Here is a 56,385-nt window from a genome sequence, read left to right on the forward strand (position 1 = left end):
CTCGAGGGCCTGCTCGGCGCCGGCCTGCTGGTCCCGGCCCCCGAGGACGCGCGCACCCGCGGCCGCCCGGCCGGACGGTTCGTCGTCAACCGCGACCGGGGGGTCCTGCTCCTCGCCGACATCGGCGCCACCGGGCTGCGCACCGCGATCTGCGACCTGGCGGGCGAGGTGCGTGCGGAGCGCGAGGCCGTGTGCGACGTGAGCACCGGGCCGGAGGCCGTGCTGTCCGTCGTGGAGGAGCAGTTCCGCGAACTGCTGACGGAGACCGCACACGCCGACACCGATGTCCTCGGCATCGGTGTCGACGTGCCCGGGCCGGTCGACTTCGCCACCGGACGGGTCGTCAGCCCGCCGATCATGACCGGTTGGGACCGCTACGACATCCCAGGCCGCGTGGGTCCCGTGTACGGCTGTCCGGTCCTCGTCGACAAGGACGTCAACGCCATGGCCTACGGCGAACAGCGGCTGCGCTACCCGGAGGTCGACCACCTGCTGATGCTGAAGATCGGCACCGGCGTCGGCACCGGCATCATCGCCGGCGGCCGCATCCACCGCGGCGCCGACGGTGCGGCCGGCGACGTCGGCCACATCCAGGTCACCGTCGAGGACACCAAGGAACCCCCGCTCTGCCGCTGCGGCAACACCGGCTGTGTCGAGGCGTTCGCGGGCGGCTGGGCCCTGGTCCGCGACCTGCGGACGGCGGGACACGACGTCACGACCGTCGACGACGCGGTACGCCTGATCCGCTCCGGCGACCCCACCGCCGTACGCCTCGCCCGGCGCGCGGCACGCATTCTCGGCATCGCCGTCGCGGACGCGGTCAACATGTTCAACCCGCGCGTCATCGCCATCGGCGGCCAACTCGCCCACACCGACGAGCAGTTGTTCGCCGGCATCCGCGAGGTCGTGTACCGCCGTTCACTCCCGCTGGCCACCCGCAACCTCCAGATCGTCCGCAGCACGTTGGACCCGCGCGCCGGAGTCATGGGGCTCTCCCAACTGCTGGTCGACGGCATCTACGCGCCGCACCGCGTCCAGGAACTCATCGACGTCCGGGAGCGCTGAGGTCCGGCGTCGGCGAGCGGACGACTACGGACGGACGACCCGCCGGAGCAGGACCTCATGGAGGAGGTCGGGGTCGGACGCAGCACGCTGCGCGAGGCGATCGGCGCACTGGTGCACCTGGGGCTGCTGGAGCCCTGGGCCGGAGACGGCACCTATGTCCGCTCCTCCAGCGAGCTTCAGTCGGTCATGGTGCGGCGGGCGAGCTCCGTAGAGAGGGGCAAGGTACTGGAGTTGCGGACCGTCCTGAAGGAGTACGCCTCGGGAGCCGCGGCCCTGCGCCGCAGCGAGGGGCAGTTGCAGCAGGTGCGGGAGCTGTTGGCCGACGCCGACGAGGCCAGCGCCGGCGAGGACACGGCCGCGGCCACGAACGTCGACGCGCTGTTCCACCGGGCCGTCGTCCGGGCGAGCGGGAACGACCTGCTGGTCGAGGTGTACGACTACCTCGGGACGGCACTCACCGCGTCCCCGGGCGGTCCGGCGTGGGACGCCACCCACGCCGAGGAGCACGCCCGCCTGCATCGGCGGCTCGTCGACGCGATCGAGTCCCGTGACGCGGGCGGCGCCCGTGACGCGGCCGCCGCGATCATCCAGCTCACCCGCGACCACGAGGCCACGACGACACGCGCAGCGTAGGAACAGTGGGCACGCAGCCGACTTTGGACTCCCGTCAGCACTCCGCCACCGAGCCATCGCTCGTGGACCGTGCCGACATGGCCCGGCCCGCCGCGTCGGTCGGGCTCGTCATCGCCATCTGCCTGATGGCGGCCAACCTGCGCACCCCCCTCACCGGTGTCGGCGCCCTGCTGCCCGAGATCGAGCACGGCAGCGGCCTGACGTCGAGCTGGGGCGGGCTGCTCAGCACACTCCCCCTGCTGACGTTCGCCGCGACGTCGCCCCTGGTCGCCCGGACCTCCCACCGGTGGGGCAACGCCCGCCTGCTGGTCGTGGCGCTCGGTGTGCTGGCCGTCGGAACGGTGGTCCGTTCCCTTCCCTCGGTGGTCTGTCTGTTCGCCGGAACGGTGCTGCTCTCCGCGGCCATCGTGTTCGGCAACGTGCTGCTGCCCGCGCTGATCAGGCGCGGCGTGCCCGCACACCGTATCCAGAGCGTCAGTGCTCTCTACGTGACCGTCATGGGCCTCATGGCAGCGGTCTCCTCCGGGGTCTCCGCGCCGCTGGCCCAGTCCGTGCCGGGTTCCTGGCACACCGCCCTGGCCTGGGGTGTCGCCTTCACGTCGCCGCGTTCTTCGCCTGGCTGCCGCGGATGCGAGGTGACAAGCCACAGGCGTCCAGCGGCGGGACCCACAGCCCGGTGCCCTGGTCCGTCGCGGCTCGCCTGGCAGGGCACCCTCTTCATGGGCCTGCGGTCCCTGGCCTTCTACACCGCCGTCGCGTGGCTGCCCAGCATCCTGGCCGACCGCGGCACGAGCAGCACCGCGGCCGGATGGATGCTGTTCTACTACCAGGTGGTCTCGCTGGCCGCCAGCAGCCTTCTGCCGCTGCTCACCCGAGGCCGGCACGACCAGCGCTGGACCGCGGCCGGGGCTTCGATCCTCACGGCAGGCGGCTTCACCCTTCTCGTCACGGCCCCGCGCTGTCCGTCCTGGCCTGCACCCTGCTCGGACTGGGCGGTGGCGCCTGCCTCGTCCTCGCGCTGACCTTCCAGAGCCAGCGCGCTGGCAGCTCCGGCGAAGCCGCCGCGCTGGCGGGCATGGCACAGTCCATCGGTTACCTCGTGGCCGCGGCCGGCCCCCTGCTCCTCGGCATCGTGCACGACGCCACGCACAGCTGGACCCTTCCGCTCACCGTGTTGGCCGTCCTCGGCATCGCCACGGCAGTCGCCGGGCACGGTGCGGGACAGGATCGCCACATAGCTCAGCCCTCCCGCTGACCCGCGCTGCCGCTCGGCCCGCCCCAACGTCCGATCCCGCTCGCCGGGCTGACCTACCCCTCGTCCGTGGGAGCGGCCGGACGTCCCGCGTACCGGCTGCGCATCCCGTCACTTGCCGCGGGCCCGGCCGTGAAGACGTACGTCTCACTGTCGTCGAGCCGGCGACCGGTCCTGGCGTCGACTACCACGGGCTCGACCTCCTGACCGCTGTGCGCGTCCACGAGGATCATGCTCCGCTCCCCCGGCGCCAAGCGGGAGTTGCCCCACGCGGCCAGGGCCACGATCACCGGGCGCAGGGACCGCCCGAGTTCGGTCAGTACGTACTCGTGGCGCACCGGGTTGGTCTGGTACGGCCTGCGCTCCAACAGCCCGTCCGCGACCAGGGACTTGAGCCGGGTGGTGAGCATGCTGGAGGAGATGCCGAGGCTCTCCTGGAACTGGTCGAAGCGGGTGTAGCCGTCGAAGGCGTCGTGCAGGATCAGCAGCGTCCACCACTCACCGACATGTTCGACCGTCGTGGACAGCGGGCACTCCCGGTCCTCCAGCCTGATCCGACTTGCCACGGCGGCCATCCCCTCAGTTACTGCTAAAGTCGAAGTTACTAGCTTCTATTTTAGCAGCAACACGGGAGCGGTGCTTTGCATGCCCGCGCCCTGGAACGGAGCACAACGTGAGCACACCCAGCAGTGAATCGCTCGAAGGCCGACGCGCTCTGGTCACCGGCGGCACCAAAGGCACCGGAGCCGCGATCGCCCGACGACTCGCCGACGCCGGCGCGACCGTGCTGGTCACCGCGCGCAGCCGCCCCGACGACGTCGAGGAGAAGACGTTCATAGGCGCCGACCTGTCCAGCGCGGAGGGCGTCTCGCACGTCGCCTCCGAGGTGGAGGCCCGCGTGGGTGGCGTCGACATCCTGGTCAACACCCTTGGCGGCTCAGCGGCACCGGCAGGAGGGTTCGCCGCGCTCGATGACGACGACTGGGCAAGGGAGTTGGACACCAACCTGCTGGCCGCCGTCCGCCTGGACCGCGCTCTCCTCCCCCACATGATCGCCACGGGCAAGGGCGCGGTCGTGCACGTCACCTCCATCCAGCGGCGCCTGCCGTTGTGGAACGGCACCCTGGCCTACGCCGCCGCCAAGGCTGCCCTGACCACCTACAGCAAGGGCCTGGCCAACCAACTCGCCCCGCACGGCGTCCGCGTCAACACCGTCTCGCCCGGCTTCGTCCAGACCTCGGCGGCCGACCATCTCGTCGCCCGGATCGCCGACGAGGCCGACATCAGTCAGGAAGCCGCGCTGGGCCGGCTCATGGACTCCCTGGGAGGCATCCCGCTCGGCCGTCCCAACCGGCCCGAGGAGGTCGCCGAACTCGTCGCCTTCCTCGTCTCCGACCGCGCCTCGGCCATCGTCGGCGCCGAACACGTCATCGACGGCGGAACCACCCCGACCGTCTGAACCCACCACCACCTTCAGGAGCGTCATGCCCGACAACCAGCCCCGGACCATCAGCCCGAACGACCTGCCCGAGGTGATCACGCGCTACCTCACGGCGCACCGCGCCCACGACACGGCCATCGCGGTCACGACGTTCGCCGACGACGCCACCGTGATCGACGACGGCAGGACCTACCGGGGCAGCACCGCGATCGAGGGGTGGCTGGACCGGGCGGCCACCGAATTCACGTACACCATCCAGCTCACGGACGCCCAGGAGACCGACGCGGCCCACTACATCGCCACACACCACCTCGAAGGCGACTTCCCCGGCGGCACCGTCGATCTCCACTATCGGTTCACGCTGCGCGGCGACCTCATCGAGCACCTCGTCATCGAGCCCTGAGCCCGCTCCCGCCGCGTGACCGACCAAGGCCCCAGCTGCGGCGCTTAGTTCATGTCTTGATTTAAATCGTGAGGTGAACTCTCCGCAAGCCCTCGGGAAGCGAAACCTTTCCGGACCCCACTTCCGCCGGATCCCTTGACACCTTGCTGACATGCCCTCAACACTCCTCGGCGGGAGAGCGCTCTCCCAGACCGTTCTCCCACCGTCTCCCGGCGCCCTCGCACCGGCTCACCTGACGCCATGTCACGGGGACGCCGGGCGACGACCTCTGACACCCCCACCGTTCAGGAGGAGGTCTCCATGTCACGGAGATCGAAAGGCCTGTCAGCCACGCTGATCACCGGCGCGCTCCTGCTGACCTCGCTCGGCCTCGGCGGCATCGCCATGAGCGCCGGGCCACCCGCACCGCACAGCGCCGCCGCGCAGTCCTTCGCGGCCACCCACTCCGGTCACGCCATGGCCGCGTCCACCGCCAACTCCCCTGAGGATCCCGACGGCGACGGCTACATCCTCGCCAACCCGCCGGTCACCGGCGTGACGCCGTCCACGCAGAACCCGCCGCACCGTTACTTCCACGAGTTCCAGGCCAACTGCTCGGTCACGCACACCAGGCCGGACGACCCCATCGTCTATCCGCAGCAGCCGGGCAAGTCCCACGACCACACGTTCATGGGCAACACGACGACCGACGCCAACAGCACGACCGCCTCGCTGTCGGCCGGCGGCACCACGTGCAAGGCGCCCGGCGACCTGTCCGGCTACTGGATGCCCACGCTCTACAAGGGCAACCAGCAGATCCTTCCCGTCGGCCCGCAGGTCATCTACTACAAGACCGGCGTCACCGACTACACGAGTGTCCGGCCCTTCCCCAAGGGCCTGCGCTTCGTCGTCGGCAGCCCCACGCAGAGCGCCGACGAGTTCCGGAACCACCGCGGTTTCGTCGAGGGTTGGGAGTGCGGTGACAGCTTCTTCAACACCGAGTTCCCCGCGACCTGCCCGAACCGCGCCGACGTCCAGCTCAACATCCGCTTCCAGGCGCCGAGTTGCTGGGACGGCAAGTACCTCGACACGCCCGACCACAAGAGCCACATGGCCTACCCCGTGGTGAAGCCCGGCACGAACGACAACATGTGCCCGGCCGACCACCCGGTGGCGCTGCCGATGATCGAGTTCAAGATGGCCTTCCCCGTCAACGGCGACATGTCCCAGGTGCGCCTGGCCAGCGGACCGGGCCACAGCTTCCACTACGACTTCTTCAACGCCTGGGACGACCGCACCCTCAAGGCCCTCGTCGACCACTGCGTCGTCGGCGGACTGCAGTGCAACGCGCGCGGCTACGACGAGACCCACCCGGAGGCGGGCGCCGCCCTCGACGAGAACTACCGACTGCCGTGAGGACCGCGCCCATGACCCCACGACCCCGAACCCGCCGCATCGCGGCACCCCTCACCGCCGGCGTGCTGGCGGCCGGACTCCTCGCCGCACTGCCCGCCGCCCAGGCTCAGGCCGCGGGCAGTGTCGTCAAGGTGACCGGCGGCCAGGGCGCCTGGCAGCTGACGGTCGACGGACAGCCGTACCAGCTCAAGGGCCTGACCTGGGGCCCGAGTGTCGCGGACGCCGAGAGGTACATGCCGGACCTCCAGTCCATGGGCGTCAACACGATCCGCACCTGGGGCACCGACGCGAGCAGCAAGCCGTTGTTCGACTCCGCGGCCGCCCACGGAATCAAGGTCGTCGCCGGCTTCTGGCTCCAGCCGGGCGGCGGCCCCGGCAGTGGCGGCTGCGTCAACTACCTGACGGACACCGCCTACAAGAACCAGATGCTCGACGAGTTCCCCAAGTGGGTGCAGACCTACAAGGACAACCCCGGCGTGCTCATGTGGGACGTCGGCAACGAGTCGGTCCTCGGGCTCCAGAACTGTTACAGCGGCGACGAGTTGGAGCGACAGCGCAACGCCTACACCACCCTCGTCAACGACATCACCAAGAAGATCCACGCCGTCGACCCCAACCACCCGGTCACGTCCACCGACGCGTGGGTCGGTGCCTGGCCCTACTACAAGCGGAACGCGCCGGATCTCGACCTGTACGCCGTGAACTCCTACAACGCGGTCTGCGACATCAAGTCCGCCTGGCAGCAAGGGGGTTACACCAAGCCGTACATCGTCACCGAGACCGGGCCGGCCGGCGAGTGGGAGGTCCCCGACGACGCCAACGGCGTTCCGCTGGAGCCGTCCGACCAGGCCAAGGCCGAGGGCTACACCCGCGCCTGGAACTGCATCACGGGGCACCAGGGGGTCGCGCTCGGCGCCACGATGTTCCACTACGGCACCGAGTACGACTTCGGCGGCATCTGGTTCAACCTGCTTCCCGCGGGTCAGAAGCGGCTGTCGTACTACGCGGTGAAGCGGGCCTACGGGGGCGACACCAGCCACGACAACACCCCGCCCGTCATCTCGGACCTGACCGTCGAGGGCGGCGCGGGCCAGGTGCAGGCCGGACGCGACCTGGTGCTGTCCGTGCGGGCCACCGATCCCGACGGCGACCGGATCTCGTACGAGGTCCTCGACAACAGCAACTACATCGACCAGAGCAAGAATCTGGCCTCGCTGCCGTCGACCGATCTCGGTGGCGGTCGTCTCAGGGTCACCGCGCCCGACCGTCCGGGCGTCTGGAAGGTGTACGTCAAGGCGACGGACGGCCGGGGCAACGTGGGCGTCGAGACGCGCTCGATCCGGGTCGTCCCGCCGGTGCCGTCCGGCACCAATGTGGCGCGCGGAAAACCAGCCACCGCCTCGTCCTTCCAGGCGAGTTACGGCGACTGCCCGTGCACCGCGGCCAACGCGGTGGACGGGAACCAGGCCACCCGCTGGGCCAGTGACTGGAGCGACCCCCAGTGGCTCCAGGTCGATCTCGGCGCCCGCACCACGTTCCGGCACGTCCAGCTGTCCTGGGAGGCCTCGTACGCGAAGGCGTACACGATCCAGACCTCCGACGACGGCCAGAACTGGCAGACCGTGCGCACCGTTTCCGACGGCAACGGAGGCATCGACGACTTCGACGTCACCGGCACCGGCCGCTACGTCCGCGTCAACGGCACGGCGCGGGGCACCGGTTGGGGGTACTCGCTGTACGAGTTCGGCGTGTACGCCTGACCCACGGACCTCTCCCGGAGCGTACGGCCCCGCTCCGGGAGAGCGCTCTATTGCCGGACACCGCAGGTCCGTTAGGGTGCCCGCATGAGCAGACAGGCCCCGACACTGGAGGACGTCGCCCGCGAGGCAGGCGTCTCCCGGGCGACCGTGTCCCGGGTCGTCAACGGCGTCCGCAACGTCGATCCGGAGATCCAGGAAGTGGTCCGCCGGGCCATCGAACGGACGGGGTACGCGCCCAACCGGGCCGCCCGTTCCCTGGTGACCCGGCGGGCCGAGACCGTCGCCCTGGTGGTGTCCGGCGCCGGGGACATCACGGACGCCGGCCAGAACGCCTTCGCCACACGGATCTTCGCCGATCCCTTCTTCGGCCGGGTCGTCGGCGGCATCGTCGGCTTCCTGCGCCCGCGCTCGATGCACCCCGTCCTGATGTTCGCCGAGTCGGCCGAGACACGGGAGGAGGTGCTGACCTACCTGCGCCAGGGCCGTGCCGACGGCGCCCTCGTCGTCTCCACCCACTCCGACGACCCGCTGCCCGCCCTCCTCGCCGACGCCCGCCTGCCCGCCGTGCTCTTCGCCCGCCCCTCCCGTCCGGTCCCGCTCAGCTATGTGGACCTGGCGCACCGGGACGGCGGGCGCCTCGCCGCGGAGCACCTCCTCGCCCGCGGCTGCCGGCGGCCCGCCACGATCTGCGGCCCCCTGGACGTGGCGGCCAGCCAGGAGAGACTCGCCGGGTTCCGTGACACGCTCGCGCGCCACGGCCACCCCTATGTCCCGGTCGTCGAGGGCGGGTTCACCCTGGACAGCGGTCTGGCGGCCATGTCGGACCTGCTGTCCGGCCACCCCGACACGGACGGTGTGTTCGCCGCCAACGACCTCATGGCGCAGGGTGCCTGCGAGGTCGTACGGGAGCGCGGCCGCCGGGTGCCCGAGGACGTCGCGGTGGTCGGCTTCGACGACTCCAGCATCGCCGTGACCTGCCGGCCCCGGCTGACCACGATCCGCCAGCCGGTCGAGGAGATGGCCACGGAGATGGCCCGCCTCCTCGACGAACACATCCACGGCGTACGCACCGAGGCGACGTCGGTCATCTTCGAACCGGAGCTGGTGGTGCGGGACTCGGCGTAGCGCAGGGACGCTCACGGTTTCCTCGCGAGCCGCCGCCCGGAAGTGGCCGGGGTGAAGCCCACCTCGCGTCGGAAGACGTGACTCAAGGAGCTCGGCGCGGCGAAACCCAGGCCGGCGGCGACGCCGATGTCCGTCCCGCGCAGAAGCTGTTCGACCAGGCGCATGCGCCACCGTGCGACGACGCCAGGACCGGGGAGCAGGGCGCGCCCACGACGCTACAGGCCGGCCCAGCGCGCCCACCATCCGACGCCGGTCGGCCACACACCCGGGGCACGCTGCGTTCGCTGTCCATGCCGGTGACCACCAGGCACTTCACACGGGCGACGCTTTCTAACACCAGGGCCACCCCGGTCACGCTCGGTCCGGGACCGTCCCCACTCCCGATTTGCAATGCGGAGACCTCTCCACTACGGTCAACACGGACCGGAGAGGCCTCCGCTTACTGTGCGGTCGACGTCAGCACTGGACGAAAAAGGGGCAGGACGATTTCAATGAGCAGCGCACTGCAGAGGCCACTTGGGGCTGTCGAGCGCATGTACCACCGGAACATGGGCGATCTGTCCATGCTTTTCACCGTGGCCGCAGAATTCCCGGTGGAAATCACCGGGGAACAGGTATCGGCAGCCCTCGCCGCGGTGCAGGATCGCCATCCTCTTCTGCAGGTGCACATCGAGGACCACCCGGAAGGCCGGCTCGGATTCCATCGGCCCGCACCGGTACCTCCGATCAGTCTGCGGGTGCTGCACCGACCTGCGGAGACGTGGCGACAGGTGGCGGCCGAAGAGGTCAGCCAGCAGTTCGACACGTCGCAAGCCCCTCTGGCGCGCGCGGTACTGGTCGGCGATGGGGACCGTTCGGCACTGCTGCTGACCTTCTATCACTGCGTCGTCGACGGAATCGGCGGAGTGGCCGTTCTCAACGACTTGGTGAGCGCACTCAACGGCCAGGAACTGGAGATCCTCCCGATCCCTCCGTCACAGGAAGACGTTGTCGCCGGCACCCTGACCGCACCGACAGGTCACGAGGCGGGGCCGCCTCCGGCCGACGATCCACGGATGGGAGTGCCCGTCGCACCACGCCCCCTCGACGGCGCGACCCCCTCGGTGGCCACCCTCGCCCTGGACAAGGAACTCACCCGGAATCTTCTTCTGCGAAGCCGGGAGGAAAAGACCACGGTGCACTCGATCCTCGTCGCGGCCGTATCCCGGGCGAGGAGAGCGTCGTGGGCGGTGAGGAGTTCGTGCGCGTGCTGACTCCGTTCGATCTCCGAAAGCAGATCGGCGGAGACGGACTGTGCGTCGACTATCACGGCGCGACACGGACGGGATCGGAACCATTCGACGGAGAGTCGATCTGGGATCAGGCACGCACCGCGGGTAACGCGCTGTCCGGGCCCAGATCGGCCGCCGGAATAGCAGCGGACAGTGAAGCGATCCAGAAGTACGTTCCCGTGGACGCCGATGCAGCCACCGCGACGGCGGTCATGGGCTCCTTCGCCTATGACGTCCTTGTCAGCAATCTGGGAGTGGTGAATATCGCGGGAAGCCTCAAGCCGGCCGCTCTCTGGGGTCCCTTCCTTCCGTGCCGGCTGGAGAACGAGGACCTCATCGGTGTGATCACCTTCGGCGGGCAGTTGCGGATGGTCGCCTGCGGCTTCGCCTCCCCGGAAGCCCTGCTGACCGAGGTTCATGAGGTCCTTGAGTCGGCGGTGACGGGTCTGCCGGACCAGACGAGCACACCCTCGCAGCAGTAGCCGGCCCTGTGGCCGAGCGGCGAGGCGAAGGCGGGTCACGCTGGGCTTGCTCCGATCTCTCTCCAGCACTATCGGAGACATCTCCGGATAGAATGGGTGGTGCTGGTGCACCTCAGGAGGTCGCATGCCCGACGCCACCCCACAACGGTCCGACGCGCTGAAGAACCGTGAAGCCATCCTTCAGGTCTCCCACGACGCGCTCGCCGAGTCCCCCAACACCTCGCTCAACTCCATCGCCAAGCGGGCAGGGGTCGGACCAGGCACGCTCTACCGGCACTTCCCGACCCGCGAAGCCCTGATCCTGGAGGTCCACCGCCACGACGTGGAGCGCCTGGTCCGCTCCGTACCGGAAGTCCTCGCCGACCACACCCCGCTCGACGCGCTGCGAAAATGGTTCACCACCCTCGCCTCCTACGTTCGCCTCAAGCACGGCCTCGGCGAGGCACTGCACTCCGCCGCCGCCCAAGAACTCGTCAGCGCCTCATGGCCACCCGTCACCGCCGCGGTCAGGGAACTCCTGGACGCGTGCATCGACGCGGGCGAGGTCCGGCCCGGCATCGACCCCGTCGACGTGATCATGCTCATGAGCTGTCTGTGGCGCACCCCGGACAACGCCGAGGGCGCGGCCCAGACCGACCTGCTGATGGAACTGGCCATCGAAGGATTCCGTCCTTCGACGCGCGCCGCCTGACGCTCGACACCCCAGCCGCCTCCACCGGCCTTCAGAGATTCCGCGGCTCCGCCCGGATCCCGTCGAAGACCACCGCGATCAATCTCCGCCCCTGGGCGACGCCGCCGTCGTCAGGAGCCACGCGCCACAGAAAACTCATCAACATGATGAGGTCGGCCGGGTCGTGCCCCGGGGCGATGGTGCCCTCGGCGACGCAGGCGTCTACGAGCTTGCCGACGGCTTCGCTCATCGGACCCCACGCCTCGGCCACGACGTTCTGGGCGGCGGCGCTGTGCAGCGCGACACCGAGGCCGTGCTTCAGCCGGATGTAACCGGCGAGGGTTTCGAACCACTCGATGTAGGCGGCCTTCGCCGAGGTGCAGCGGTCGAGCACCTCGTCGACCATGCCGGTCAACCGCTCCACGTCGTGCCGGTAGACGGCGATGACCAGTTCGTCGCGGGTCGGGAAGTGCCGGTACAGCGTCCCGATACCGACTTCGGCGCGCTTGGCGACATCAGTGAGAGGCACCTGCGGGTTCTCCGCCAGCAGGTGGTGTGCCGCCTCGATGATCGCCACGCGGTTGCGTGCCGCCGCCCTGCGCTGGGTGCCGTAGCCGGTCGAAGTCTCCGCGTTCACGGTGCAATCCTGCCCCCGATTGACTCGCGGAGGATCCTCCGCTAGTTTCGGAACAGATCCGGAGCGCTCTCCGTTTAGCGCGATCCCCCCTTTGCATCCCGCTGCCGCAGGCACTGTCCGCGCCGGGCACCGCACGGCAGCGCGCCATGGACGAAAGACCTCCAATGACAGACACCTCCGTTCCCCTCGACAGGGCGACCGACACCGACCCGGCACCGGCCCGCCGCTGGTGGCTGTTGGCAGGCCTCGGGCTGGCGCAGATCATGATCACGCTAGATGCGACGATCATGAACATCGCCCTCCCCTCCGCGCAGGCGGACCTCGGCTTCAGCGCGGCCAGCCGCTCGTGGGTGCTAACCGCCTATACGGTCGCCTTTGCCGGCCTGCTGCTGCTCAGTGGCCGCCTGGCCGATCGGATCGGGCGCCGCAACGTGCTCGTCATCGGCCTGATCGGGTTCATGCTCGCCTCCGCCGTCGGCGGAGCCGCACCAACCTTCACCGTGCTGATCGTCGCTCGCGCCGTGCAGGGTGTGTTCGCCGCGCTGCTGGCGTCGGCTGCCCTGGCGACGGTGACCACGACGTTCCCGAGCGGGCTCGACCGAGCGCGCGCGTTCGGCATTTTCGGTGCGATCGGCGTGGCCGGGGCCTCAGTGGGGCTCATCCTGGGCGGTGTGCTCACGGAGTACCTGTCCTGGCGCTGGGCGATGTACATCAACATCCTCTTCGCGCTCCCCGCAATCCTCTTCGCCGTCCTTCTCGCACCTCGCGGACGCGCCGGAGCCGCGCGCATCGGCCTGCCCAGCACGTTGGCCGTCTCGGCCGGACTCGTCGGTGTCGTGTACGGCTTCACGAACGCAGCGCAAAAAGCCCACGCGCGGCACGTCACGCTCAACACCACAGGCCCGACCGTCCTGAGAAGATTCCGCCTTGCAGCCCGAAGTGCCGTCAGTCTCCGAGGAAGAGCTGCTCCAGCTGGGCGGTGAGCAGGTCGGTGAGGACCTGCGGGTCGGCACTGGCGAGGGCCTCAATGCCGTACATCTGGCGCATGACTTGGAATCCCACGATGACGGACACGATGAGCGCGGCGCGCTCTGCCGCGTGCGGCCCCCGGACGACGTCGGTCAACTGGCGGTGGTGGTGGTTCTCGATCTGTTCCCGGGCCGTCCGCGTCGCCGCCGGGTTGGACAGAGCTCGCAGGACGATCAGCAGCCCCTCGAGGGCCGGTTCGCCGTACGCGGTGCGGTCGACCAGTGCCTCGGCAAGTGCCCGCGCCCTGTCCTTGTCGCCGAAGACGTCCCGGCGCAGTACTTCCGCGGAGTTCATCGCGTCGACGACGACCTCCTGGAACAGCTGTTCCTTGGAGCCGAAGTAGCGGTTCACCAGGATCGCGGTGCAGCCGGCGTCCGCCGCGATCTCCCGTACTCCGACGCCGTCGTATCCGGAGCGGGCGAACGCTTTGCGGGCCGACTCCAGGATCGCCTTCCGCGTCGCGGCTGCGCCTCGGCGTCTCGGACGTGAATCCTCAGGCACGGAACGACTCCAAGCTGTGGTCCATCGGTCGGACGTGGCCGAGCACTGCTGTGTCCTGCACAAAGGCGCTGGTCACCGGTGATTATCCAAAGCCCGCCCCTGCCCGTCAAAGCCGTCGCGCGGCGCGCGGAGCAGCTCGGTTGGTCAGCGGCCGACGTCATGTATACACTCGTAGACATTAAAGTATACGGTCGTAGACATCGAGTCGGGGTGCGTCGCCCGCTCGTCGGGGTGGCATCGCTTGCCCAGCGCGAGTCCGGCCCTCGCACACCCCCTCCATGTGAGATCCGGAAGGAACACCACTCCTCATGCCAGAGAGCAACCAACTCGTCCTGGTCACCGGAGGCACCGGCTATGTGGCCGGCCGATGTGTCGCCGAGTTGCTGAAGAACCGGTACCAGGTGCGCACGACGGTGCGCACGGCCGCGAAGCATCAGGTCGTACGGGACGCGGTCGCCACCGAGACCGACCCCGGCGATCGCCTGACCTTCGCTTCCGCGGACCTGACCCACGACGAGGGCTGGGACGCGGCCATGGCGGGCGTCGACCATGTCCTGCACGTGGCCTCGCCGATGGGCCTGGGCGGCGCCGGCGCACAGGTCCTGGTCGACACCGCGCGCGGTGGCACCGAGCGCGTGCTGGCGGCCGCCGCTCGCGCCGGGGTGCGACGCGTCGTGATGACCTCCGCGGCCAACGCCTCCAGCCCGTCGTCCTACGCGGAAGAAGGCGTCACGGACGAGACGCTGTGGACCGACCCGGAGGACCCCGGCCTGATCCCCTACCGCCGCTCCAAGACCGTGGCCGAACTCGCTGCCTGGGATTTTGCCGCCGCCCACCCGGACGGCCCGGAGATCACGACGGTCCTGCCCGGCGCCGTGTTCGGCCCGCTGCTGTCCGACACCACCATCGGGTCCGTCGGCATCATCGCCGGCCTGCTGACCGGCAGGATTGCCGGCATCCCCCGCATCGGGCTGGAGGTGGTCGACGTGCGCGATCTCGCCGACGCCCACATCCGTGCCATGACCACCCCGGAGGCCGCCGGCGAACGCTTCCTGGCCACCGGGGAGTTCATGTGGATGGCCGACATCGCTGAGGCCCTGCGTGACGAACTCGGCTCGGCCGCCGCCGAAGTGACGACCCTTCAGCTCGACGACGAGGCCGTGCGCAAGGCAGCCGAGACGGACTCCTCGATGCGGGAGATCCTGCCGGGACTCGGACGTCGCAGTCTGCACCGCACCGACAAGGCTCGCCGCGTGCTCGGCTGGCAGCCCCGCTCCGGGCGGGAAGCCGTCATCAACTGCGCCCGCAGCCTCATCGCCCACGGTGTCGTACCTGCCACCACCGCCTGACCGCCGAGCGGTCGGTCGTCTCCGGGCTCGACGGGCGTCGGGCCCACGCGGCTTCCGCACCTGCCGTACAGGACTGCTCGGCTTCGGGACGGCGTCCGTTCTCGGAGCGGCCGCCACGGCGACACAGCCGGGAAACGCCCTCCGAGTGTCCATGGACAGAGGAATCCCCCGTGAAAATTCTCCTTCTCGGCTCCACCGGCATGGTCGGCCACGGGATGCTCCACGCGTGCGTCGCCGACGCCGATGTCGAGTCCGTCACCGTCGTCGCGCGCCGCACACCGACTCTCACTCATCCCAAGGTCCGGGTACTGATCCACGAGGACTTCGCCGATCTCTCTCCGCTCCGTGCCGAACTCAAGGGCATCGACGCCTGCCATTACGCGATCGGAACCTCGTCCGGGGGTGTGACAGAAGCGGACTACACAAGGGTGACCTTCGACTACGCGCTCGCCGCGGCACACACGCTGCTCGAAGTGGGCGACCGGCCCGCCTTCGTCTACGTCTCGGGCCGCAGCGCCGACAGCAGCGAGCAGAGCTCCGTGATGTGGGCTCGCGTCAAGGGCGCGGCCGAGAACGCCCTCCTTGCTCTCCCCATGCGTACGCACGTCCTGCGTCCCGGCTACATCCGCCCCCGCAACGGCGCCCGCGCCTCCTCACCGGCGGCCCGGGCGTTCTACACGGCCACCGGCCCGCTGTTCCCGGTACTGCGCCGGGTGTTCCCCGACTGGGCCACTTCCACCGATGCCATCGGACGTGCGGCCGTAGCCCTCAGCCGCCCCGAGAACACTGAGCCCGCCATTCTGACCAGCCGGGACATCAACAGACTCGCCGGCATGTGATCCCGCCCCGCCTGCCGGTCCTCCGGTCCACCAGCCCGCCGGAACACTCCAGGAGATGTCGATGGACCAGTGGCTACGAACGCTTCCCCCGGCTCTCGTCTGCGTCAGTCTCGCCCTGACCATCGCTCTTCAGTACGTGTGCCTCCCCGCCCCCGGAGGCATCGCCATGACCACCGCCGCACTGCTGACGGTCGACGGCCCGGTCCACCCCGTGGCCGCCGTCCTGGCGGCGGCAGCCGGGGCCGTCGCGGGCGGGGCGGTCGGCCACCGACTCGGAACCCGCACGGGGCGGGCCTTTCTCCGGAGACTGTCCGACAGGGAACGCGGTCCCGTCACCAAGAGCCGGATCGCCTCGCTCGAGAACGTCACGGCGCGGCTGGGTCTGTGGGTGGTGGCCGCGGCTCCCTTCTCCGCCGTCCTGCGCAACACCATCGCCCCGGTGTGCGGCACCCTGGGGACGAAACGGTTTCCCTTCCTCACCGTGACGGCTGTCGGCGTTGCCGTCTGGGCCGGTGCGAACGTCGCCGCGGTGCAGCTCCTCGGAAACGCTGCCGGAAAGTGGATCAGCGTCCTGACCGCCGTCGGGCTCGCCGCCTTGTTCGCCGTTCTCCTCAGCGCGGGCGTGCGGAACGTGATCCGCCTCTGGCGCCGGCACCGGCGGGCAGATCCTCTGGAGAGCCCATGATTCCCGGAAGGGGTCACCAGGCGTGACTCCTTGGCCGGTGGCCATCGCCGTACCGTGGAGTTCATCAGCGATCGCAAGCAGGACCGGACGGAGGCACGGAAACAGATCCGCGAGTTCCTCGCGACCCGCGGTGCCCGCTTGACGCCCGAGCAGGCCGGGCTCCCCGTCCTCGACGGCAACCGACGCGTCAAGGGCCTGCGCCGCGTGGAGGTGGCAACCCTGGCGGGCATCAGCGTCGAGTACTACGGCCGCCTGGAACGCGGCGATGCCACCGGCGTGTCCGAATCCGTCCTCGACGGCATCCATCACGCGCTGCAGCCGAGCGGGCCGAGGCCATGCGCCGCTTCGCCGACGCGCGGGAACTCCGGGCCGACCTCGCCACCACACTGGTGAGCCGGGAGAACGGCATGCCCCCTCGCCCTGTCGCGTCAGACCAACGGGCCCGGACCCGCCGGGCATCTGCGCCGCAACGCGGAACTGATCGAGACCTTCCCCTTGGAACTGCCGCGACCGAGCGCGCGAGGGGCCACGATCGTGCGCCGCGACCCGGTCGGCGTCGTCGCCGCCATCACCTCCTGGAACTTCCCCCTCGGACTCGCTCTGAGCAAGCTCGCCCCCCTCCCGCGGCGGGCCGGGCGATCGGTGCCCAATGCGGGCGCCTGATTCGCCGCTGCACGCTCGAACTCGGCGGCAAGTCCGCCGCGATCGTGCTCGACGACGCCGACCTCGACACATTCGCCGCCGGTCTGGACGCCGCCTCCTTCATGATCAACGGCCAGACCTGCACCCTCCAGTCGCGGATCCTCGCGCCACGTTCACGCTACGACGAGGTGGTCGACGCCGTACAGATCGCCAACGACTCCGAATACGGCCCGGAGGGCCTCAGCAGCTACCCCGACCTCCAAGATGAGCACTTGTTCTAACACATTGACACAACTTCACAGTGCGTGACATGGTGACACGGTCGCGCTTCCGCTGCCGGAGATGTCATGAACCTCATCTACAGCCTTCTCGTAGGCACTCCCTTTGTCATCGGACTCCTGCTCCTGGTCCCCAACCTCGTTGCCGGTCGGCCTCATTGGTATGTCCAAGGAGCCACGAGATGGAGGATGGGCGGACTGGCCCTCGGTCTCGTGGTCGCCGTCCTGCTCGTGTATCTGCCGGTCCGGCACGGAGTGATGTTCGCCGGAACCGCGTTCGGCCTGTGTCTGCTCACGGGAGTGCTCGCCGGAGAGATCCTCACCGTCCCTCCGGCCGGCTCCGTACGCACGGCTTCTCTCTCACCCCGCAGGATCCCGAATTACCTTTCCCGCGCGCACAACCCGTTGCTCGGCACCTTTCTGTTCACGCTCATCGGGCTGCTCGCCATCACGACCGCCATCGCCTCTTCGCGGATGAGCTCGCGAGGGGTCCGGCTCGTCTGCGGAGACAACGTCTCGACGGATTCGGGCTGGATCGGCCTGCCCGCCGCCGTCGCCACGGTGGCCACGGTCATCGTCGGATCCGGGGCGTGCCTGCTGGTTCTGCGGAAGATCGTTTCCCGCCCCGCCCTCACGGACGGCCCCGAAGGGCACGGACTCGACGAGGCACAACGCGTGACATCCGCCAGTGCGGTGACCTACGCCTGGGGCTGCATGATGTCGGCGTCCCTGTTCACGTCCGCTCTCCACACAAGCACTTCCCTACCCGGCGCCTTCCCCCTCTCCCTCTTCGACAGCGGCCTGGACGACTCCTGTCCGACGTGGTGGATGGAGCCCTTGCAGGTCACCACGTTCACTCTGGCCATAGCTGCCGCCGTCGCGCTCGTCTACCTGCTCGCGCGCCTCGCGAATCTGGCCAGGCCCCATCAGGGGGTCACCGCGTGACGCCCGTCCTGGTGCGTGTGGATGTCTCCAGTGCCGTTCCTCCCTACGAACAGGTACGCATCCAGATCGCCGACCTGATCCTGAGCGGCCAACTGCCGCAGGACGAGAGGCTGCCCACCGTGCGGCAGCTCGCAGCCGACCTCGGTCTGGCGGTCGCCACTGTGGCGCGGTCCTACAGAGAGCTCGAAGCGGCCGGCCTCGTCACCAGCCGACGTGGGGCTGGAACCCGCGTGACGTTCGCCGCGCGGAACACGCCGGCCCTGGACGAACAACTCGCCCAGGCCGCCCGCGTCTTCGTCACCACCGGACGCGGTCTGGCCGCGAGTGACGACCAGCTTCTCGCCGCGGTGCGACTGGCGCTTACCACCGATCACGAATAGGGCCACTGCGCCGGGGCGCGCCGTCCGGAGAAGAGCACGTGACCCTCAGCCGAGGAGCACCGCGCGATCTCGTCAGTCCGGGATGAGCGTCGTCAGGCAGAACGGGTGGCCGGCGGGGTCCAGGAGCACCCGCCAGCTCTCCGGATTGGGCTGCCGGGAGGCCTTGGTCGCGCCGGCGGCCAGCGTCAGGGTCTCGGCCTTGTCCAGATCCTCGACCGCCACGTCGAGGTGGAACTGCTTCGGCTCACCGTCGGGCCATTGCGGCGGCTGGTAGTCGGTAACGCGCACGGTGACCAGCAACAGACCGTCGAGTGCGACCCCGCAGAAGGACTCGGTCTCGATGCGGATGGTGCCACCGAGCACCGTCGCCCAGAAGGCTGCCAGCGCGCGGGGATCGTCGCAGTCCAGGGCCACTGATCCCAGGCGTCCGATGGGCTCGGTCATGTGGAATCCACTCCATGCTCCGTGTGTCTGATCCGGCCACGGCCTCGGGTGGTCCACCGGGGCCGGAAAGGTGGTGTGCGGTGATGGTCAGGCGGCCTGGGTGGCGTTGAGACCCAGGAGGCTCTCGGCGGTTTCCGTGATGGTGGTTTCGACGGGGCGGGGGTGCCAGTCGAGAAGGCGTTGGGCCTTCGCGGAGGTGGCGTCGAGGTTCTTGCCGAGGAGCTTGCGGAGCATCCGCATGTCGGGGTTGACGAGGGAGATGCCCCGGGAGGCCCAGACGGGCATTTCGCGGGTGGGTAGGTTGTGCGCGCGTTCGCCGAGGCGGTCACGGAGGATCGCGGCGACGTCGCGGACCCAGAGGCTGTGTCCGGAGGTGGCGATGAAGCGTTCGCCCGCCGCAGCGGGGTGGGTCATGGCGCGCAGGTGGAGGTCGGCGACGTCGCGCACGTCGACGTACCCGGTGGCGAACTTGAGCAAGACGGGCATCCTGCCCTCGAGCATGCGCTGGATGAGGCCGAGAGAGGGAGAGTAGTCGGGCCCCAGGACCGGGCCGAGAACCCCGGTGGGGTTGACGGTGGCCAGCTCCAGGCCGGCGCCCTCGGCCTTGATGAAGTCCCAGGCGGCACGTTCGGCGAGGGTCTTGGACTTCTGGTAGGGCTGGATCCCCGCGTCGTCGACGTCGGTCCAGTCGTCCTCGGTGAAGGGGGTGTCGCGGTCGGGGTGGCCGTAGGCGATGGCCCCGATGGCGGAGGTCAGGACGACACGGCGGACGCCTGCGTCGCGGGCGGCGCGCAGGACCCGCAGGACTCCGTCGCGGGCCGGCTTGACCATGTCGTCGTCGGACTGCGGGACGCTGGTGAGGGTGGGTGACGCGACGTGCAGGACGAAGTCGCATCCCCGCACCGCCTCCGGCCAGCCCTCGTCCTTGGTGAGATCGGCGGCCACCACCTGCAACGGCGCGTCGGAAGCGGCACCGCCGCGCTTGAGCATCGCCCTGAGTTCGGGTTCACGGGACAGGTTGCGAACCGTGGTGCGCACCGAGTGTCCGGCTTCCAGCAGCGCGAGGATGCACCAGCTGCCGATGTATCCGGACCCGCCTGTCACCAGTACTTCTGCCATGATCCCTGCCTCCTTGCCGAAACGAATCGGAGAACTCTCCGCTTGAGTCGAAGCTACCGGAGAACTCTCCGTTTAGTAAACCCGGAGCCCGCAACCGGGACGTGGAACGAGGTGGTGGCTCGGAGGAAGGCGCGAGCTGCGATCAAGGGGCGGTGCCAGCGAATGCCCCCGACTGGTCGCCCGCCCCCAGATCAGGGACAACTGGTCAGTGCGGTCGTCCAGCTGCTGGGCGACCACTTCACCGCGTTCCCACGTCAAATCCGCGTAGCGGGCGAACAGTTCGGGATTCTCCAGTGCGCGTAAGACAAGGCCGCCGGCCGATGGGCCGGCGGCGCTCGCGCACCATGGCGAATTTCCGACCTTCGGCTACTTCACATTGCGTCGGTACACGGCCGCACCGATGCCGTTGATCTCGGTTCCGCCCTGTTGCAGCGGAGTGGCGATCGTGTCCAGCCACGGGAAGGGGTAGTTGAGGTCGGGTGCGCTGACCTTGTCGAGCTCCTGGAGCGCTTCGTCAGGCAGCGTCACGGCCAGTGAGTCGAGGTTGGCCTGAAGCTGCTTGAGCGAGCGGACGCCCAGGATGGTCGAGGTCAGTGCCGGCTGTTGCCTCACCCACGCGAGAGCGGCCGCGGCCACGCTGCACTCATTGGCGTCGGCCACCCGGCGCAGTACGTCGATGATGTCGAAGGTCCGGTCGCCCAGCTGGGCCTCCGCCAGGGCGCCCCGCCCCGAGTCCTGCGGGTTGCGGTCCTCACGGGAGTACTTGCCTGAGAGCACGCCACTGGCCAGCGGACTGTAGGCGAGCACACCCAGGCCGAACTCACGGGCGGCGCCGAAGAGTTCGCCCTCGACGGTGCGGCGGACCAGGGAGTACTCGACCTGCAGCGCGACGACGGGAGCCAGGTGCCGGTACTCCGCGATCGTCGCCATACGGGCGACGGCCCATGCCGGGGTGTTGGACAGGCCGACATAGCGGACCTTGCCGCTGCGGACAAGGTCGTCGAGCGCGGTGAGGGTCTCCTCCAGCGGCGTGTGCCGGTCCCAGCAGTGCTGCCAGTACAGGTCGATGTAGTCGGTACGGAGACGCCGCAGCGACGCCTCCGCCTGCTGGATCACCGCCTTGCGTCCTGCCCCTCCGCCGTTCGGGTCACCTGGGAACATTCCACGGGCGAACTTCGTGGAAATCACCACCCGGTCCCGCAGATCCGGGTGCGCGGCAAGATAATCCCCGATGATCCGCTCCGAGGCGCCCTCGGTGTATCCGTTGGCCGTGTCGATCACGTTGCCGCCGGCCTCCAGGTAGGCCTCGATGAGGTCGGTGGACGTCTTGTCGTCCGACCCCCAGGCCGGGTCGCCGAAGGCCATCGTGCCGAGCGTGATCGGGCTGACGCGGAGTCCGGAGCGGCCAAGGGTGCGGTAGCTGTCGAGTTGCATGGGTTGCGTCCTCGGATCTCTGGCGTTTCGTGGGAGAAGGTCATGTCGGCCATTCGGTGCCGACTACTTGTCGGCAGTGCGTCCGCGGTCGGACGTATCGCGGCGAGCGGCAGCCGAAGCCTCCGCGGGTCGGGGCAGCGGGCACCGGTGGTGTCCGCGAGCAGGACCGACAGACGGTGACCCGCACGGCCGCCCAAGCGATAAACGGAGAGTCCTCCGTCTAGCGGCGACAGTAACGGAGAGCTCTCCTCTTCGCAACCGCGCCCGCCGCCCCTCGCAGCCAGGCATGCGATACCTCGGAGTCGAGAAACTCGATCATGAACCCCGGACGCCCGTCCGTCAGAGGTCGCCGAGGGCGGCCAGCCAAGGAAGCCAGCGCGGGTCCGCCCCCTCGTAGACGTTCCACGATCCGTTCGTGCAGGTGTAGCCGATGGCGATCCCGCTCGCGGGGTCGCCGAACGCCAGCCTGCCGCCCAGGCCGGAGTGCCCGAAACTGGTGGAACCCAGCATCGGGTTGCCGGGGCGGGGTGCCTCGTAGCCGAGGGCGAAGCGAAGGGGATTGGGGGTGGGGATCGCGGCGAACGCGCCCGCGGCGGGGAGGCCGTCGGTCTGGGGCGTGGCGGCGATCGCGACCTGGTCCGGGTCGAGGAGCCGGACCCCGCCCACCTCGCCGATCAGCGCGGCGTACATGCGCGCGAGCGACCGTGCGTTGCCGATGCCATTGGCGGCCGGGATCTCCGCGGCATGCCCCTCCCGGCGGTTGAACAGCGACTCGGCCCCTTCGCCGGCCTGACGGTCCTCCATCACGGTGCGCAGCACCGGCTCGTTGACATCGATCCCCAGCGAGGCGAGCTGCGCGAGAGTCTCGTCGACACCGGGCAGCGGGTTCGTACTGAAGATCGGCGCGACCCGGTGTTCCTCGTCGGCCGGCAGTCCCACCCACAGAGCGAGTCCGAGCGGCTCGGCCACCGAGGAACGGAAGAATTCACCGGGCGTCTGGCCGGTGATGCGCCGGATGACCTCTCCGACCAGGTGGCCGAAGGTCAGCGCGTGATAGCGATAGGCCGTGCCCGGCTTCCACAGGGGCTCGGACGCGGCGAGGACGTCTGTGCACGCTCCCCAGTCCAGAATCTTCCGAGCATCGATGCCCGTCGACTTGGCGAACCCGGGCAGACCGGCCGAATGCGTCAGGAGATGGCGAACGGTCACGTCCGGTGAAGAGAATTCCGGCCAGTACGCCTGAACCGCGGCGTCGATGTCGAGCCGCCCCTGCCGTGCCAGCATGTGCACGCAGGTGGCCATAAGGCCCTTCGTGCACGACATCAGGATTACGGCCGAATCTCCCGACCAGGATCCACTCCACAAATCGACGACGAGCCGGCCATCGCGGTACACGGCCAGTTGTGCGTCACCCTCGTCTTCTTCCTGGCCAATGGCGAATGCCTCACGCACGGTTTCATAGCCAGGCCGCACGGTGCCGAAAACAGACATGACTCTCCTCAGGTGATCGATGAAATCAGGAGTTACGCCCATCCGGTCACTGACGTATTTCAGGACCGTCCGCGTCGACGGACCAAACTTAACGGAGAGCTCTCCGCTTAGTCAAGCAAGAATGGAGACCTCTCCGATTCCGAGATTTGGCCACCTCAACAGGAGTGTCGATCAGCCTGAGCGCTCACCGGTTCCCCGCGCGACGGCCCCAGGGACGCCACTCCCATGAGACGACTTCCCCCAGCCGCGGTTCACGCCGGTTAACAGTCGCCGCATGTCTCATGTTTGAATCTGCTGTACGTTCGGGCGACAGATTGGGGGATGTCATGGGCCAGCGCAGCGACGCGCAGCAGAACCGCATCCGGATCGTCAACGTCGCTCGCGAGGCGCTCACCGAGGACGAGTCCGCGTCCTTGAACTCCATCGCCAAGCGGGCCGGTGTCGGACCGGGGACCCTCTACAGGCACTTCCCCAACCGCGAGGCCCTCGTTCTCGAAGTGTTCCGCACCGAAGTGCAGAAACTCGTCGACTGGGCTTCGGAGTTGCTGCTCACCGAGCCGCCCCTACAGGCACTGCGCCTCTGGTTCGAGCGGCTGGCCGCGCACATCACGATCAAGCAGGGCCTCGGCGACGCCCTGACGTCGACCGTCCACGACGCCGTGACCAGGGAGTCCCACGGCCCGGTGACCGGCGCCATCCGCACGTTGCTGGAGGCCGGACAGGCGGACGGCACCATTCGTCCGGGCCTGGACCCGGACGACGTCCTCATGCTGATGAGCAGCGTCTGGCGCGTACCCAAGGACTCCGCCGGCAAGGATCAGGCACAACGCCTGCTCGACCTCGCCGTGGAGAGCGTCCGCACTCACCAGTAGGCGGAGCCCCCGGGATCCGAGCGCCGGACGGCGATCGCCTTGAGCCGCCTCGCGTGACCCCATTTGCCTTGCGGAGAGGCCTCCGGTAACGTTCGAAGCGAACCGGAGAGGCCTCCGGCTCTGCTCGGCAGTCGGACCGGAGCGGCGGCTCGACTGTGGAGGCGGGAAGACGTGGGGACGGTTCCCTCCTTTCGCCGAGACGACCGACACCCGCCGAAGAGGCTTGGTGTCGGTTTGGCCAGTCCTGCGCGCCCATCCCCCCGGTGCGTGCAGGACTGGCCGTTTTCATGCGCAGTTCCTCGGTTTCGCTTCAGCGAGCCAGGCCGTTCAACCGCCAGAGCGAGCCGTCGGAGCTCGTGACGTAGGCATCGCCATTGGCGGCGAGGGTGAAGTCGTAGGCCGAGAGGGATGTGAGGCGCGCCGCTGTCGTTTTGCGCCCGGTCACCGGGTCGACTCTGTGGAATTCCCCTCCGGCCAGGAAATAGACCGCCCCGTCCGCGCCCCGCGACAGTGATTGGGGCTCATAGGCTCCCGAGTCGAGGGTCGTGACCGAGCCGTCGGCCAGGTCGACCTTCCCTACCGTGCCCCGTATGACGTCGGCGACGTAGGCCGAGTCGCCGTCGGCGACGAGGTCGAGGGGCAGGCCCAAGCCGGTTACGACCCGTTCGGTCTGCTGCCCCTTTTCCGCTTTGTAGATGCTGCCGTCGCCGCTGGCCACGTAGACGCGTCCGCCCGCGACGGAGACGCCGTGGACGGGGCCGAGCCCTCTGGCGATCTCCTCTCTGGCGCCGGTAAGTAGATCCGCCTTCTGCAGAACGCCTTCGAACGAGCCCACGTAGGCGCTTCCCTGTCCGTCCAGATCAAGTCCACGGAGATTGCCGAGCCCCGCGGCGACGGTGCTCGTCGAGCCGCCGGCCAGGTCCACTCTGCGCAGTTCGCCACTCATGACCGTCACGTATGCGCTCCCGCGGCCGTCGAGTGCCACGGAGACCGGGGAACTGCCGAGCGCGCCGGTCACCCTCTGGCAGTCCACCGACGGGCAGTTGATCCGGGCAGGGGGCGCATCCGCGGCTAAGGCGGCGCCGCCCCCCAGAGTGACCACACCGCTCGCGGTCAGCGCGCACAACGCGGCGACAGCGACTCCATGACTGCGCATTCCACGAAGAATCATTTTCGCTACTTCCTGTTCTGTTCGAAGTGCTCGCCGCATCCGGCTTTCACGACAGTGGATTCAGGGAGTGATGCGGTCCCAGAGATCGCATCGGTGCTGCTGGGCGAACCTGGTCACCGGAGCCGGATTCATGGCGCCGGCGCGGAAGGGCAGGTAGGCGTCGCCGTGGCCGAGGGGCGCCCATCCGCCGCTGAGGGAGCGCGCCGAACGGACGCTGCGGGCGAAGTCGGCCCATGCACCGCGCATGTCGTGAGCCAGCCGGAGTTGTTCCGGTGTCATCCGGTCCGCGTACGGCACGCCGTGGGAGTCGGTGAGCCTTGGGAAGAGGTAGGGCAACTCGTAGGCGTGGGCGGCGGCGTAGTCGTAGCCGGCCGGTCCGTCGGCCATGCGCGGCGGGTGCGGGTCCTCCAACTGGTAGTAGTAGAGGGGCTGTTGGGTGCTGATGGTCCGGGCGGTCCGCAGGGAGGTGCAGCCGCCGAGACCCCGTGTGCCGCTGTCCGTGATGACGGCCGCGATGGCGTAGGCGGCGGGGTAGGGCTCGGGGAAGTCGCCGATCGGGTAGGCGTTCGCGATGGCGCGAGCGGTCTCGGCGTTGCCGAACACGGGGGCGCCTGTCGACAGCGGGGGCCAGGCGGGCGCGGTGGTGAGCCATCGGTCGTAGTCGGCCTGGGTGTCCCGGAGATGGTCGGTGGCGAAGGCTCGCCCTTCCTCACGGTTGCTGCCCATGAGGACCGGCATCTTGTTCCAGCGTCCGGTCGCGATGGCGGTGGCCGGCAGCAAGGGAAGGATGCCGCTGATGTTGGGGGCCATGTATCCGGTGGCGGAGACGATCCGGCCGCTGTCGGCGTCTCTCAGACAGTCGGCGGTTTCCGTGGGGTTGGCACGGTCGCAGCCCAAAGCGGTGACGATCGTCGAGGCGCGTGCCTGAGCTTCCTCGTAGGTGTCGACGTCATGGACGCAGTCGTCACTCTCGATGACCGCCGCGCTGAACAGGCCCCGCGCTCGGGGCGATGCGAGCTGCGCGCACACGGAGCCGCCGCCGGCGCTCTCGCCTGCGAGGGTGACGCGTGAGGTGTCCCCTCCCCAGGCATCGATGTTGGCCCGTACCCAGCGCAGTGCGGCCTGCTGGTCCATGAGGCCGTAGTTGCCCGAAGCCGCGCCGGGGTTCAGCGCGGGCGCCGCGAGGAAACCGAGGGCTCCGAGCCGGTAGTTGACGGTGACCACGATGAGGTCGTTCTCAGTGACGAGCTCGATCGGGTCGAAGTCGTTGCCCGCCCCGCCGGTGAAGCCGCCACCGTGCAGCCACACCATGACCGGAAGTGCCCCTCCGCTGTGCGGGTGGTGAGGGCGGTAGACATTGAGGAACAGGCAGTCCTCGGAGCCGGAGCGACCTTGCTGCGGGCAGTCCGCCCCTTTCGCTCCGGCGCTGCGGGTACCCGTCCAGGTCGGAGGAGCCGTGGGTGCCTGCCAGCGCAGGCGGTGGGTGGGGGCGGCGGCGTAACGAACCCCGAGCAGTTGGTCGGTGCCGTCCAGGGCGTTACCCCGCAAGGACCCTTCGGCTGTGCGCAGCACGAGTGAACGGCCCGTATCCGTGACTGGCGATGCGTTCGGAGCGGCTCCCAGAAGGACGACGAGCACCGTGAGAAGTACGGCCAGGACGCGGACGGGAGAAGGGTGGCTCCGTGATGCCGGCATGAGTGCTCCAGTGCGTGGGGGTCGAGGCGTTGAGGCTGGGGCGTGCCGTGGAGTGCTTATGCGGTCGGCTTGAGGTGGGATTGGAAGAAGTCCCAGATGAGCGGTGTGGCGTCGATGGTGGTGGGGGTGGCCGTGTCGCCGTTGGGTGTGGTGGCGGGCCAGACGTGGCCGCCGTCCTCGATGCGGTAGTGCTCGACCGTGCTCGCGCCGGCGCAGGACGGCCACACCTGATGGACGACGTTGGTCTTGACCCGGGTGTTCTGCGGAGTGGGGGTGCAGCCGTCCCGTTGCGCCCAGGCGGCGAGCCAGGTAGGGAGGGAGGGCAGACCCTTTGAGGCGTCTCCGTTGTAGGGGATGGTGGTGTCGGCCTGTCCGTGGAAGTCGAGGACGGGGACAGGGCGTTGTGGCTGGCAGGTGCCGCCTTGCGGGTAGAAGGCGCCCGCGACGGTGGCCACGGCGGCGACCCGGTCCGCGAGGCGGCAGCCGACGAGAGCGGCGAAGCCGCCGCCGTTGGACTTTCCCGAGGCGTAGATCTTGCGCGGGTCGACGCACAGGTCGGTCTGGAGCTGGGTGATCAGGGCTCGGGTGAAGGCGATGTCGTCCACGCCGGGGGCGGAGTAGGGGGCGCCTTGCCAGGCGGTGTCGCCGTCGGTGCCGGTGACGCCTTGCGGGTAGACGAGGAGGGCGTTGACGGTGGAGAGCTGGGTGAGGCTTTCCTGGAAGGCGGCGGTACGGCCGTGGCCGTGGAAGGAGAGGATGAGGGAGCGCGGGTTGGTACCGGTGTAGGTGGCGGGGATGTGGACCCGGTAGGTCCGCTGGAGGCCGCCGACGGTGAGGGTGCGGCTGGTCGTTCTGCCGGGTGGGATCTGGGAGTTGGGGCCGGAACAGCCCGCTGCCGCGGCCGGCTGGGACGGGGCTGCCGAGGCGGTGGGGATGAAGACGGCGGCGCTCAGGAGGACGGCGGCCGCGGTGGTGGCGATCATCCGGGCGTGGCGGGACATGTGCTCTCCGATCGGGGCCGGAGGCGCCGGCCCAGGCCTGGGCCCGGCGGCGCGATGCGGGTGGGGGTGGAGCGCATGAAGCACAGCGTCGATCGTGTCGACGGCGGCTCTCGCGAGGGGCCGTCGGCCGGGACCTTAGCGCCACTTCATGGCCACGCAATACGCCCCGGACACGCCTTTCCCACCGTGTGCCTTCGTCTCTTGAAAGCAAAGCCTTTTGACGATCTCCTCTGCTGACCGTTCGTGCGGTCGAAAAGCGCAGCTCAGCAACGACACCTACCCCGTGGAAGAGCCATCATGGGCACACCGAGTTGAGGTTGCGAACTTAATGAACGAAACACCCGTCAGTCGCTTCCGACCGGACGGAATTCGTCGTCCACCAGACCGAGCCGATGCGCAACGACCGCTGCCTGAACCCGGTTTCGCAGATCCAGTTTCCGCGTGATGGCTCCGATGTGTGACTTGACGGTCGTCACTCCCAGGTGCAGCGCCGCACCGATCTCCGCGTTGGAGTGACCGGCACCCACCAGGGCGAGCACCTCTCGCTCTCGCTCGGTCAGGGAATCGCCGCGTGTGGTCCCCGAATTGTCCCCGGCACGCGCCGAGCTGTCGCTGTGGGCCTGGACCGCACGCTCAAGGACACGGGCCAGCACGGCGGGAGCAAGCGGCGGTTCGCCCTGGACGGCCTTGCGCACCGCGTCGATCATCGCGTCGGGGGCACCGTCCTTGAGGAGGTATCCCACCGCCCCGGCGCGCAACGCACCGTATACGTCGGCGTCGTCGTCGAACGTGGTCAGCATCAGCACACGCGTCGAGGGCAGGGAGTTGAGGATGCGGCGGGTGGCCTCGATCCCGTCGAGTCGCGGCGTGCGGAGGTCCATCAGAATCACGTCGGGTCGCAACCGTTCCGCGAGGCGTACGGCCTCCATGCCGTCGGCCGCCTCCCCGATCACGTTCTCCCCCGCTGTGCGCAGCAGCAGAGTGACCCCTGCCCGCACCAGCGCCTGGTCATCGACGACGAGAACCCGGATCACAGCGCCACCGCCACAGGCAGGGCGGCGGACAGCCGCCATCCCTTCGGACACGGACCCGCGGTCAGGGTTCCGCCGGACACTTCGACGCGCTCGCGCATTCCTGTCAGGCCGTGCCCCGAGGACGGAAGATCGACGGGACTCGCGGTCAGAACGGTGTTGGTGACGTCGACGAACAGCCAGTCGTCGCGGAGAGCGACCGCGGCCGTCACGTCGGATCCGGATCCCGCGTGCTTGGGGACGTTCGTGAGGGCTTCCTGTAGCACGCGGGTTGCGGTGACGCGCACGGCGAGCGGCACGCGAGAGATCGCCTCGTCGTAGGCGAGGTTCACGTGGAGACCGGCTGACCGGCTGCGCTCGACAGCATCGTCGATCATCTGCCGCGGGTCCATCAGTACGTCCGGAGCGCTCGGGTCGCGCAGCACGTGGAGGAGGCCGCGCAGGTCGACCAGTGTCTGACGGGCGGCGGTCTGGATGGAGTCGATGCCCTCCAACGCCGCCTGCAATCGCCGGCGCTGGTCGGGGGCGTGCGTGGCCGCGTACTGGGCCGAGCCGGCCGTGAGGGCTATCGCGGACACATGGTGGGCCACCAGATCGTGCAGGTCACCAGCGAGGTGGGCGCGTTCGGCCATGCGTGCCGCGCGTATCTCCACCAGTCGGTGTTCCGCCGCCTCGCGGGCCCGTTCCTCGGCGACGGCAGCGGCTTGCCGTAGGGCGGCGAGGTAGCGGCCGAAGGCGACCGGGGCGCTGACCGCCAGTGCTGTCGACAGGATCATCAGAACGCTGTCCGTGCCGGCGAACAGTCCGCCCTCGTCCCGGCCCATGCTGGTCAGCACGGCGGCGAAGGTGACCACCCAGGACACAGCCGTGACGGCGGTGCCGAGACGGTGCGCGATCACACCGAGCGTCAGAACGGCGACCAGAGCCGCCGCGTTGCTGGAGTCCGGCAACGTCCAACCGGTCACCACGCTCAGGACCACGTTGAGAGCGAGCACGCCCACCGGGAGCGTGCGGGCCAGTGCCAGAGTCAGCGCCGCCGCCTCGACGAGGGCCCACTGGGCGGCGGGCCGGTCCGAGGGCGGCCCGATGATGATGCTGACCGCGCCGGTCCCCGCCGCCCCTGCCGCGATCAACGCGTCCACCAGCCACGGGCGGCGCCCTGGAAATAGCCTCACTCCCTCACCCTCGGTCCGGTGGGAAGACTGCCGGGTCCTCCCTCCGGTCACCCCGACTCCTCCCTTCGGCCGGAGATCCGGCTTCACGCAGGACGTTCGGCCGGCGGCCCGGACCTAGCGTCAAAGCGCGGTCGCGGCGGACGAGTTCAGGTCCTGGACGGCAGTTCCGGCGAGGAGTCCGACGACCGTGCGCGCCGACCACTGCCGTCGTCGTCGGCCCCAGCCCTGAACCAGAGAGGTCCTCAACCGGTGTCATTCCTCCGTGAGTTCGTACGAAATCCACTGACGGTGGGGGCCGTCGCACCGAGCGGCCGGTCCCTGGCGCGGGTCGTGACCTCGCCCGTGCCGAGTTCCGGCGAGCCAGTGGTGGTCGAACTGGGCCCGGGCACAGGTGCGTTCACCGGCACGATCCAGCGACGGCTCGCGGGCCGAGGACGCCATGTCGCGGTGGAACTCAACGACCGCTTCACCCAGTTGCTGAAGCTCGCTCACCCTGGGGTGGATGTCGCGCGTGCCGACGCCCGCGACCTGGTGTCCGTCCTGACCCAACGCGGTCTGGACAGAGCCGACGTCGTCGTGGGCGGTCTGCCGTGGGCGGTGTTCTCTCCGCAGGACCAGCACGACGTCCTGGACGCCGTCGTCGAGGCACTGCCGCCGCACGGCGTCTTCACCACCTTCACGTACATCCACGCACGCTGGACCGGCCCGGCACGGCGCCTGAACCAGTCCCTCCGTGCACGGTTCGACGAGGTCGTCGTCGGCCGCACGGTCTGGGACAACGTGCCGCCCGCTCTCGTCTACCACTGCCGCCGCCCGCTCGACTGACGCACTCTCCGGGCCTGTCTGTCGCGGGACCTTCTGAATGAACCTGCAGGCATGGCCGACGGCCGCATCCAGCGCGCGGCGCCGCGCCTTCGTCTTCAACTCCTGAAGTCGCCGTGCGAGTTCGGCGAAGGACATCCAGAACCGCACTCGTGGCGACGGAGCTTCTTTCCTGCCGCCCTCATCGCAGAACCGCAGCTCAGCGGCAGCGAGGCTGCGTCCGTCCGCTCGCCGGAGGCGTGTCCCCAGCTCAACTGCCCTTGGTTCGGACCTTTTTCGAAGCTCCATCTAGCGTCGCCAGATCGCCTGTCCTCAGTCGATCACGTTGAAGCCATTGACGCATGAAAGGTCGCGCCGGACACTCCTGCTTGCGACACGCCCTGAGAGCGCTCTCATCCAGCAGCTCTCAGGGCAGCTGGTCCCCGCGTTCCACGAACGTCGACAGGGAGAACCATGCGATGAGTACCACCTCACCACCGGCCAGTACGCCGGCGGGCAATCAGAGAACCATCCTCTTCGCTCTAGGCAGCGCATTGCTGCTGGTCATCGGTGTGCTCGTAGGCCTGGTCGGAACCGGCGGCAGCGCCTCGGCGGCCGTACCGGCTCCTCCGGCAGGCTGGACCACCCTCTTCTCGGACGACTTCACCGGCTCGTCCGGCAGCGCGCTGAACCGGACCAACTGGCTGTACGACCTGGGCACCGGATACCCCGGAGGAGCGCCCAACTGGGGAACGGGCGAAATCGAGACGGCCACCGACTCCACCAACAACGTGTACCAGGACGGGCAGGGCCACCTGGTCATCCGCGCGATCCGGGACGGGTCGGGCCACTGGACCTCCGGACGCATCGAGACCCAGCGCACCGACTTCGCCGCCCCCGCCGGCGGACAGCTCCAGATGAGCGCGTCCATCCTCCAGCCCAACCCGCAGAACGGACTGGGCTATTGGCCCGCGTTCTGGGCGATGGGCGGTGCCGCCCGCCCGGTCGGCGCGACCAACTGGCCCAGTATCGGCGAGTTCGACATCATGGAGGACGTCAATGCCCTGAGCAAGCACTCCACCACCTTCCACTGCGGAGTGTGGGCGGGCGAGTGCCACGATCCCGACGGCATCACCAGCGATCTTCAGCCGTGCGCGGGCTGCCAGACCAGCTACCACACCTACTCCGCGACCATCGACCGCACCAACACCTCCGCGGAGCAGCTGCGCTTCTACCTCGACGGCAATCTGACCTTCACCGTCAATGAGAACCAGGTCTCCGTGCCCACCTGGCAGGCCGCGATCGACCACGGTTTCATGGCCATCTTCGACCTCGCGATCGCCGGTTCCTACCCTGACAAGGTCTGCGGCTGCAACTCGGCCGCCCAGGCGGGCAGCATCACTTCCGGTGCCGCCATGAGCGTCGACTGGTTCGCGGTCTACCAGCAGAGTCCGGGCGGGACCACGACCGGCGGCACGACGACCGGCGGAACCACCGGCAGTACGACGACCGGCGGAACCACGACCGGCGGAACCACCGGCGGGAGCACCCAGACGCCGGACTACACCGCCGGCGTGACGCGGGTGAGCGCCAGTCAGGCGCAGATCACGTTCCACCCGACAACGCCCGCGGCCTATGTCGATGTGCACTACCTCATCAACGGCGCCAACCAGCAGAACTTCCGCATGACCAACAACGGCGGCACCTGGACACAGAACGTCAGTATCGCCACCGGCTCCACCCTGACGTACTGGTTCACCTACGAGAAGAACGGCCCTCAGTACGACAGTCCGCACTACACGTACGTTCAGTGAGACCCCCGGGCCGGCCCCCCATACCGGCCCGGGAACCTGAATCCTCATCAGACCCTCCCCCCGCGCACCCCCTGCTGACCAGATCCCGCAGAGAGTGTTGACCGAGCCAGACATCCGATGTTCACTGCAAGTGACGCGGACATGTCGATAACGGATCACCCCTGCCAGGCGCAGATTCTTCGGTATCCAAGGTCTGCGACTCACCGGCCTGTCCCGCTGCAAGTCATCGGATCATTCAAGACCCATGACCAACAGGGAGGGCACTCGATGAGACAACGAAGACTTGTCCGAGCCTTACTCGCAGCCGTCTGCATCATGAGCGGAACGGCGGTAGGTCTCTCGACCCCCGCTGTGGCTGCTCCGACGGACGCCGCGTTCAACTCCACCACCGGAGAACTGAACGTGGACCGCGCCGCCTACCTGTCCAAGCACGACCTCGTCTACAACCGGCCCACCACCAACCCGCTCCACGGGTTGACCGTGGGCAACGGCCGCACAGGGGCCATGGCGTGGCAGAACAACGGGCTGACCATGCAGGTCTCCGGAGTGGACACCTCACAACAGACCGCGTTCGGCGCGGGGTTGCTCAACCTCTCCACCTCCCCCGCCCTGGAGAGCGGCTACAGCACCTACCAGCAACGCCTGTCGCTGTACGACGGCACTCTGACCACCAAGTACGACGCCAACCGCACGGTGACCGTGATGGGCGCGCCGAACTCCGAGGTCATGGGTGTCCACGTCGAGGACTCACGCTCCGGAGTCTCCGCGGTCACCCTCGACCTGAGCCTGTGGGACACCTCGCAGTTGGGCAACAGCGGGGATGTCCCCGATCTCAACACCTGGAAGACGGTGGCGACTTACGCCGACTCCACGGGGGCCGGACTGAGCCGCGGACAGACCGACGCACAGAACTTCGGCTACACGCTCGCCGCGTCGGTGGAGGGCACGCCGTACACCGCACGAGTCGTCGACGGCCGTACGGTCCGGCTGACGATCACCCCCTCCAGCAGCTACACCATCTGGTTCACCGCGAGCAGCCGGCTCAACGCGCCCTCGCACGACTCGGTGGCCCAGGCCAAACGCGCGCTGGCAGCGGCCAAGAGCCGTGGCTACAGCGCGACGCTCAGCGACTTCCGCACGTGGTGGCACGACTTCTGGGGCAAGTCGTTCGTGCAGTACTCGGGCTTGTCCGGCGACGCGGACTACCTGGAGAACGTCTACTACCTGAGCACCTACATGATCGCCGCCGGCGGGTACGGGACGAACCCGTTCCACTTCATCAACGGCGTCTTCCGCGCCACGGGCGACCAGACCAAGTGGAGCAACGCCTACTGGTACTGGAACCAGCGCGATGTGTACAACTCCTTCCTCGCCTCCAACCACGCCGACCTGCTGGCCGGCTTCAACCGGCTCTACAGCCGCAACGCGGCGGCCCTCAAGGCGTACACGCGAACCCGGTACAACGTCGACGGACTGTGGGTGCCGGAGACCATGGGCTGGGACGGCAACGCCCGCGGCACGGTCAACAGCGACTACACCAAGAACATCTGGTCGACGGGCACCGAGGCCGCGTACAACATGTACCTCCAGTACGCGTACACCAATGACTCCGCCTATCTGCGGGACACCGTCTACCCCTTCATGCGGGACGTGGTGAAGTTCTACGCGGCGAAGCTCTCCGTCGACTCGGCGGGCAAGTACTACGTGGCGACCTCGAACGCGCACGAGACGTACTGGAACGTGCCGAACGCGATCACCGACCTCGCGGCGGTGCGCACGCTGTTCCCCCTCGCCATCCGAACGTCCCAATCCCTCGGTGTGGACGCCGACCTGCGCCCCCAGTGGCAGCGGATCGTGGACAACCTGATCGCGTATCCGTCCACCGCGGACGTCTACCTTCCGCACACCCCGCCGCTAGCGCAGACCCGCAACGGCGAGAACGTCGCCAGCGAGATCATCTGGCCCTACGACCGGACCGGCATCGGCTTCCCGGACCAGCAGAAGGCCGTGAACACCTTCAACGCCCGCCCCTTCCCGTACGACAACGTGTGGGCCAACGACGCCGTACAGGCAGCCCGGTTGGGGCTCGGCGACCAGGCCTACCAGGGCATGAAGACGATGCTCCGCAAGTACCAGACCTATCCCAACGGCATGACCGACAACACCAACGGCGTCTTCGAGTACCTCGGCGTGCATCTCACGGCCCTCAACGAGTCGCTCCTCCAGTCCTACAACGACAAGATCCGGGTCTTCCCCGCACCGCCGACCGACTCCTCTTTCGTCGGGCGGTTCACCCTGCTGGCCAAGGGCGGTTTCACGGTCAGTTCGGAGCGTGAGGCCGGCGAGGTGAAGTACATCGGGATCAAGAGCCAGTACGGCAACTCGACACGGGTCGTGAACCCGTGGGGCACCCAGCTCAGGGTCCGTCGGGTCTCCGACGGCGCGATCGTACTCACCACCAGCGCCGCCGAGTTCGACCTCGCGACGACCTCCGGCGCGGTGTACGTGGTGGAGCGCACCGCCAAGCCGCTGTCCTCCTACACCCCCGTACGACTCACCGGATCCGCGAACCAGAGCGAGAAGAGCCTCAGCGGCACCAGCTCCACGCTGGGCATGGCCCAGGCCCCCAACCCCATGGTGAACAACACCCAGTTGACCTACGACAGCAACTGGCACGCCACCAGCGGGCGCGGGTACGGCGACTACAACGACGACACGCACCACAGCACGACGGTGAACGCCGTGGCCCAGTACACGTTCACCGGGACGGGAGTCGCCTACCTCTCCGAACGCAACGGAGACATGGGACCCGTCGACGTGTACCTGGACGGCACCCTTCAAGCGACGGTGGACCTGCGGGTGACCGGCGCGCGCCAGGTGCAGCAGACCGTCTGGCAGCGCACCGGGCTGACGCGGGGCACGCACACCATCCGTATCGTCAACCGAAGCACCTCGGTGGGGATGGTGGACGCCCTGCGCATCACACCGTAGGTCCGCCGCCTCGTCCACCGTGGACGGTCTCCGGCTCGACCGGAGGCCGTCCACCCGGTGCCCCTGAACACGACCGCGCCGACGCCTCGTTCGGGCATTCGTGGCGGTTCACCATCGCCAATCAGGAGCCCTCCCGTTGTCCGCGCGGTACGTGCCGCACCCTCAACTCCCGGGTTCACAGGGTCTGTTCACTGTCGAGAACCGCAGGTCGGGTGCACGCCGGTGGGACAATGTGACGTGGGTCACCAACCGCTCACAACCTCTGCGGCGTGACCGTATCTTCATCGCGATCACCCTCAGCGGACCCACAGACTCCGCAGGGCGGCCACTCATCCATGGGACCACCGTCCCTAGATCACGATCGGACATGACACTCCGTTGAATCCACGTCACAGACCTCGGCGCGGCCTGGTCATCACCGCGCTGTCGCTCCTGGCCCTGTCCACGTCCATCCCTTCAGGCACGGCGGCCGCAGCGGCGCCCGCGCCCACCCCGCACGTGCCCGAGGGCACTCACACGGTCACTCTCATCACCGGTGCCGTCGTCACCACCCGCGGCACCGGCGACGGCGGGACGGTGACGGTGAAAGGCCCCGACGGCTCTCCCGCACGGGCCAGGGTCATCGAGGCGGGAGGTCATCTCTACGTCTATCCCGACGCGGCCCTCCCCTACGTCGGTCAAAAGGTGCTGGACCGGCGCCTGTTCGACGTCACCCAGCTCATCAGCGACGGCTACGACGACGCCCACCGGGACGACCTCCCCCTGATCGTGGCCACCGACGGCAGCGCTTCCGCGTTGCGCGCACGGTCCTCGCTGCCGGGAGTCACCGTGCGGCGCAGCCTCGACAGCGTCCAGGGTGCCGCCCTCACCGAGTCCCACGAGGACGCCGGCGACTTCTGGGCCGCCATCACCGCGCCGTCCGCCTCCCCGGGACCCGCGCTCCGTGCGCCGTCCACGCCCGCCTTCCGCGCGGGCGTCACACGGGTCTGGCTCGATGGAAAAGTCCACGCCGACCTCTCCGAGAGCACCTCCCAGATCGGCGCCCCCGAGGTCTGGTCGAGCGGGGACACCGGTCAGGGCATCGACGTGGCGGTGCTCGACACCGGAATCGACACCGCCCACCCCGATCTGTCCCACTCCATCGCCACCACCAGGAGCTTCGTTCCCGGCCAGGACGTCGAGGACCGCAACGGGCACGGCACACACGTCGCTTCCACCGTCGCGGGCGACGGCACGGCATCCGGCGGCAAGGAGCGGGGCGTGGCGCCCGGGGCCGCGCTGCACATCGGCAAGGTTCTCGGCGACGACGGCTCGGGGCAGGACTCCTGGGTGGTCGCGGGCATGGAATGGGCGGCGGTCGAACAGCACGCCAGGGTCGTCAACATGAGCCTCGGCACCGACTCCCCCTCGGACGGCACCGACCCGGAGAGCGTCGCCGTGAATCGGCTGAGCGCGCAGACCGGCGCGCTGTTCGTGGTGGCCGCGGGCAATGCCGGCGCGCCGGGCGCCATCGGCGGACCCGGCGCGGCCGACGCGGCGCTCACGGTCGGCGCCGTGGACCGCGATGACAACGTTGCCTTCTTCTCCAGCCAAGGTCCGCGCGTCGGCGACGGCGCCCTCAAACCCGAGATCTCGGCACCGGGTGTCGACATCCTCGCCGCGCGTTCGCACCTCGCCCCGGAGGGCGAAGGCGACTACCAGACGCTCAGCGGCACCTCGATGGCGACTCCTCATGTGGCCGGTGCGGCCGCACTGGCCCTTGCCGCCCACCCGGAACTGACCGGCTCCCAGGTCAAGGACCTCCTGACGAGCACGTCCGCGCGGACACCCGAGTACGACGCGTTCCAGGCGGGCAGCGGCCGAGTGGACGCGGCGGCTTCCGTGGACTCCACTCTGTTCGCCACCGCCGTCGTGTCCGTGGGCCGGGAGCAGGCCGGATCGGTGAGCCGTCCGGTCACGTACACCAATCTCGCCGCCGCCCCGATCGCGCTCGACCTGTCGGTGGCCGCCTCCGGCGCACCGGACGGCCTGTTCCGGCTCTCGGCCGGCCGTGTCGTCGTCCCGGCGCACGGCACCGCGCAGGTCTCCGTCGCCGTCGACCCGTCGACCGTCGACAGCGGCCGGTTCAGTGCCCAGATCCTCGCGGCCCGCCCGGACGGAAGCACCGTCGCACACACCGCCGTCGGCCTCGGTGACATCACGCACAGGCTGGCCCTCGTCCTGAAAGACGGGCACGGGAAGCCGATGTCGGGCGTGGTGGAGGTGCTCCAGTCCGGTCAGTACCAGCCCGACTTCTACCTCGTCGACGCCTCCGGCACCGCCCAGACCTACCTGCCGGACACCGTGTACTCCGTGCTGTCCTTCAAGGACGTGGAAGGCGTACACGGACCGCGTTCACTGGGCATGGCGCTGCTCGGAGACCCGGACGTGGCGCTCGACCGCGACCGCACGGTCACCTTGGACGCCTCGAAGGCGACACGGGTCGAGATGACGACGCCGCAGCCGACAGAGGCCACCTATCAGCGCCTGGAGTACAACCGCTCCATGGGCGGAGCCAGTTGGCGCGACTTCATGGAGACGCAGACCTCCTACGACAGCCTGTGGGCGCAGCCCCTGGCCGGCAAGGTCCGCCACGGCGACTTCTACCTGGGTGCCCGCTGGCGCAAGGAGAAGCCCGCGCTCACCGTCGCCACGCGGAGCGGCGCGTTCTCGGACGTCCTGCGCCAACACCGGGTGACCCCGCTGCCGACGGGACGTCACCGCCTCCCGCTGGTCTACGCGGGCGACGGCACGGACGCCTCGTACCAAGGGCTGTCGGCCCACGGTGCCGCGGTGGTGGTACGACGTACCGCCGATGTCGGCGACGCGGCCCAGGCGTCGGCCGCCGCACGCGCCGGAGCCAGGCTGCTGCTGGTGGTGAACGACCGGAAGGGACGCCAGTACCTCGACTACAGCGACGACCCGACCGAGCCCGCCTCGGTGGACGTGGGACTGCTCAGTCCGGACGAGGGCGATCGCCTGGCCCGCCAGGCCCAGGCCCGTGGGGCGACGGTGTCGGTCGAATCGTCCACGACGACTCCGTACGTGTACGACCTGATGCGCACCTGGCACAACGAGGTGCCGCGTGACCTGTTCGTCCAGGGCTCCGCACGAAACCTCGCCCGGGTCGACGAGACCTTCGTCAGTCCCGATCCCACGCGCGGTGGCGGGGAGTTCCGCTTCGACTGGCCCACGTATTCCGAATGGGGCATCGGCACGACCGTGCGACTGCCGGTCAACAGCGAGCGCACCGACTGGGTTTCCACGGAGGGCGCCTACCGATGGGGGCAAGAGGCCTACGTGGACGGCCTGTTGTACGAGATCGCACCGCGCACCTCCTACCGGCCGGGCAGTACCGACGCGCAGGAGTGGTTCAAGCCGGTGACCCGCCCCTACCTCAACGACAACTACCGGCCGCCCACCCGCAGCGGCAGCCGGCTCAGCTTCGACATCCCGGGCTACGGCGGCGGTGACCGCGTCGGCATGTCGATGGACTACGACCGCAGCAAGGAGACGCTGGCGCTGTATCAGGGATCCACACGGCTCGCGCAGGGCACCGGCACGATCGTCGGCGCGACCGCCCCGTCCGCGGACGCCCTGCCGTACCGACTGGTGGTGGACACCAGCCGGGATGCCTCGTTCAGCCCGTACTCGTCGGCGACGACCACGGAGTGGACCTTCACGTCGCGAGCGCCTCAAGGGGACGGGCAGGACGTGCTGCCGCTGCTCCAGCCGAAGTGGACGCTCGCCACGGACACAGCGGGCCGGGCAGGCCGCGAGACCCGGTTCACGGTCGGGATCGAGCAGCTCACCGGTGCGGTGGGCGCGGGGCACGCCGGCACGCCCCGGGTGGAGGCCTCGTACGACGACGGCCGCACATGGCAACGGCTGCCGTCGCGGCATGACGGGTCTTTCAGGATCGACGCACCTCGCCACGCCTCCTTCGTGTCGCTGCGCGTCAACGCGCGTGACACCGCGGGCAACAAGGTCGAGCAGACGATCACGCGTGCGGTGGGTCTGAAGTGATGAAGGGGTCCTCCTCGCCCTGTGCGAGGCGGACCCCGATCTCCTGCCGAAGGGACGGTCACGGCGCTCACCTGCGGTTTGCATCCGGAACCTGCCGACAGACACATCCAGGTGGTGCGCCACACTCACCCGCATGACGACCAGTCTCCGCATCGGCCTCCTCGGCGCAGCGGCCATCGCGCCGAGCGCGCTGATCAAACCGGCGAAGCAGCAGCCCCGGGCCACCGTGACCGCTGTCGCGGCCCGGAACCGGCAACGTGCCGAAGCCTTCGCCCGCAAGCACGACATACCCGTAGTGCACCCCGACTACGAAGCGCTGCTTGCCGATCCGCAGATCGACGCCGTCTACGTACCGTTGCCGAACGGCTTGCACGCGGAATGGATGCTCAAGGCCATCGACGCGGGCAAGCACGTCCTGTGCGAGAAGCCGTTCACCGCCAACCGCGCCGAGGCCGAACGGGTCGCCGATGCCGCTGACGCCGCCCACGCGCGAAGCGGCCTGGTGGTGATGGAGGCCTTTCACTACCGTCACCACGCCTTGGCCTCGCGCATGCAGGAGATCGTGCGGAGCGGGGAGTTGGGCGAACTGCGCCATGTCGAGGCGGAGGTGTGCTTCCCGCTCCCCCGCTTCGGCGACATCCGCTACGACCACGGCCTGGCGGGCGGCGCCACCATGGACGCGGGCTGCTACACCGTGCACGTCGCCCGGCTCCTCGGAGGTGAGACACCGGCGGTGACGGCCGCGCACATGGCGACGCTGCGCAAGGACCAGCGGGTCGACCGCGCCATGGAGGCCGAACTCGTCTTTCCCGGTGGAGCGACCGGGCACCTCCGGGCGTCGATGTGGTCGCGGCGGGTGTTGTCGATCCGGGCGCGAGCGATCGGATCGAAGGGCGAGCTGGTGGTCACCAACTTCCTGATGCCGCAGCTCTATCACCGGTTGACCATCCGCGGTCCGCGCGACACCGGTCGACGTACGCTGCGGCGCGAGCGGGTGGCCCGGCAACCTTCAAGCTACGCCTGCCAGTTGTCCGCATTCGCTTCGGCGGTTCTCGACGGCGGCCCCGTGCTCACGTCGGCCAGGGACGCCGTCGTGACCATGAGCATCATCGACGACATCTACCGCGCGGCCGGCCTGCCACCGCGCGGCGAGTCCGACCCTTCCTAGGACCACTGCGAGCCACCGTGATGTTTAACGCTTGACGGGCTTGGTGTAGACCTTTACGTTACGGGCGTCAAGTTCCGCTTGTGCGCTGCCAGTTGAGGTGCCGACCGGCAAGCGCGCAGTCCGGCACGAAAGGCAGCTACCCCACCTATGGCCGCTCGTCGTACCACTCCGCTCCTAGTCCTGCGAAACCTGACCCTCGGTGCACTGCTCGCCCTGTTCGCCACCGCTCTGGCCACCGCGCCGGCAGCGGCGGCCACCGGGCAGATCACCGGTCTCGCCAACAAGTGCCTCGATGTCGCGGGCGCGAGCTCCGCCGACGGCACCGCCGTCCAGCTCTACGACTGCAACGGCACCGGCGCCCAGCAGTGGGACGTCAACGCGGACGGCACAATCCGCGCACTGGGCAAGTGCCTTGACGTCACCGGCAACTCGACCGCCGACGGCGCACAACTCCAGCTGTGGACCTGCACGGGCGGGTCGAACCAGCGGTGGACCGTGACAGCGGCCCGCGACATCGTCAATCCGGCGGCGAACAAGTGCCTTGACGTCACCGGCAATTCGTCGGCCAACGGTGCCAGGGCCCAGATCTGGACGTGCACGGGCGCGGCGAACCAGAAGTGGAACGCCCCCGCCTCCTCGGGCGGCGGCGAGGGGCAGTGCTGGGCCACCCACTACGGCCCTCAGCCCGCGGGCGCTCTGACGGCCAGCGGTGAGGTCTTCGACAACAACGCCGACACGGCGGCCACCTCGCTCTCACGGCAGCCCCAACTGCCGTTCGGCACCCGCGTCCTGGTCACCAATGTCGCCAACGGCCGCTCCTTGACCGTACGGATCAACGACCGCGGCACGTTCGCCCAGACCCCGCAGGAACCCAAGTGCCTCGACCTGACCGACGGCGCGTTCGGTCGTCTGGGAGGGGTCCTCAATCCCGATGCCGGTCACATCGTCGTCACGCAGACCGTCCTGAACTGACACCCCGGTTCGCCCTCTGCACGACCCTCCAAGCCCCCGCTTGTCCCCCACCCCCGAGGAGCTCGCACTCGTGTCCACTCCCCAGTTCGCGAACGTCCGTCACGGACACAGATCTCTGGTCTGGCTCGTGCTCACCTTCGTGCTGACCGCCACCATGACAACGTTGTTCAGCGTCATGCCCGCCCACGCAGCCGACGGCCGCATCACCGGCCTCGCCGGCAAGTGCGTCGACGTCGCCGGCGCCAACACCGCCAACGGCACCGCCATCCAGCTCTACGACTGCAACGGCACCACCGCCCAGACCTGGTCCAACCCCGGCGACGGCACCCTGCGCGCCCTCGGCAAGTGTCTCGACGTCACCGCAGCCGGCACCGCCGACGGCACCACCGTCCAGCTCTACGACTGCAACGGCACCGCCGCCCAGCAGTGGGCCGTCAGTTCGGCCAACGACATCGTCAACCCGCAGGCCAACAAATGCCTGGACGTCACCGGCAACAACTCCGCCAACGGCACCCGCCTGCAGATCTGGACCTGCACCGGCGCCGCCAACCAGAAGTGGAGCGCGCCCGCCAGCGGAGGCGGCGGCACCAACCCCTCCGGATTCGTGGTGAGTGAGGCCCAGTTCAACCAGATCTTCCCCGGCCGCAACTCCTTCTACAGCTACAGCGGCCTGACCGCCGCGCTGTCGGCCTACCCCGGCTTCGCCAACACCGGCTCCGACACCACCAAGAAGCAGGAAGCCGCAGCCTTCCTGGCCAACGTCAGCCACGAGACCGGTGGGTTGGTGTACGTGGTGGAGCAGAACACCGCCAACTACCCCACGTACTGCGACTGGAGCCAGTCCTACGGCTGCCCCGCCGGACAGGCCGCCTACTACGGACGCGGCCCCATCCAGCTGTCCTGGAACTTCAACTACAAGGCAGCCGGCGACGCCCTGGGCATCGACCTCCTCAACAACCCCTGGCTGGTCCAGAACGACTCCGCCGTCGCCTGGAAGACCGGCCTCTGGTACTGGAACACCCAGAACGGCCCCGGCACCATGACCCCCCACAACGCCATGGTCAACGGCGCCGGCTTCGGCCAGACCATCCGCTCCATCAACGGCTCTCTGGAATGCGACGGCCGCAACCCCGCCCAGGTCCAGAGCCGCGTGGACGCCTACAACCGCATCACGTCCATCCTCGGAGTCACCCCCGGCGCCAACCTCTACTGCTGACAGGTCCAACGGGACTCAGCGCCGCACGGTGGCCTTCACATCGACGGTCACCGTGCCGGCCGCTGGATGCGTCCGTCCCTCCAGGACGGGCGCGGACCGGGTGTCGTTCATGAGGTAGCGGCGGAAGTACGCCCCCACGTAGAGGGCACCGACCCGCCGTTGAACTTCCTCGGTGAGTTGGGTGTCCACAGTCGACCCGTAGGCGTCGGTGCACTTCCCCGGCTGGTCCTGGGGGTGCCCGGCGTCGTCGCCGGCCGCCACCTGTCCGCTCTGCGGGGACCACTGGGTGTTGAAGTAGTTGTGGTTGGCGCCGTGCACACCGAACTCGTAGGTGTCGGCCTTCCCCGCGGCGGTCGCGTCCCGTGCGAAGGAGAACGCCTCCTCACCCACCTGTCCGTCGCAGGTACCGCGCATCACCGCGAGGGGTGTGCTGTCGATGCGGTACGCGGACATGTCCTCGGTCATGACGTTGTACGCGGGGGCGAGCGCGAATACGGCTCTGACCCGCACGCCGGCCGGCCAGTCCCGGCGATGACTGTCGGCGGCCTGCCAGGTGACTCCCGCGCCGGCACGTGAGTGCCCCAGGGTGCCGACCTCTCGCATGTCGACGTGGTGGGCGAAGTCGACGTCGACAGGCTTGCCGGTGCTGATGTCCTTGAAGTGTCCCGCCAGTTGACCTGTGCCGGTGGAGGCGAGGCGCTGCCAGAGGGCGAGGTGCCTGTTGATGAGGTCGGCGCGGGCGGAGGCGTTCTCGTCTCCCGAGACGGATGAGGCGTTGATGCCGTTGGCGCGGATCGAGACGACGACGAAACCCTGCGCGGCGAGCTGTTCGCCGAGGTAGTCGTATCCGCGATCGTTCGCGATGGGCTTGACCCCGGGCGGGCAGGGCCAGCTGAACAACCGCTGGCTGGCCTGTGCGTAGGCGTCCCAGTCCTGGGCCTGTTCGGCTGCGTCGCGCGCGGTCTCCGCCGCCGCGTCGGCGCAGGTCTCGTGCCAGCCGTGCAGGGCGACGATCAGCGGGTGCGGGGCGCCGTTGAGGTTCTTCGAATAGTGGACCGTGGCGGCCAGTTCGACTGGTTCCGCGGTGCCGGGGAGTTCGTACGCCCGGTCGCCGAGGTTGTAGGTGACGGCACCCACGGAGTACGAACTCCGGCCTGTGTAAGGCGTGTTGTGGTGTGCCGGGGCAGCTGTCGCCAGGGTGCCGCCGACCGCGACGAGCGCTGTCGCGGTGGTCAACAGCGCGTAGCGGCGTACCCGTCGGCGCAGGGCGGTGGTGTTCTTGCGGTGGTGCACTGATTCTCCACTGGTCGGGTCGGGCGGAGGCTCCCCGCGGGTGCCTCCGCAGGGGATGCCTCACGCGGTGAGTGCCGCGGTCGGGGGAAGGCGGGCCGCTCTGATCGACGGGTAGACGCCGGCGGCCATGCCGACCAGCAGGGCTCCGCCGAGTCCTGCGGCCAGCGCGCCCCAGGGGATGACGGTCGGCCAGCCGCGCCACAGGTCGTAGCCAACGGCCACCGCTGCCCCCGTCACGATGCCGGCGGTGCCTCCGAGACCGCTGAGGACCACAGACTCGGTGAGGAACTGGCCGCGGATCTGCCCCTTGTTGGCGCCCAGGGCCCGGCGGAGGCCGATCTCCTGACGGCGTTCAAGTACGGAGATGACCATGGTGTTGGCGACGCCGATGCCTCCCACGACTAGGGCCACGGCGCCGAGTCCGAGGAAGAGCGCGGAGAAGGCGCTGTCGGTGGCCCGCTTGGCGGCCAGTGCGTCGGAGGGCCGGCTGACGTCGACGAGACCGGGCGCCTGCGGGTAGAGGGTGGGGGCAAGGACGTCGCGTACCGCCTCCAGACGGCGCTCGTCCGCCCGTACGTAGATCACGGTGGGGTGGCCGTCGAAGCCCAACTTGTCGCGTGCCGCGTCCCAGCCGACCAGGGCGGAGCTGTCCAGGTCGGTGGCGAGCGGGACCGGTTGCAGGACGCCGATGACGGTGAACCACGTGTCACCGACGGCGAGTTGGACGGGTTGTCCGGGCGTCACCTTGGACACTCCGAGGCGTTGGGCCGCGGTGTGGCCGAGGACGACGACCGGGAAGCGTTCGTTGCCGTGGTCGAGGAAGTGTCCGGAGGCCAGCCGTGCGCGGACCGTCGGCAGCAGATTGGTGCGGGCCGCCAGGACGGAAAGTCCGGCGCCGTCGGTGGCGGGTACGCGGTCCGAACGGCGGATCGCGGCGTGGGTGTTGGCGACGGCGGTGGCGTCGGTGACGGGGCCGATGCGGCGTACCGATGCTTCCGCGGCGGGGTCGAGGCGTACGGGTGGGTCGCGGTCCGGCATGGGTTCGGCGCGCAGCAGGTTGGGGCCGAGGGCGTCGAGTTCCTCCGCCAGCGCTCGGTGGCTGGCTGCCGGGATACCGACGACCAGGACGAGTGTCGCGATGCCGATGGAGATGCCGAGGGCCGCGAGCGCGGCACGCAGCCGCCGGGTCCTGATGCCGAGCAACCCGAGCCGGAGGATGTCGCCGGGGGCGAGCCGGACGGAGTGGGCGCGGCCGGAGCGGGTCATGAGGGAGTCCTCAGGGTGGGGCGGGTGAGCTGCGCGGTGCCGCCCGGAATCGCCTGCGGACCGTCGTCCGCGACGACGCGGCCGTCGCGCATCTCCACGCGGCGCGGCATGCGGGCGGCGATGTCCCGGTCGTGGGTGATGACCGCGATGGTGGTGCCCTCCGCGTTCAGATCGGTCAGGAGCTTCAGCACCACCTCTCCGTTGGCGCTGTCCAGGGCGCCGGTCGGCTCGTCGGCGAGGATCAGGGAGGGTGCGTTGACGAGGGCTCTGGCGATGGCCACCCGCTGCTTCTCGCCGCCGGACAGTTCGTGCGGCCGGTGACGGGCGCGGTCCGCGAGGCCGACGCGGGCCAGGGCCTCACGGGCCAGTGGCTCGCGACGCCGACGCGGTGTGCCGGCGTAGAGCAGGCCGGTCGCCACGTTCTCGGTGGCGGTGAGGCCCTCGGTGAGGTGGAACTGCTGGAAGACGAATCCGAGGCGCTGTCCGCGCAGCGCGGACAGTTGTCGGTCGCCGAGCGCGGCGATGTCCTGTCCGTCGATGCGGAGGGTGCCGGTGGTCGGCCGGTCGAGGGTGCCCATGAGGTTGAGCAGGGTGGACTTGCCGGAGCCCGACGGGCCGATGATGGCGAGGAGTTCGCCGCGTCCGATGGTGAGGGAGACGTCGTCCAGGGCGCGGACGCCCCCGGGGTAGCTGCGGCCGACGTGCTCGACGCTCAGCACGGGAGCGCCGTCCGCGCCCGCGTGCCGTCTCACGAGGCGACCACGATCACGGTGCCGGACTTCAGCCCTGCGCCCCGGATCTCGACGAGGCCGCGCGCGAACATGCCTGTCCGTACGGGGATGAGCGTCCCGTCGGGTCGCTGGAGGGCGTAGCCGCCCTCGCTGAGGGCGAGGAGCGCGCCGACCGGGACGGTGAGCACGCCCTTGCGGGTCCGGGTGGTGAACCGGACCCGGACCGTGGCGGCGTCCAGTCCCCGCACGTCGTCGCTGTCGCCCAGCTGGACCCGCACGTCGAGCTTGGCGGGGGTGCCGTCCTGCGCGCCGGTGCTCTGGTCGCCCGAGACGGCGATCCGGCTGACGCGGTCGACCCGGCCCCGGGTCTCCTTGCCGGCGGGCAGGACGACGGTGACGCGCGCGCCCTTCCTCACGAGGCCGATCTCGGTCGCCGCCACCGGCACGGTGACCGACTTCGCGGTCGAACTCAGCGTCATCAGCGCGGTCTTGGCATCGGCGCCGAGCTGTGCGCTGAGCGCGCCGACGCGTACCTCGCCGGGCAGGACGGCGACGTCACCCGCGTCGAGGCGCCCGGTGGGCTTGAGTCCCACCTGCTTCTGCCATCTCTTGAGGGCTGCGGCCAGCATGCTGGTGAAACGTCCGTGGTCGGCTCCGTCGTCGACGGCCGCGCCGCCGGAACCGGGGATGCGGTCGATGTCGTAGCCGAGTGCCCGCAGGTTCTCCGCGACGACGGTCACGTCGTTTCCGGCCTGTCCTGGCGTGCCGAGAGTGCGGAAGAGAGGGGTGGCGCCGTAGAAGACAGGTACGGGCCGGTCGTCGACCTTGTACAGGGTCTTGCCGCGGGTGATGGTGGCGCCGCCGGCGGGAAGCCAGGTCACCGTGCCGGGCTTGGTGCCGGTGAAGGGCTGTTCGGTGCCGAAGCCGAGCGTGCCCGTCATCTCCTGTGTGTCGGCCAGGTCGGCGCGGGTGACCCGGGCCGTGGCGGTCTTCACCTGAGCGCCGGCCGGACCGGACCGGTCGGCGTCATGTTGGCTGTACACCACCGTGCCGGTGGCGGTACCGGCTATGACGAGCACGGTGACCACAGCGATCAGGGGGCGGCGCCGGCGAGGGCGCTCCGCCTCACTTTCCGCCACCGAACGCCTCCAGCTGACAGTCGTTCTCGATCTTGCGCTGCTGCTCTTCCGACAGCGCCGAACCGGCGTCCCCGCTGTACGTCCAGTCCACGCCGTTGGCGGCGATCTCCGTCGGGACACCCTTGTCGTTCATGCAGGTCACCTCGTCGGCGAGCTGCTTCTTGTACTGGGGATTCTTGTCCGGGTCGAGCGCGTCGGGCATCTGCGGCATCTTCGACTCGCAGGTGTCGTACGCGGCCTTGGGCTCCCGGCTGTCGGGGTCGGCGATGACCTCCCCCTCCCCCGCGGGACCGGCGTGCTGTGCCTCGTTGGCCGGCACGAAACGCACTCCGTGCTCCTTGAGGCAGCCGTAGTAGCGCGACCAGAGGGCGTCGATCTCTTCCGAGGTGGAGTCCAGGCGCCACTGCGGGCGGCCGGAGTCGGAGGCCTCCTTGGCCGCTTTCCCGCCGGTCTGCTCGGTGGGCCGCGAGGTCGCGACGGAGGCGACGTCCTTGCCCGAGCCGTCGTCGTCGCTGCCACCGCCGGACCCGCAGCCTGCGAGAACGGCGGTCACGGCGAGGGCGGCGGACAACGGCGCGAGGCGACGCCGCAGGGTGCTCTTTGTCATGGCCGCACGCTCGTACAGGAATGTCAGAAACCTGTAGTGGTGCGGTCAGCGTCCCAACAGCATCCCTGTGCACTCTCCTCGCATCCGCCCCGGCTGCCTATTCTCACCAGGGTGTGCGCACATGTGTTGGTCGCCGAAGACGACGAGAAGCAGGCCAGGCTCGCCCGGATCTATCTGGAGAGCGAGGGGCACCACGTGCTCGTAGCCAAGGACGGGCGCGACGCTCTGGAGCATGTCCGGCGCACCGCACCCGACCTGCTGATCCTGGACGTGATGATGCCGCGGGTCGACGGTCTGGACGTGCTCCGCATCCTGCGCGCCGCCGACGACGAACTGCCCGTTCTCATGCTGACGGCGCGGTCCACCGAGGACGACCTGCTGCTCGGGCTCGACCTCGGCGCGGACGACTACCTCACCAAGCCGTACAGTCCCCGCGAACTCGTGGCCCGGGTTCGTACTCTGCTGCGCCGCACGAACCGGCGGCAGACCCCTGGTCCGGTCAGCGCCATGTTGGCCGTCGGAGCGGTCACGCTGGATCCGCTCCGTCACCTCGTGTCGGTGGAAGGGCGCCCGGTGGACTGCACGCCGGGTGAGTTCCGCCTCCTGGCGGCGATGGCGGGCCAGCCGGAGCGCGTGTTCAGCCGACAGCAGCTGCTGGAGGAGCTGCACGGCATCGACCGGTTCGTCTCCGCCCGGACCGTGGACGTGCACATCATGAACCTCCGCAGGAAGATCGAGCCGACCCCGGGGCGACCGGTGCGGCTGATCACCGTGTACGGCGTGGGCTACAAGCTGACCGCGGGCCCGGACCATGAGTGAGGACACGAGCCGTTCCGCCGTCCCGACGCGGCGATGGCGGAAGGTGCGGCGGCCTCGTCGCCACGGTCTGATGATCCGGCTGCTTCTCGTCTCCGCGCTCGTCGCCGCCTGCTCGGTCGCCGCGACCGCGTGGATCGCCGTACAGACCACCTCGGGCGCGATCAAGAAGCAGCAGGGCCAGAACCACGCGGACGACAACCTGCTCCTCGACACCCTCACCGGCTATGCCGCCACTCATCCGAACTGGGACAAGGTGGGTCCCCTGGTCCGTGACCTGGCCAGGAGCAGCGGTCGGCGCATCGTCCTCACCACGCAGAACGGCATCCCCCTCGCAGGCGACACAGCGGGCTCGGCCTCGCTGTCCGACCGGGCCTGGGCGGTCGTGGACCCGCTGTCGGCCAACCGCTCCGACCCCATAGATCCGCGGGCCACCGGGCCCTTCCGGCTCACGGCCGACGAGCGGCACACCCTCGACGGCTACGCCGTGGAACAGATCCGGTGTCTGCGGGCGAACGGCGTGGAGGCGTCCATGACGCACGGGCCGAGCGGCCGGCCCTCGATCCGTACGTTCACCGGCACCGGCGACCGCCGGGCCGCTGCCTGCGCCGGCTCACGGCTGGAACAGCCGATGCCCACCGAGCGGACCCCGCTGCGTCAGCTCTCCGCACTCGTGGCCGGCTGCCTCAAGAAGACCGGGCTGAGCAACGTCGAGGTGCTGCCCGACTTCTCCTGGCGGCTGACGGCATCGGAGGCGGCGCCGTTGCGGCAGGGCGCGGAACGCCAGATCCCGCCCTGCATCACCTCGGCGCGCAAGACCCTGCTGAAATCCTCGGTGGCGCCCCCGGCCCGACTCCTCATGGCCTCGCAGGAGACCGACGCCCGCGCGTTCGACCTCTCCGCCGCCAACACCGCCAAGGTGGCGGGCGCCACCGGTCTCGTCCTGGCTCTCGCCATCGGCGTCAGCGTCATGGCCGCCATGCGGCTCATACGACCGCTGCGAGCGCTGACCGACGCCGCGCAGCGCATGCGGGACGGAGACGGTTCCGCGCTCGTGCCGGTCACCACCGCCGACGAGATCGGCCGGCTGACGGAGACCTTCAACGAGATGGTCACCCACCGCGGCCGGCTCGAACACCAGCGCCGGGCCATGGTCGGCGACGTCGCGCACGAACTGCGCACTCCGTTGAGCAACATTCGGGGCTGGCTGGAGGCCGCCCAGGACGGTCATGTGCCGGCGGACAAGGAGTTCCTCGCCTCGCTGCACGAGGAGGCGGTGCTCCTCCAGCACGTGATCGACGACCTCCAGGACCTCGCCGCCGCCGACGCGGGCGAGCTGCGTCTGCACCCCGAGAGCGTCGACGTCGGCGAACTGGTCGCCCACGTCGCCTCCGCGTACCGCACCCGGGCCGACTCCGCCGGCATCCGCCTCACGTCGAGTTCACCGCCGGACCATTGGATCGACGGCGACCCGCTTCGACTGCGCCAGGCCGTCGGGAACCTGGTGTCCAACGCGATCCGGCACACTCCGGCGGGTGGTTCGGTCGAGCTGCGGGTGACGGCGGTTCCGGGGACCACACTCATCGAGGTCACCGACACGGGCACGGGTATCGCGGCCGAGGATCTGCCCCACGTGTTCGAGCGGTTCTGGCGTGCGGAGAAGTCGCGCAGCCGCCACACCGGCGGCAGCGGGCTGGGCCTGGCCATCGTCCGCAAGCTGGTGGAGGCCCACGGCGGGACGGTGGCGGTGCGCAGCGAGCTCGGCACGGGCACGGTGTTCGCTCTCCGGCTGCCGCAGTCCTCGCACCGCGGTGAGCGACAGGGCGTCAGCCCTGGGGCGGGGTGACGCCGTCGAACCAGTTGTGGCCGACCTCGCCCTCTCGCTCGCCGACGACGGGCAGGGTGTCGAGGCGGGAGATCTCCTCCGGTGTGAGCCGCAGGTCCGCCGCCGCGCTGTTCTCCTCCAGGCGCGAGACGTGGAGGGTGCCGGGGATCGGGACGATGTCGTCCGCCTTGGCCAGGAGCCAGGCGAGGGCGACCTGACCGGGGGCCGCCTCGTGCGCCCGGGCGATCTCCCGGACCGTCTCGACGGCGGCCAGGTTGGCCTCGAAGGCCTCCGGCGCGAACCGCGGCATCTTGCGCCGGTAGTCGCCCTCCGGGAGGTCGTCGCGCGAGGTGATCCGCCCGGTGAGCATGCCGCGGCCGAGCGGGCTGTAGGGCACGATCCCGATGCCCAGTTCACGGGTGAGCGGGAAGACCTCGCGCTCGATCCCGCGCTCCCACACCGACCACTCGGTCTGCACGGCGCTGATGGGGTGGACGGTGTGGGCGCGCCGGATGGTGTCGGCCGCGGCTTCGCTGAGGCCGAGGTGGCGCACCTTGCCCTCCTTGACCAGTTCGGCCATCGCGCCGACCGTCTCCTCGATGGGGACATCGGGGTCCACTCGGTGCTGGTAGTACAGGTCGACGTGGTCGGTGCCCAGAAGCTTCAGCGAGCGTTCGATGCGCTCACGCACGTACTCCGGGCGGCCGTCGATGACCGGCGGGCCGGCGGGGGTCAGCGGGCGCACGATGCCGAACTTGGTGGCCAGGACCACCTTCTCGCGGCGGCTGCGCAGGGCCTTGCCGATGGCCACCTCGCTGCCGGCGTAGATGTCGGCGGTGTCGACGAGGGTGGTGCCGAGCTCGACGGCTCGCCCGAGAAGGGCGTCCGCGCTGTCGTCGGTGGCGTGATCGGCGCTCTGCCCATAGGGGCGGGCGAAGCTCATGGCTCCGTATCCGACGGCGCCGACGGACAGCCCCTCTGATCCGAGAGTGCGCTGGGAGATGGGCATGACGGCTCCTTGACGTTCGATGGTCGGGAACAGCGCGGACACTCATGTCCACAGCTGTGGACAACAGTATGTCCACAGCCGTGGACATGCAAGCCCGGTCGATCGCGACCCGCGCCGGACCTCGTACTCTGGGCCCCATGAGCCAGGACGACCTCGCGCCCGCCCCCGCCCGCCGACGGGACTCGGCCGCCACCCGCGCCGCCATCCTCAAGGCCGCGCTGGAGACCTTCACCGAGCGGGGATACGACGGAGCGGGACTGCGGGAGATCGCCGGCGCGGCCGGCGCGGACACCCGGCTGATCAGCCGGTACTTCGGATCGAAGGAGGGCCTGTTCGCCGAGGTCGTGGATCTGGCCTACGAGAAGTCGATGATGATGACGCCGGAACACAACGCGGACGCCGCGCGCACGCTCCTCACCGGCGAGGGAGGCAAAGAGGGCGACGGACTGCTCCTCACCCTGCGTTCCGTCTCCAACCCCCGCGCGGCCGCGATCATGCGCGACAGCATCGAGCGCAACTACCAGCGCAGGCTCGCCGACGCGCTACCGGGCACCGACGCCACCGGCCGCTCCGCCGTCCTCATCGCGATCTGCGCCGGCGTCCTCCTCAACCGGGTGCTGCTCGGCCACACAGCCCTCAACTCCCCTGACACGGAACGGCTGATCCCCTATCTGCACGCCGCGCTCGACGCGGTGGCGAAGGCACCGGCGGCAGACGGTCCCGTCGGACAACCGCGGGACGAAAGCACCGAGGGCTGAAGGGATCCGGCACGACGACACGAGGGCCACCGCGGCTCGATTTACGTATCAGGGCCTCGGCGTCGGCGTGGCGTCGCCGGGACCGCTCGATCCCGAGACCGGCGTCGTGCTCAACCCCCCGATGCTGCCCGGCTGGCAGCGGGTGGAGCTGCGCACGGCACTCCAACTCGCCACCGGACTGCCGGTTCTCATCGAGAAGGACGCCACCGCGGCCGTCGTCTCGGAGGTCCAGCGCGTCCGAAGGCACTCCAGGCGCCGGGCCGCGATCGACAGCGTCACCGGCTCGCTGAACCGCGCCCCCGACAGCAGCACCGTCTTCCCGCAGACCAGCGGCCCCACCTCCCCCGCTCGCTCGAACACCGCCGCACGGAAGTCGACGTCCTCGGCGAAACTCGTCGCCTCGAACCAGGCGAAACCGGAGAAGGTGGCCGAGTCGAACCAGGCGTCGCCGGTGAATGCGGCTGACTCGAAATCCGCGTCGTCGGCGAAGGTGGCCGACGAGAAGCGCACGTCGCCGAGACGTGGGTGGTTCGTGGCGGTGTCCTTGAGAGCGTCGAGCAGTCGGCAGAGCAGTTCGCCGGTGAACGTGGTACCCCGGTGGTCGATGTCGTGGCCCGCGTCGAGGCTCGCAAGGTGAACGTCGCGGTCGACATCGGAGAGGTGTGCCAGGCAGGCCGAATGCGGGGCGACAGAGCGCCCCTTGCAGCCGGCGCGGTCCCCGCCGGTGACACCGTCACCGCAGTGCGGCCAGTCCGGAACGACAGGGTCTGGGGTGAAGAGCATAAGGGTGAGTACATCGCCTGCCGATCGACCGCTGCCAGGCGGCCCCCGTAGAACACGCGCGCACCTCGCATCCCACGAGGATGGTATTGACTACCGCTCATGACTGACATCGAGCGCACGGCGAGCCGAACGGCGATCCTGGTCTGCCAGGGGCGGGCAGCGGCCGACGGCAGGCTCGCGGTGGGCCGGTTCACGGACCCGGTGGCGGTACGACTGCTACGGCACCCCGAGCGGGCCCCCGTGGACGAGGTCCGCGCAGGCACTCCCCCCACCGGCTGGAAGGCACGCACGACCTACGAGAGTGTGCGCGCCTGCGCCGAGGTCGTCGTGCCGCGCACGGTCGCGATCGACGACGCGGTACGCAGCCATGGAACTCCCCAACTGGTCGTGCTCGGCGCCGGCTTGGACTCGCGTGCGTGGCGGCTGCCCGAGCTCGCGGACACGGACGTATGGGAGGTCGATCACCCGGCCTCCCAGCGGGACAAACAGGAACGCCTGGCGACAGCGGACGCACCGCCCGTCGCGGCTCGTTCCCTGCGCTTCACTCCGGTGGATTTCGCAACCGACGACCTGGGCCGCGCACTTGAGGCCTCCGGTCATGACGCGTCCGTGCCGACGACCTGGATCTGGGAGGGGGTCGTCCCCTACCTGACAAGCGACGAAGTGCGGGCCACGGTGCGTGCCTTCGCCGACCGTTCCGCGCAAGGGAGCACGCTCGTCCTCAACTACCAGAGCCCGTCGGCAAAGGCGTCCGCGGGCCGACTGGTCGCGCGTGTCCTGAGCAGCTCGGTCACGGCGGGCGAGCCGTGGCGTTCGCTGTGGAAGCCGCGGAAGATGGCGGCTCTCCTCGCCGAGTACGGGCTGCGCGTCGTCTCCGACGAAGACCTGCTGGCCATCGCGCATCGCCTGGAGTCCAGCGCGCAAGGCCGTACGGCACTGCGCTCGGGCCGCGTCGCCATCGCCCAACAGGGTTGAATCCAGCCCGGATTGCACGCACCCCTCTCCGGTCGAGGGCCGGGCCGCTCACTCCATGCACTGGACCGTCATGACGTCGACATGTCCGGCTCGTCGGACCGCACACCGTCGCCACCGCGCTGCTGACGCTCCGCACGCTGCTGGACGAGTTCCTCGACCGCGCTGGGCAGGGTCGTCTCGAAGTCGATCAGCTTGGCCCAGGTCGGTGTCATCACGATGCGCACCATGCCGTCGTACAGCGAGTGGACCTCGGCCTCCCACACGACCCGCTGCTCGGCCGTCATGCCGTAGGAACCGTTCATCTCCAGGTACTCCTCGGGAATGCCCTCGACCTCGTCGAGTTCGACAGTTCCGCGGACGAGCAGGATCTTGGGCGGGTGCACCTCCGTGTCGATCGTGATGGCGACGGTCGGGTTGTGACGGAGCGAGGCCAGCTTCGGAGCGTTCTTCGACGTGCACATCACGACCTCCCTGCCGTTCCAGGCGAAGGCGATCGGGATGCTCCGCGGTGTCCCGTCCTTGGCGACGTACGCCAGGCGGCACAGGTCACGGGCCAGCAGCTCCTGGCTCAGCGGGCGCTGGAGGATCTCGGTGATCCGGTCGTTCGTCATGGCGGGCCTCCTGAGAGCCGTGCGACCACGATGGCCGCCTCTGCCCCTGGGACGGAGCCGTCATCCCGTTCTCGACATCCACGCCGAATTTTCCTCCGCGGCCGGACGGAGGGGCAGCACAGGCAGGGCCGGCCAGGGGCCGACAGCGGGGAATCCAACCAGCCCCTAGCGGATACGTGGCTGCGGCAGGACCTGGAGAGTGTCACCGACAGCGCGCTCACCGGTGGCGTCCGACGGGGCGTTGACGAGCTTGCCGTTCACCGCCATCGCCGTAGAGCCGCCGCCGTCCAGGTTGAGGGCCTCGACGGCACCGAGCGAGCGCATGAACTCGGCGCCCTCCTGCAAGGTGAATCCCTCGCTGCCGCCGGTGAGACGGCCGTCGACGGTGACCAGGAGGAGACGGCCGCGTGCGTCGATGCCGGCCATGGTGCGCGGTTGGCGGATGTTGGACCAGGCGTAGCCGAACGAGAGGTCCTTCGGGTCGAGCGTGCCTTCGGTGGCGGCGTCGATGCTGAGACGGCCGTCCTCGACCAGGGTGGGCGCGGCGCTGACGATGCTGTCGCCCCGCCCGAGCCGGACGCGCCGGCCCTCGGTGTCCCGTACGACCTCGGTGACCGGGACGCGCTGCCCGACCGTGGCGTGCGAGGTCAGCCAGTCCGCCGCGGTGCCGATGCCTTGCAGGACGGTGTCACCGGCCGGGACACGGCCGCCCCGGGCGCCGGTGGACACGACCCGATCCGTGGCGTCGAGCACCACCTGGGTGCCGGCGCCGGTGGGCAGGTTCGCGCCGAAGGCGGGGGTGAACTGGACCAGGTCGTCATTGGTGTGGCAGGTGACGTCCTGCCAGGGCAGCGAACTCGGCGTGAGTCCGGGACGTCCGCAGTCCCGTACGGTGCCGGGGACCCGGTTGATGCCCTCCACGGCGTAACGCGACGCGCCCGAGCCGGCGGTGACCGTCGATGTCAGGTCCGCCACCCGGAAGCGCCGCCCTCCGTCCTCGACGATCAGCGCGGCGCGGGACCCTACGGCCATCGACTCCAACTCCCCGTCGTAGGCGGCGATGCCGGACTGGGTGCCCGGCACGCCGTCGGAGCCGGAGATGACGAAGAAGCCGGCGTTGACGCCGACGAGCGAGCCGAGTTTCCCGGCCACCGACGACGTGGTCTCGCGCTGGGCCACGTTGCCGTCATGGGTGCCCGCTACGGTGCCGGAGAACGTCCGCGGGTCGACGACCGCGACATGGATGTTCTCCACGTCCGCGGGCTGTTCGGGTTCGTAGCCGGTCCACTCGGTGACGGCATGAAACCCGGCCGCGTTGACGGAGGTCGCG

55 protein-coding genes and 1 pseudogene (2 of these 56 only partly in view) are annotated in these 56,385 nt (G+C 69.4%); 35 read left to right on the top strand and 21 right to left on the bottom strand.

Annotated features, from left to right (window positions below; genetic code table 11):
- The 5 genes and pseudogenes from ACIP6U_RS10320 to ACIP6U_RS10340 all read left to right on the top strand — a co-directional run.
- Positions 1-1,065, top strand: the 3' portion of a protein-coding gene (locus ACIP6U_RS10320; RefSeq protein WP_401714784.1) for an ROK family protein. Its footprint begins 141 nt before the window's first position; 1,065 of the gene's 1,206 nt are visible here — the last part of the coding sequence; its start codon lies off the left edge, out of view; it ends in the stop codon at positions 1,063-1,065.
- A gap of 42 nt (positions 1,066-1,107) precedes the next feature.
- Positions 1,108-1,212, top strand: a pseudogene (locus tag ACIP6U_RS10325) (GntR family transcriptional regulator); the annotation flags it as partial.
- A 39-nt stretch (positions 1,213-1,251) separates the two neighbouring features.
- The gene (locus ACIP6U_RS10330; RefSeq protein ID WP_401715527.1) at positions 1,252-1,698 is read left to right on the top strand and encodes a FadR/GntR family transcriptional regulator; all 447 of its coding nucleotides are present in this window, start codon (positions 1,252-1,254) and stop codon (positions 1,696-1,698) included.
- 77 nt (positions 1,699-1,775) lie between these two features.
- Positions 1,776-2,720, top strand: a complete 945-nt coding sequence (locus ACIP6U_RS10335) for an MFS transporter (protein WP_401714786.1) — start codon at positions 1,776-1,778, stop codon at positions 2,718-2,720.
- A 53-nt stretch (positions 2,721-2,773) separates the two neighbouring features.
- Positions 2,774-2,953, top strand: coding sequence for a hypothetical protein (locus ACIP6U_RS10340; protein WP_401714788.1), 180 nt, complete (start codon positions 2,774-2,776; stop codon positions 2,951-2,953).
- A 53-nt stretch (positions 2,954-3,006) separates the two neighbouring features.
- Here ACIP6U_RS10340 and ACIP6U_RS10345 read toward each other — a convergent pair whose 3' ends face one another.
- Entirely contained in the window at positions 3,007-3,525 is a 519-nt protein-coding gene (locus ACIP6U_RS10345; protein ID WP_401714789.1) for a winged helix-turn-helix transcriptional regulator, read from the bottom strand.
- Positions 3,526-3,623: 98 nt separating this feature from the next.
- On the opposite strand from ACIP6U_RS10345, the gene ACIP6U_RS10350 reads away from it, so the two are divergent.
- The 5 genes from ACIP6U_RS10350 to ACIP6U_RS10370 all read left to right on the top strand — a co-directional run bounded on the left by ACIP6U_RS10350 (position 3,624) and on the right by ACIP6U_RS10370 (position 9,074).
- Positions 3,624-4,409, top strand: a complete 786-nt coding sequence (locus tag ACIP6U_RS10350) for an SDR family oxidoreductase (protein ID WP_401714791.1) — start codon at positions 3,624-3,626, stop codon at positions 4,407-4,409.
- 25 nt (positions 4,410-4,434) lie between these two features.
- Positions 4,435-4,794: a nuclear transport factor 2 family protein gene (locus tag ACIP6U_RS10355; protein WP_401714792.1), complete on the top strand. Its 360-nt coding sequence runs from the start codon at positions 4,435-4,437 to the stop codon at positions 4,792-4,794.
- A gap of 300 nt (positions 4,795-5,094) precedes the next feature.
- Positions 5,095-6,189 carry a DUF1996 domain-containing protein gene (locus tag ACIP6U_RS10360; protein WP_401714794.1) on the top strand — a complete coding sequence of 365 codons (1,095 nt, stop codon included), beginning with the start codon at positions 5,095-5,097 and terminating at the stop codon, positions 6,187-6,189.
- 11 nt (positions 6,190-6,200) lie between these two features.
- On the top strand, positions 6,201-7,949 hold the full coding sequence (locus tag ACIP6U_RS10365; protein ID WP_401714796.1) for a discoidin domain-containing protein: 1,749 nt from the start codon (positions 6,201-6,203) through the stop codon (positions 7,947-7,949).
- Positions 7,950-8,033: 84 nt separating this feature from the next.
- A complete protein-coding gene (locus ACIP6U_RS10370; protein ID WP_401714797.1) occupies positions 8,034-9,074 on the top strand; it encodes a LacI family DNA-binding transcriptional regulator in 1,041 nt (346 codons plus the stop codon).
- Between the two features lie 11 nt (positions 9,075-9,085).
- Here ACIP6U_RS10370 and ACIP6U_RS10375 read toward each other — a convergent pair whose 3' ends face one another.
- Positions 9,086-9,238 (bottom strand): hypothetical protein, encoded by a 153-nt coding sequence (locus ACIP6U_RS10375; protein WP_401714799.1) that lies wholly within the window; start codon positions 9,236-9,238, stop codon positions 9,086-9,088.
- A 384-nt stretch (positions 9,239-9,622) separates the two neighbouring features.
- Here ACIP6U_RS10375 and ACIP6U_RS10380 point away from each other — a divergent pair, with 384 nt between their 5' ends.
- From ACIP6U_RS10380 to ACIP6U_RS10390, 3 genes are all read left to right on the top strand, one after another.
- The gene (locus ACIP6U_RS10380; RefSeq protein WP_401714801.1) at positions 9,623-10,327 is read left to right on the top strand and encodes a condensation domain-containing protein; all 705 of its coding nucleotides are present in this window, start codon (positions 9,623-9,625) and stop codon (positions 10,325-10,327) included.
- The gene (locus ACIP6U_RS10385) at positions 10,297-10,827 is read left to right on the top strand and encodes a hypothetical protein (RefSeq protein WP_401714803.1); all 531 of its coding nucleotides are present in this window, start codon (positions 10,297-10,299) and stop codon (positions 10,825-10,827) included. The genes ACIP6U_RS10380 and ACIP6U_RS10385 overlap by 31 nt, the downstream gene beginning before the upstream one ends.
- A 124-nt stretch (positions 10,828-10,951) precedes the next feature.
- The gene (locus ACIP6U_RS10390; RefSeq protein WP_401714805.1) at positions 10,952-11,518 is read left to right on the top strand and encodes a TetR/AcrR family transcriptional regulator; all 567 of its coding nucleotides are present in this window, start codon (positions 10,952-10,954) and stop codon (positions 11,516-11,518) included.
- Between the two features lie 31 nt (positions 11,519-11,549).
- Here ACIP6U_RS10390 and ACIP6U_RS10395 read toward each other — a convergent pair whose 3' ends face one another.
- Positions 11,550-12,134 carry a TetR/AcrR family transcriptional regulator gene (locus ACIP6U_RS10395; RefSeq protein WP_401714806.1) on the bottom strand — a complete coding sequence of 195 codons (585 nt, stop codon included), beginning with the start codon at positions 12,132-12,134 and terminating at the stop codon, positions 11,550-11,552.
- A gap of 164 nt (positions 12,135-12,298) precedes the next feature.
- On the opposite strand from ACIP6U_RS10395, the gene ACIP6U_RS10400 reads away from it, so the two are divergent.
- A complete protein-coding gene (locus ACIP6U_RS10400; protein WP_401714808.1) occupies positions 12,299-13,117 on the top strand; it encodes an MFS transporter in 819 nt (272 codons plus the stop codon).
- On the opposite strand, the gene ACIP6U_RS10405 is transcribed toward ACIP6U_RS10400, so the two are convergent.
- On the bottom strand, positions 13,080-13,664 hold the full coding sequence (locus ACIP6U_RS10405; protein ID WP_401714810.1) for a TetR/AcrR family transcriptional regulator: 585 nt from the start codon (positions 13,662-13,664) through the stop codon (positions 13,080-13,082). The genes ACIP6U_RS10400 and ACIP6U_RS10405 overlap by 38 nt on opposite strands.
- Positions 13,665-13,972: 308 nt before the next feature.
- Here ACIP6U_RS10405 and ACIP6U_RS10410 point away from each other — a divergent pair, with 308 nt between their 5' ends.
- The 8 genes from ACIP6U_RS10410 (at position 13,973) to ACIP6U_RS10445 (ending at position 18,782) form a co-directional block, all read left to right on the top strand.
- A complete protein-coding gene (locus tag ACIP6U_RS10410; RefSeq protein ID WP_401714812.1) occupies positions 13,973-15,013 on the top strand; it encodes an NAD-dependent epimerase/dehydratase family protein in 1,041 nt (346 codons plus the stop codon).
- A gap of 170 nt (positions 15,014-15,183) precedes the next feature.
- The gene (locus ACIP6U_RS10415; protein WP_401714814.1) at positions 15,184-15,852 is read left to right on the top strand and encodes an epimerase; all 669 of its coding nucleotides are present in this window, start codon (positions 15,184-15,186) and stop codon (positions 15,850-15,852) included.
- Between the two features lie 166 nt (positions 15,853-16,018).
- Positions 16,019-16,537 (top strand): DedA family protein, encoded by a 519-nt coding sequence (locus ACIP6U_RS10420; protein ID WP_401714816.1) that lies wholly within the window; start codon positions 16,019-16,021, stop codon positions 16,535-16,537.
- A gap of 54 nt (positions 16,538-16,591) precedes the next feature.
- Complete coding sequence (locus ACIP6U_RS10425; protein ID WP_401714818.1) at positions 16,592-16,930, top strand: helix-turn-helix domain-containing protein; 339 nt, start codon at positions 16,592-16,594, stop codon at positions 16,928-16,930.
- A gap of 102 nt (positions 16,931-17,032) precedes the next feature.
- Positions 17,033-17,200: an aldehyde dehydrogenase family protein gene (locus ACIP6U_RS10430; protein ID WP_401715528.1), complete on the top strand. Its 168-nt coding sequence runs from the start codon at positions 17,033-17,035 to the stop codon at positions 17,198-17,200.
- Positions 17,200-17,460: an aldehyde dehydrogenase family protein gene (locus ACIP6U_RS10435; protein WP_401715530.1), complete on the top strand. Its 261-nt coding sequence runs from the start codon at positions 17,200-17,202 to the stop codon at positions 17,458-17,460. The genes ACIP6U_RS10430 and ACIP6U_RS10435 overlap by 1 nt, the downstream gene beginning before the upstream one ends.
- A gap of 186 nt (positions 17,461-17,646) precedes the next feature.
- Positions 17,647-18,402, top strand: a complete 756-nt coding sequence (locus tag ACIP6U_RS10440; RefSeq protein WP_401714820.1) for a hypothetical protein — start codon at positions 17,647-17,649, stop codon at positions 18,400-18,402.
- Positions 18,399-18,782 carry a GntR family transcriptional regulator gene (locus ACIP6U_RS10445; RefSeq protein ID WP_401714822.1) on the top strand — a complete coding sequence of 128 codons (384 nt, stop codon included), beginning with the start codon at positions 18,399-18,401 and terminating at the stop codon, positions 18,780-18,782. The genes ACIP6U_RS10440 and ACIP6U_RS10445 overlap by 4 nt, the downstream gene beginning before the upstream one ends.
- Before the next feature lie 72 nt (positions 18,783-18,854).
- Here ACIP6U_RS10445 and ACIP6U_RS10450 read toward each other — a convergent pair whose 3' ends face one another.
- The 4 genes from ACIP6U_RS10450 to ACIP6U_RS10465 all read right to left on the bottom strand — a co-directional run bounded on the left by ACIP6U_RS10450 (position 18,855) and on the right by ACIP6U_RS10465 (position 23,312).
- Positions 18,855-19,226, bottom strand: a complete 372-nt coding sequence (locus ACIP6U_RS10450) for a VOC family protein (protein ID WP_401714823.1) — start codon at positions 19,224-19,226, stop codon at positions 18,855-18,857.
- 87 nt (positions 19,227-19,313) lie between these two features.
- The gene (locus ACIP6U_RS10455; protein ID WP_401714825.1) at positions 19,314-20,345 is read right to left on the bottom strand and encodes an SDR family oxidoreductase; all 1,032 of its coding nucleotides are present in this window, start codon (positions 20,343-20,345) and stop codon (positions 19,314-19,316) included.
- Positions 20,346-20,711: 366 nt separating this feature from the next.
- Entirely contained in the window at positions 20,712-21,779 is a 1,068-nt protein-coding gene (locus tag ACIP6U_RS10460; protein ID WP_401714827.1) for an aldo/keto reductase, read from the bottom strand.
- 339 nt (positions 21,780-22,118) lie between these two features.
- The gene (locus tag ACIP6U_RS10465; protein ID WP_401714829.1) at positions 22,119-23,312 is read right to left on the bottom strand and encodes a serine hydrolase domain-containing protein; all 1,194 of its coding nucleotides are present in this window, start codon (positions 23,310-23,312) and stop codon (positions 22,119-22,121) included.
- 284 nt (positions 23,313-23,596) lie between these two features.
- Here ACIP6U_RS10465 and ACIP6U_RS10470 point away from each other — a divergent pair, with 284 nt between their 5' ends.
- Positions 23,597-24,142, top strand: coding sequence for a TetR/AcrR family transcriptional regulator (locus tag ACIP6U_RS10470; protein WP_401714831.1), 546 nt, complete (start codon positions 23,597-23,599; stop codon positions 24,140-24,142).
- Between the two features lie 310 nt (positions 24,143-24,452).
- Here the strand turns inward: ACIP6U_RS10470 and ACIP6U_RS10475 are convergent, their stop codons facing one another.
- From ACIP6U_RS10475 to ACIP6U_RS10495, 5 genes are all read right to left on the bottom strand, one after another.
- Positions 24,453-25,160: a hypothetical protein gene (locus ACIP6U_RS10475; RefSeq protein ID WP_401714833.1), complete on the bottom strand. Its 708-nt coding sequence runs from the start codon at positions 25,158-25,160 to the stop codon at positions 24,453-24,455.
- Between the two features lie 213 nt (positions 25,161-25,373).
- Positions 25,374-26,885 (bottom strand): carboxylesterase/lipase family protein, encoded by a 1,512-nt coding sequence (locus tag ACIP6U_RS10480; RefSeq protein ID WP_401714835.1) that lies wholly within the window; start codon positions 26,883-26,885, stop codon positions 25,374-25,376.
- Positions 26,886-27,064: 179 nt separating this feature from the next.
- A complete protein-coding gene (locus tag ACIP6U_RS10485; protein ID WP_401714837.1) occupies positions 27,065-28,009 on the bottom strand; it encodes an alpha/beta hydrolase family esterase in 945 nt (314 codons plus the stop codon).
- A 344-nt stretch (positions 28,010-28,353) separates the two neighbouring features.
- Positions 28,354-29,094: a response regulator gene (locus ACIP6U_RS10490; protein ID WP_401714839.1), complete on the bottom strand. Its 741-nt coding sequence runs from the start codon at positions 29,092-29,094 to the stop codon at positions 28,354-28,356.
- The gene (locus tag ACIP6U_RS10495; RefSeq protein ID WP_401714841.1) at positions 29,040-30,215 is read right to left on the bottom strand and encodes a sensor histidine kinase; all 1,176 of its coding nucleotides are present in this window, start codon (positions 30,213-30,215) and stop codon (positions 29,040-29,042) included. The genes ACIP6U_RS10490 and ACIP6U_RS10495 overlap by 55 nt, the downstream gene beginning before the upstream one ends.
- A 249-nt stretch (positions 30,216-30,464) precedes the next feature.
- Here ACIP6U_RS10495 and ACIP6U_RS10500 point away from each other — a divergent pair, with 249 nt between their 5' ends.
- The 7 genes from ACIP6U_RS10500 to ACIP6U_RS10530 all read left to right on the top strand — a co-directional run bounded on the left by ACIP6U_RS10500 (position 30,465) and on the right by ACIP6U_RS10530 (position 43,242).
- Positions 30,465-31,040, top strand: coding sequence for a class I SAM-dependent methyltransferase (locus tag ACIP6U_RS10500; RefSeq protein ID WP_401714843.1), 576 nt, complete (start codon positions 30,465-30,467; stop codon positions 31,038-31,040).
- Between the two features lie 455 nt (positions 31,041-31,495).
- Positions 31,496-32,830 carry a glycoside hydrolase family 16 protein gene (locus ACIP6U_RS10505; protein ID WP_401714844.1) on the top strand — a complete coding sequence of 445 codons (1,335 nt, stop codon included), beginning with the start codon at positions 31,496-31,498 and terminating at the stop codon, positions 32,828-32,830.
- 351 nt (positions 32,831-33,181) lie between these two features.
- On the top strand, positions 33,182-35,821 hold the full coding sequence (locus tag ACIP6U_RS10510; protein WP_401714846.1) for a glycosyl hydrolase family 95 catalytic domain-containing protein: 2,640 nt from the start codon (positions 33,182-33,184) through the stop codon (positions 35,819-35,821).
- A 378-nt stretch (positions 35,822-36,199) separates the two neighbouring features.
- On the top strand, positions 36,200-39,886 hold the full coding sequence (locus tag ACIP6U_RS10515; RefSeq protein WP_401714848.1) for a S8 family serine peptidase: 3,687 nt from the start codon (positions 36,200-36,202) through the stop codon (positions 39,884-39,886).
- A 133-nt stretch (positions 39,887-40,019) separates the two neighbouring features.
- Positions 40,020-41,054, top strand: coding sequence for a Gfo/Idh/MocA family protein (locus ACIP6U_RS10520; RefSeq protein ID WP_401714850.1), 1,035 nt, complete (start codon positions 40,020-40,022; stop codon positions 41,052-41,054).
- A gap of 147 nt (positions 41,055-41,201) precedes the next feature.
- Positions 41,202-42,026, top strand: coding sequence for a lectin (locus tag ACIP6U_RS10525; protein WP_401714852.1), 825 nt, complete (start codon positions 41,202-41,204; stop codon positions 42,024-42,026).
- 154 nt (positions 42,027-42,180) lie between these two features.
- Complete coding sequence (locus ACIP6U_RS10530) at positions 42,181-43,242, top strand: glycoside hydrolase family 19 protein (RefSeq protein WP_401715532.1); 1,062 nt, start codon at positions 42,181-42,183, stop codon at positions 43,240-43,242.
- Between the two features lie 15 nt (positions 43,243-43,257).
- Here the strand turns inward: ACIP6U_RS10530 and ACIP6U_RS10535 are convergent, their stop codons facing one another.
- From ACIP6U_RS10535 to ACIP6U_RS10555, 5 genes are read right to left on the bottom strand one after another with little or no spacing between them, the layout of a single operon-like run.
- Positions 43,258-44,535 (bottom strand): alpha/beta hydrolase, encoded by a 1,278-nt coding sequence (locus ACIP6U_RS10535; protein WP_401714853.1) that lies wholly within the window; start codon positions 44,533-44,535, stop codon positions 43,258-43,260.
- Between the two features lie 60 nt (positions 44,536-44,595).
- Complete coding sequence (locus ACIP6U_RS10540) at positions 44,596-45,801, bottom strand: ABC transporter permease (RefSeq protein WP_401714855.1); 1,206 nt, start codon at positions 45,799-45,801, stop codon at positions 44,596-44,598.
- The gene (locus ACIP6U_RS10545) at positions 45,798-46,553 is read right to left on the bottom strand and encodes an ABC transporter ATP-binding protein (protein ID WP_401714856.1); all 756 of its coding nucleotides are present in this window, start codon (positions 46,551-46,553) and stop codon (positions 45,798-45,800) included. Before ACIP6U_RS10545 ends, ACIP6U_RS10540 begins: the two co-directional genes overlap by 4 nt.
- On the bottom strand, positions 46,550-47,671 hold the full coding sequence (locus ACIP6U_RS10550; RefSeq protein WP_401714857.1) for a peptidoglycan-binding protein: 1,122 nt from the start codon (positions 47,669-47,671) through the stop codon (positions 46,550-46,552). The genes ACIP6U_RS10545 and ACIP6U_RS10550 overlap by 4 nt, the downstream gene beginning before the upstream one ends.
- The gene (locus ACIP6U_RS10555; RefSeq protein ID WP_401714859.1) at positions 47,658-48,278 is read right to left on the bottom strand and encodes a hypothetical protein; all 621 of its coding nucleotides are present in this window, start codon (positions 48,276-48,278) and stop codon (positions 47,658-47,660) included. Before ACIP6U_RS10555 ends, ACIP6U_RS10550 begins: the two co-directional genes overlap by 14 nt.
- Before the next feature lie 111 nt (positions 48,279-48,389).
- Here ACIP6U_RS10555 and ACIP6U_RS10560 point away from each other — a divergent pair, with 111 nt between their 5' ends.
- Positions 48,390-49,097, top strand: coding sequence for a response regulator transcription factor (locus ACIP6U_RS10560; RefSeq protein WP_401714860.1), 708 nt, complete (start codon positions 48,390-48,392; stop codon positions 49,095-49,097).
- 70 nt (positions 49,098-49,167) lie between these two features.
- A complete protein-coding gene (locus tag ACIP6U_RS10565) occupies positions 49,168-50,940 on the top strand; it encodes a sensor histidine kinase (RefSeq protein WP_401714862.1) in 1,773 nt (590 codons plus the stop codon).
- On the opposite strand, the gene ACIP6U_RS10570 is transcribed toward ACIP6U_RS10565, so the two are convergent.
- Positions 50,921-51,928 carry an aldo/keto reductase gene (locus ACIP6U_RS10570; protein ID WP_401714864.1) on the bottom strand — a complete coding sequence of 336 codons (1,008 nt, stop codon included), beginning with the start codon at positions 51,926-51,928 and terminating at the stop codon, positions 50,921-50,923. The two genes, ACIP6U_RS10565 and ACIP6U_RS10570, sit on opposite strands and share 20 nt — an antisense overlap.
- A gap of 137 nt (positions 51,929-52,065) precedes the next feature.
- Here ACIP6U_RS10570 and ACIP6U_RS10575 point away from each other — a divergent pair, with 137 nt between their 5' ends.
- From ACIP6U_RS10575 to ACIP6U_RS10585, 3 genes are all read left to right on the top strand, one after another.
- Positions 52,066-52,686 carry a TetR/AcrR family transcriptional regulator gene (locus ACIP6U_RS10575; RefSeq protein ID WP_401714865.1) on the top strand — a complete coding sequence of 207 codons (621 nt, stop codon included), beginning with the start codon at positions 52,066-52,068 and terminating at the stop codon, positions 52,684-52,686.
- A gap of 67 nt (positions 52,687-52,753) precedes the next feature.
- Positions 52,754-53,323, top strand: coding sequence for an ROK family protein (locus tag ACIP6U_RS10580; protein ID WP_401714867.1), 570 nt, complete (start codon positions 52,754-52,756; stop codon positions 53,321-53,323).
- A gap of 245 nt (positions 53,324-53,568) precedes the next feature.
- Positions 53,569-54,444, top strand: coding sequence for a class I SAM-dependent methyltransferase (locus ACIP6U_RS10585; RefSeq protein WP_401714868.1), 876 nt, complete (start codon positions 53,569-53,571; stop codon positions 54,442-54,444).
- A gap of 68 nt (positions 54,445-54,512) precedes the next feature.
- Here the strand turns inward: ACIP6U_RS10585 and ACIP6U_RS10590 are convergent, their stop codons facing one another.
- Both ACIP6U_RS10590 and ACIP6U_RS10595 read right to left on the bottom strand, forming a co-directional pair.
- Positions 54,513-55,055 carry a pyridoxamine 5'-phosphate oxidase family protein gene (locus ACIP6U_RS10590; protein ID WP_401714870.1) on the bottom strand — a complete coding sequence of 181 codons (543 nt, stop codon included), beginning with the start codon at positions 55,053-55,055 and terminating at the stop codon, positions 54,513-54,515.
- Between the two features lie 165 nt (positions 55,056-55,220).
- Positions 55,221-56,385 carry the 3' portion of a phosphodiester glycosidase family protein gene (locus tag ACIP6U_RS10595; protein WP_401714872.1) on the bottom strand. The gene runs 437 nt beyond the window's last position, so the window shows 1,165 of its 1,602 coding nt (coding positions 438-1,602); its start codon lies off the right edge, out of view — the gene reads right to left on this strand; the stop codon is at positions 55,221-55,223.

The organism is Streptomyces sp. NPDC088794 (assembly GCF_044750545.1).
In the GTDB taxonomy this organism is placed as follows: domain Bacteria; phylum Actinomycetota; class Actinomycetes; order Streptomycetales; family Streptomycetaceae; genus Streptomyces.

Excerpts from the sequence above, each read along its gene's own strand:
- ACIP6U_RS10555 (WP_401714859.1), bottom strand. The coding sequence starts at position 48,278 with ATGACAAAGAGCACCCTGCGGCGTCGCCTCGCGCCGTTGTCCGCCGCC.
- ACIP6U_RS10540 (WP_401714855.1), bottom strand. The coding sequence starts at position 45,801 with ATGACCCGCTCCGGCCGCGCCCACTCCGTCCGGCTCGCCCCCGGCGAC.
- ACIP6U_RS10420 (WP_401714816.1), top strand. The coding sequence starts at position 16,019 with ATGACCACCGCCGCACTGCTGACGGTCGACGGCCCGGTCCACCCCGTG.
- ACIP6U_RS10375 (WP_401714799.1), bottom strand. The coding sequence starts at position 9,238 with ATGCGCCTGGTCGAACAGCTTCTGCGCGGGACGGACATCGGCGTCGCC.
- ACIP6U_RS10575 (WP_401714865.1), top strand. The coding sequence starts at position 52,066 with ATGAGCCAGGACGACCTCGCGCCCGCCCCCGCCCGCCGACGGGACTCG.
- ACIP6U_RS10345 (WP_401714789.1), bottom strand. The coding sequence starts at position 3,525 with ATGGCCGCCGTGGCAAGTCGGATCAGGCTGGAGGACCGGGAGTGCCCG.
- ACIP6U_RS10505 (WP_401714844.1), top strand. The coding sequence starts at position 31,496 with ATGAGTACCACCTCACCACCGGCCAGTACGCCGGCGGGCAATCAGAGA.
- ACIP6U_RS10370 (WP_401714797.1), top strand. The coding sequence starts at position 8,034 with ATGAGCAGACAGGCCCCGACACTGGAGGACGTCGCCCGCGAGGCAGGC.
- ACIP6U_RS10450 (WP_401714823.1), bottom strand. The coding sequence starts at position 19,226 with ATGACCGAGCCCATCGGACGCCTGGGATCAGTGGCCCTGGACTGCGAC.
- ACIP6U_RS10525 (WP_401714852.1), top strand. The coding sequence starts at position 41,202 with ATGGCCGCTCGTCGTACCACTCCGCTCCTAGTCCTGCGAAACCTGACC.
- ACIP6U_RS10355 (WP_401714792.1), top strand. The coding sequence starts at position 4,435 with ATGCCCGACAACCAGCCCCGGACCATCAGCCCGAACGACCTGCCCGAG.
- ACIP6U_RS10470 (WP_401714831.1), top strand. The coding sequence starts at position 23,597 with ATGGGCCAGCGCAGCGACGCGCAGCAGAACCGCATCCGGATCGTCAAC.
- ACIP6U_RS10570 (WP_401714864.1), bottom strand. The coding sequence starts at position 51,928 with ATGCCCATCTCCCAGCGCACTCTCGGATCAGAGGGGCTGTCCGTCGGC.
- ACIP6U_RS10365 (WP_401714796.1), top strand. The coding sequence starts at position 6,201 with ATGACCCCACGACCCCGAACCCGCCGCATCGCGGCACCCCTCACCGCC.
- ACIP6U_RS10410 (WP_401714812.1), top strand. The coding sequence starts at position 13,973 with ATGCCAGAGAGCAACCAACTCGTCCTGGTCACCGGAGGCACCGGCTAT.
- ACIP6U_RS10565 (WP_401714862.1), top strand. The coding sequence starts at position 49,168 with ATGATCCGGCTGCTTCTCGTCTCCGCGCTCGTCGCCGCCTGCTCGGTC.
- ACIP6U_RS10440 (WP_401714820.1), top strand. The coding sequence starts at position 17,647 with ATGGGCGGACTGGCCCTCGGTCTCGTGGTCGCCGTCCTGCTCGTGTAT.
- ACIP6U_RS10360 (WP_401714794.1), top strand. The coding sequence starts at position 5,095 with ATGTCACGGAGATCGAAAGGCCTGTCAGCCACGCTGATCACCGGCGCG.
- ACIP6U_RS10520 (WP_401714850.1), top strand. The coding sequence starts at position 40,020 with ATGACGACCAGTCTCCGCATCGGCCTCCTCGGCGCAGCGGCCATCGCG.
- ACIP6U_RS10590 (WP_401714870.1), bottom strand. The coding sequence starts at position 55,055 with ATGACGAACGACCGGATCACCGAGATCCTCCAGCGCCCGCTGAGCCAG.
- ACIP6U_RS10455 (WP_401714825.1), bottom strand. The coding sequence starts at position 20,345 with ATGGCAGAAGTACTGGTGACAGGCGGGTCCGGATACATCGGCAGCTGG.
- ACIP6U_RS10465 (WP_401714829.1), bottom strand. The coding sequence starts at position 23,312 with ATGGGCGTAACTCCTGATTTCATCGATCACCTGAGGAGAGTCATGTCT.
- ACIP6U_RS10380 (WP_401714801.1), top strand. The coding sequence starts at position 9,623 with ATGGGCGATCTGTCCATGCTTTTCACCGTGGCCGCAGAATTCCCGGTG.
- ACIP6U_RS10400 (WP_401714808.1), top strand. The coding sequence starts at position 12,299 with ATGACAGACACCTCCGTTCCCCTCGACAGGGCGACCGACACCGACCCG.
- ACIP6U_RS10460 (WP_401714827.1), bottom strand. The coding sequence starts at position 21,779 with ATGCAACTCGACAGCTACCGCACCCTTGGCCGCTCCGGACTCCGCGTC.
- ACIP6U_RS10530 (WP_401715532.1), top strand. The coding sequence starts at position 42,181 with ATGACAACGTTGTTCAGCGTCATGCCCGCCCACGCAGCCGACGGCCGC.
- ACIP6U_RS10340 (WP_401714788.1), top strand. The coding sequence starts at position 2,774 with ATGGCACAGTCCATCGGTTACCTCGTGGCCGCGGCCGGCCCCCTGCTC.
- ACIP6U_RS10335 (WP_401714786.1), top strand. The coding sequence starts at position 1,776 with ATGGCCCGGCCCGCCGCGTCGGTCGGGCTCGTCATCGCCATCTGCCTG.
- ACIP6U_RS10485 (WP_401714837.1), bottom strand. The coding sequence starts at position 28,009 with ATGTCCCGCCACGCCCGGATGATCGCCACCACCGCGGCCGCCGTCCTC.
- ACIP6U_RS10585 (WP_401714868.1), top strand. The coding sequence starts at position 53,569 with ATGACTGACATCGAGCGCACGGCGAGCCGAACGGCGATCCTGGTCTGC.
- ACIP6U_RS10390 (WP_401714805.1), top strand. The coding sequence starts at position 10,952 with ATGCCCGACGCCACCCCACAACGGTCCGACGCGCTGAAGAACCGTGAA.
- ACIP6U_RS10330 (WP_401715527.1), top strand. The coding sequence starts at position 1,252 with ATGGTGCGGCGGGCGAGCTCCGTAGAGAGGGGCAAGGTACTGGAGTTG.